This window comes from Streptomyces sp. B8-7 (assembly GCF_058833805.1).
Genome location: NZ_JBYRRL010000008.1, coordinates 1 through 48,082, shown reverse-complemented (window position 1 = coordinate 48,082; position 48,082 = coordinate 1). Strand labels below are relative to the sequence as shown.

Annotated in this window: 32 protein-coding genes, 1 pseudogene and 1 riboswitch; of the genes and pseudogenes, 8 read left to right on the top strand and 25 right to left on the bottom strand. The window is 73.7% G+C overall.

The window, feature by feature from the left end; all coding sequences use genetic code 11:
• Positions 1–178: 178 nt before the first annotated feature.
• Positions 179–3,301 carry a bifunctional acetate--CoA ligase family protein/GNAT family N-acetyltransferase gene (locus AC5K6T_RS31435; protein WP_493214427.1) on the bottom strand — a complete coding sequence of 1,041 codons (3,123 nt, stop codon included), beginning with the start codon at positions 3,299–3,301 and terminating at the stop codon, positions 179–181.
• A 531-nt stretch (positions 3,302–3,832) separates the two neighbouring features.
• On the opposite strand from AC5K6T_RS31435, the gene AC5K6T_RS31430 reads away from it, so the two are divergent.
• Positions 3,833–4,114 (top strand): HPr family phosphocarrier protein, encoded by a 282-nt coding sequence (locus AC5K6T_RS31430; protein WP_493214426.1) that lies wholly within the window; start codon positions 3,833–3,835, stop codon positions 4,112–4,114.
• 368 nt (positions 4,115–4,482) lie between these two features.
• Here AC5K6T_RS31430 and AC5K6T_RS31425 read toward each other — a convergent pair whose 3' ends face one another.
• The 4 genes from AC5K6T_RS31425 to AC5K6T_RS31410 form a co-directional block, all read right to left on the bottom strand.
• Complete coding sequence (locus AC5K6T_RS31425; protein WP_493214425.1) at positions 4,483–5,181, bottom strand: GntR family transcriptional regulator; 699 nt, start codon at positions 5,179–5,181, stop codon at positions 4,483–4,485.
• A 270-nt stretch (positions 5,182–5,451) separates the two neighbouring features.
• The gene (locus AC5K6T_RS31420; protein ID WP_493214424.1) at positions 5,452–6,216 is read right to left on the bottom strand and encodes a M23 family metallopeptidase; all 765 of its coding nucleotides are present in this window, start codon (positions 6,214–6,216) and stop codon (positions 5,452–5,454) included.
• Between the two features lie 12 nt (positions 6,217–6,228).
• A riboswitch (cyclic di-AMP (ydaO/yuaA leader) is annotated at positions 6,229–6,419 on the bottom strand.
• 474 nt (positions 6,420–6,893) lie between these two features.
• Positions 6,894–8,282, bottom strand: coding sequence for a M16 family metallopeptidase (locus tag AC5K6T_RS31415; RefSeq protein WP_493214423.1), 1,389 nt, complete (start codon positions 8,280–8,282; stop codon positions 6,894–6,896).
• A complete protein-coding gene (locus AC5K6T_RS31410) occupies positions 8,279–9,712 on the bottom strand; it encodes a M16 family metallopeptidase (RefSeq protein ID WP_493214422.1) in 1,434 nt (477 codons plus the stop codon). Before AC5K6T_RS31410 ends, AC5K6T_RS31415 begins: the two co-directional genes overlap by 4 nt.
• Before the next feature lie 365 nt (positions 9,713–10,077).
• Between AC5K6T_RS31410 and AC5K6T_RS31405 the strand changes: the two genes are divergently transcribed.
• Positions 10,078–12,534: a DNA gyrase/topoisomerase IV subunit A gene (locus AC5K6T_RS31405; protein WP_493214421.1), complete on the top strand. Its 2,457-nt coding sequence runs from the start codon at positions 10,078–10,080 to the stop codon at positions 12,532–12,534.
• A gap of 201 nt (positions 12,535–12,735) precedes the next feature.
• Here AC5K6T_RS31405 and AC5K6T_RS31400 read toward each other — a convergent pair whose 3' ends face one another.
• Positions 12,736–13,950, bottom strand: a complete 1,215-nt coding sequence (locus AC5K6T_RS31400) for a CobW family GTP-binding protein (protein ID WP_493214420.1) — start codon at positions 13,948–13,950, stop codon at positions 12,736–12,738.
• 600 nt (positions 13,951–14,550) lie between these two features.
• Positions 14,551–15,723, bottom strand: a complete 1,173-nt coding sequence (locus AC5K6T_RS31395) for a citrate synthase/methylcitrate synthase (RefSeq protein ID WP_493214419.1) — start codon at positions 15,721–15,723, stop codon at positions 14,551–14,553.
• Between the two features lie 109 nt (positions 15,724–15,832).
• Here AC5K6T_RS31395 and AC5K6T_RS31390 point away from each other — a divergent pair, with 109 nt between their 5' ends.
• Together AC5K6T_RS31390 and AC5K6T_RS31385 are read left to right on the top strand one after the other, a co-directional pair.
• Entirely contained in the window at positions 15,833–17,086 is a 1,254-nt protein-coding gene (locus AC5K6T_RS31390) for a citrate synthase (protein ID WP_493214418.1), read from the top strand.
• Between the two features lie 265 nt (positions 17,087–17,351).
• Positions 17,352–18,290, top strand: coding sequence for a ferredoxin family protein (locus AC5K6T_RS31385; protein ID WP_493214417.1), 939 nt, complete (start codon positions 17,352–17,354; stop codon positions 18,288–18,290).
• Positions 18,291–18,513: 223 nt separating this feature from the next.
• On the opposite strand, the gene AC5K6T_RS31380 is transcribed toward AC5K6T_RS31385, so the two are convergent.
• From AC5K6T_RS31380 to AC5K6T_RS31370, 3 genes are all read right to left on the bottom strand, one after another.
• Positions 18,514–20,106 carry a monocarboxylic acid transporter gene (locus tag AC5K6T_RS31380; protein ID WP_493214416.1) on the bottom strand — a complete coding sequence of 531 codons (1,593 nt, stop codon included), beginning with the start codon at positions 20,104–20,106 and terminating at the stop codon, positions 18,514–18,516.
• The gene (locus AC5K6T_RS31375) at positions 20,103–20,654 is read right to left on the bottom strand and encodes a DUF485 domain-containing protein (protein WP_493214415.1); all 552 of its coding nucleotides are present in this window, start codon (positions 20,652–20,654) and stop codon (positions 20,103–20,105) included. Before AC5K6T_RS31375 ends, AC5K6T_RS31380 begins: the two co-directional genes overlap by 4 nt.
• A gap of 89 nt (positions 20,655–20,743) precedes the next feature.
• Entirely contained in the window at positions 20,744–22,867 is a 2,124-nt protein-coding gene (locus tag AC5K6T_RS31370; RefSeq protein ID WP_493214414.1) for a DNA gyrase/topoisomerase IV subunit B, read from the bottom strand.
• Between the two features lie 445 nt (positions 22,868–23,312).
• Here AC5K6T_RS31370 and AC5K6T_RS31365 point away from each other — a divergent pair, with 445 nt between their 5' ends.
• Positions 23,313–23,543, top strand: coding sequence for a DUF7455 domain-containing protein (locus tag AC5K6T_RS31365; protein ID WP_189705007.1), 231 nt, complete (start codon positions 23,313–23,315; stop codon positions 23,541–23,543).
• Between the two features lie 269 nt (positions 23,544–23,812).
• On the opposite strand, the gene AC5K6T_RS31360 is transcribed toward AC5K6T_RS31365, so the two are convergent.
• From AC5K6T_RS31360 to AC5K6T_RS31325, 8 genes are all read right to left on the bottom strand, one after another.
• On the bottom strand, positions 23,813–24,697 hold the full coding sequence (locus tag AC5K6T_RS31360) for a S1 family peptidase (protein WP_493214413.1): 885 nt from the start codon (positions 24,695–24,697) through the stop codon (positions 23,813–23,815).
• A 142-nt stretch (positions 24,698–24,839) separates the two neighbouring features.
• Positions 24,840–26,384, bottom strand: a complete 1,545-nt coding sequence (locus AC5K6T_RS31355; protein ID WP_493214412.1) for an RNA polymerase sigma factor — start codon at positions 26,382–26,384, stop codon at positions 24,840–24,842.
• A gap of 471 nt (positions 26,385–26,855) precedes the next feature.
• Positions 26,856–27,743: a FadR/GntR family transcriptional regulator gene (locus tag AC5K6T_RS31350; RefSeq protein WP_493214411.1), complete on the bottom strand. Its 888-nt coding sequence runs from the start codon at positions 27,741–27,743 to the stop codon at positions 26,856–26,858.
• Between the two features lie 190 nt (positions 27,744–27,933).
• Positions 27,934–30,273, bottom strand: coding sequence for an ATP-binding cassette domain-containing protein (locus AC5K6T_RS31345; RefSeq protein ID WP_493214410.1), 2,340 nt, complete (start codon positions 30,271–30,273; stop codon positions 27,934–27,936).
• A gap of 146 nt (positions 30,274–30,419) precedes the next feature.
• On the bottom strand, positions 30,420–31,178 hold the full coding sequence (locus tag AC5K6T_RS31340) for an NUDIX hydrolase (RefSeq protein WP_493214429.1): 759 nt from the start codon (positions 31,176–31,178) through the stop codon (positions 30,420–30,422).
• Between the two features lie 349 nt (positions 31,179–31,527).
• Positions 31,528–33,441, bottom strand: coding sequence for a glycogen debranching N-terminal domain-containing protein (locus AC5K6T_RS31335; RefSeq protein ID WP_493214428.1), 1,914 nt, complete (start codon positions 33,439–33,441; stop codon positions 31,528–31,530).
• Positions 33,442–34,193: 752 nt separating this feature from the next.
• Entirely contained in the window at positions 34,194–35,819 is a 1,626-nt protein-coding gene (locus AC5K6T_RS31330; RefSeq protein ID WP_493214409.1) for a DUF4192 domain-containing protein, read from the bottom strand.
• Positions 35,820–36,133: 314 nt separating this feature from the next.
• Complete coding sequence (locus AC5K6T_RS31325; protein WP_493214408.1) at positions 36,134–38,293, bottom strand: RecQ family ATP-dependent DNA helicase; 2,160 nt, start codon at positions 38,291–38,293, stop codon at positions 36,134–36,136.
• Positions 38,294–38,828: 535 nt separating this feature from the next.
• Between AC5K6T_RS31325 and AC5K6T_RS31320 the strand changes: the two genes are divergently transcribed.
• Positions 38,829–39,455: a hypothetical protein gene (locus tag AC5K6T_RS31320; RefSeq protein ID WP_493214407.1), complete on the top strand. Its 627-nt coding sequence runs from the start codon at positions 38,829–38,831 to the stop codon at positions 39,453–39,455.
• A 341-nt stretch (positions 39,456–39,796) separates the two neighbouring features.
• On the opposite strand, the gene AC5K6T_RS31315 is transcribed toward AC5K6T_RS31320, so the two are convergent.
• The 3 genes from AC5K6T_RS31315 to AC5K6T_RS31305 form a co-directional block, all read right to left on the bottom strand.
• Positions 39,797–40,441: a hypothetical protein gene (locus AC5K6T_RS31315; RefSeq protein WP_493214406.1), complete on the bottom strand. Its 645-nt coding sequence runs from the start codon at positions 40,439–40,441 to the stop codon at positions 39,797–39,799.
• A gap of 68 nt (positions 40,442–40,509) precedes the next feature.
• Entirely contained in the window at positions 40,510–41,211 is a 702-nt protein-coding gene (gene rnhB / locus AC5K6T_RS31310) for a ribonuclease HII (protein ID WP_493214405.1), read from the bottom strand.
• Between the two features lie 81 nt (positions 41,212–41,292).
• A complete protein-coding gene (locus AC5K6T_RS31305) occupies positions 41,293–41,913 on the bottom strand; it encodes a TetR/AcrR family transcriptional regulator (protein WP_493214404.1) in 621 nt (206 codons plus the stop codon).
• A gap of 195 nt (positions 41,914–42,108) precedes the next feature.
• Between AC5K6T_RS31305 and AC5K6T_RS31300 the strand changes: the two genes are divergently transcribed.
• The gene (locus AC5K6T_RS31300) at positions 42,109–43,656 is read left to right on the top strand and encodes an MFS transporter (RefSeq protein WP_493214403.1); all 1,548 of its coding nucleotides are present in this window, start codon (positions 42,109–42,111) and stop codon (positions 43,654–43,656) included.
• A 728-nt stretch (positions 43,657–44,384) separates the two neighbouring features.
• Here AC5K6T_RS31300 and AC5K6T_RS31295 read toward each other — a convergent pair.
• From AC5K6T_RS31295 to AC5K6T_RS31285, 3 genes are all read right to left on the bottom strand, one after another.
• A complete protein-coding gene (locus AC5K6T_RS31295) occupies positions 44,385–45,290 on the bottom strand; it encodes an ADP-ribosylglycohydrolase family protein (protein ID WP_493214402.1) in 906 nt (301 codons plus the stop codon).
• A 12-nt stretch (positions 45,291–45,302) separates the two neighbouring features.
• Complete coding sequence (locus AC5K6T_RS31290) at positions 45,303–45,962, bottom strand: histidine phosphatase family protein (protein WP_493214401.1); 660 nt, start codon at positions 45,960–45,962, stop codon at positions 45,303–45,305.
• Positions 45,963–46,081: 119 nt separating this feature from the next.
• Positions 46,082–46,687: a YdbC family protein gene (locus AC5K6T_RS31285; RefSeq protein ID WP_493214400.1), complete on the bottom strand. Its 606-nt coding sequence runs from the start codon at positions 46,685–46,687 to the stop codon at positions 46,082–46,084.
• 145 nt (positions 46,688–46,832) lie between these two features.
• Between AC5K6T_RS31285 and AC5K6T_RS31280 the strand changes: the two genes are divergently transcribed.
• Positions 46,833–47,366: a TerD family protein gene (locus AC5K6T_RS31280; protein WP_493214399.1), complete on the top strand. Its 534-nt coding sequence runs from the start codon at positions 46,833–46,835 to the stop codon at positions 47,364–47,366.
• A 420-nt stretch (positions 47,367–47,786) separates the two neighbouring features.
• Here the strand turns inward: AC5K6T_RS31280 and AC5K6T_RS31275 are convergent.
• A pseudogene (locus AC5K6T_RS31275) lies at positions 47,787–48,082 on the bottom strand (hypothetical protein); the annotation flags it as partial.

Below are 48,082 nucleotides of genomic sequence, written 5' to 3'. Positions count from 1 at the left end.
TCTAGGGCGTGTTTCGAAAGTAGCGTCGTCTGCCCGAAGGGCAGGTCTGGCGGCGTCTGGTGCGTGCGATCGCAAGGCGGAGGGTCGCCCCGATACTGGATGTATCGGGGCAAGCCCGACAACGCGGCGAGCGTGCGTGCCAGACGCCGCCAGGCAGGCGGGACTTTCGAAACACGCCCTAGTACGCGGGCAGGGTGCGGGGGCCGAGGTCGTCGCGGGCGGGCGGCGGAGCGAGACGGACGGAGGCGCCGAGGACACTCAGCCCCTGTGGGGCGACGACGACGGGTTCCAGGGTGACGGCGACCACCTCGGGATGGTCGTCGACCAGCCGGGACACCCGCAGCAGCAGTTCCTCCAGGGCCGGGGTGTCGACGGGGGTGGAGCCGCGCCAGCCGAACAGCAGGGGCGCCGTCCGGATCGCTCTGACCAGGGAGGCGGCCTCCCGGTCGGTGACGGGGACGAGCCGGTGCGCGGTGTCGCCGAGCAGTTGGGAGGCCGCCCCGGCCAGCCCGAACGACAGCACCGCGCCCGCCGCCGGGTCGATCACGGCCCGTACGACGGTGTCGACGCCGCGCGGCGCCATCCGCTGCACCACCGGGCGCAGCTCCTCCGGTGCCCCGAACAGGCCGGTCAGCTCGGCGTAGGAGCGTCGCAGCTGCTCCTCGTCGGCGAGGTCGAGGCGGACGCCGCCCAGGTCGGCGCGGTGCCGCAGATGGGGCGCGGTGGCCTTGAGGGCGACCGGGTAGCCGAGCGTCCGCGCCGCCTCAGCGGCGGCGTCGGCGCTCGGCGCGGGCAGGGCCCGCAGCACCCGGACGCCGTACATGCCGAGCAGGTCGCAGGTCTCCTCGGTGCCCGGGGTGAATCCCTGCCCGCGTGCCAGGAGACCGTCGATCAGCGCGGCGGCGCCCCTCTCGTCGACGTCCTCGTACTCCGGCACCCGGCCGGGTTCCGCGGCCTCCCTGCGCCACCGTGCGTAGTTCACCGCCTCGGCCAGCGCCCGGACGGCCCGCTCGGCGGCCGGGTAGGCGGGGATGAGGCGGCCTGCGGCGGCTTCCGGCTCGGTGCCCGCCGCAGGGCCGGCCTCCGTGCCGGCCTCCGTGCCGGCCTCCGTGCCGGCCTCGGGGCCATTCCCGGTGCCGGTCTCGGGCCCGGTGCCTGCGCCTGCTCCGGTACCGGTTCGAGTGCCGGCCGCCGCTGGCGCGGCAGGAGCCGCGCCGGCCTGCGCCGCCGCTGCCCCGTCGGGCCGTCGGCCGGCCGGAGGGGCCGGGTGGGCCGCGTCCGCGACGGACTCGGCGCCTGCATCGGCCCCGGCGCCTGCCCCGGGACCGGAGACGCGGCCGGGACCGGGGACGGGGCCGGGACCGGGGACGGGGCCGGGGACGGTGCGAGGGCCGGCGTCCAGCGCCTCGGGCCGGGCACCGGCCTGGGGGGCGGTGCTCGTCGCGGCCGACAGCGCTGCGGCGAGCCCTCCGAGCTCGACGTGCACGACGAGCACGGGCTTGCCCGGCACCTCGCGGGCCGCCGAGCGGAGCGCCCCGGCCAGTTCCGCATCGTCGGGCGAGCCCTCCCCGATCGCCGGGATGGCCGTCACCACCACCGCGTCGCACGACGCGTCGGCCAGGGCCCGGGACAGCGCGTCCCGGAAGTCCCGCGCGGACGCGGCGGTCGTCAGGTCCAGCGGCGGCAGCGGCTGCAGCCCCTGGGACAGGCAGGCGTCGTAGGTGAGCAGCCCCAGCGACTCGGAGTTGCCGAGGATCGCCACCCGGGGGCCGCCCGGCAGGGGCTGGCGTGCGAGCAGCAGCCCCGCGTCGACCAGCTCGGTGATCGTGTCGACGCGGATCACCCCGGCCTGGCGCAGCAGCGCGGAGACCGTCTCGTGCGGCAGCCGGGTCGCGCGTACCGCGTGCCCCTGGGGTGCGGCTCCGCCGTGCCGGGCACCCTGGACGACGACGAGCGGCTTCATCGCCGCCGTGCGCCGGGCGAGCCGGGTGAACTTGCGCGGGTTGCCGATGGACTCCAGATACATCAGGGCCACGTCGGTGTCCGGGTCGTCGTACCAGTACTGCACGACGTCGTTGCCGGAGACGTCGGCGCGGTTGCCGGCCGAGACGAACGTGGACACACCGGTGACCCCGGTCACGCCGCCTCCGCGCCGGTGCAGCCGGGACAGCAGGGCGACGCCTACGGCTCCGGACTGGGTGAACAGGCCGATGCGGCCGGGCCGCGGCAGTTCGGGGGCGAGAGAGGCGTTGAGCCGCACCTCGGGCGAGGTGTTGATGATCCCGAAGGCGTTGGGTCCGATGATCCGCATGCCGTACGCGCGCGCGTGGCGGACGAGTTCGCGCTGGCGCTCGCGGCCGTCCGGCCCGCTCTCGGCGTACCCCGCGGAGATCACGACGAGGCCCTGCACGCCGTGCTCCCCGCACTCGGCGACGACTTCGGGCACCCGGTGCGCGGGGACGGCGACGACGGCGAGGTCGACGGGGCCGGGGATGTCCCGGACGGAGCGGTGCGCCGGCACCCCGTCGAGTTCCTCCAGGTCGTCCGGGAAGGCCCGGTTGACGGCGTACAGCTGCCCGGCGAACCCCGCTTCCCGGATGTTGCCGAGGACACCGCGGCCGACGCCGCCGGGGGTGCGGCCGACACCGACGACGGCGACGGAGCCGGGGGCCAGCAGCCGCCGCACCGAGCGCGCCTCGGCCCGCTGCTCCCGGGCGCGCTGCACGGCGAGCGAGCGGTCGGTGGGTTCGAGGTCGAGCTCCAGGCGTACGACGCCGTCCTCGAAGCTGCGCTTCTGGGTGTAGCCGGCGTCGGTGAACACCTTGATCATCTTGGTGTTGGCGGGCAGCACCTCGGCGGCGAACCGGCGGATGCCGCGCTCGCGGGCGACGGCCGCGATGTGCTCCAGCAGCGCGGAGGCCACCCCGCGCCCCTGGTGGGCGTCCTGCACCAGGAAGGCCACCTCGGCCTCGTCGGCGGGGGCGGGCGCGGGCAGTCCGTCCGCTCCGATGCGGTCGTAGCGCACGGTGGCGATGAACTCGCCGCCGATGGTGGCCGCGAGGCCCACCCGGTCGACGTGGTCGTGGTGGGTGAAGCGGCGGACGTCCTTGGCCGACAGGCGCGGGTAGGGCGCGAAGAAGCGGTAGTACTTCGACTCGTCCGAGACCTGCTCGTAGAAACTGACCAGGCGTTCGGCGTCGTCGACGGCGATGGGCCGGATGCGCGCGGTGCCACCGTCGCGCAGCACCACGTCGGCCTCCCAGTGGGCGGGGTACTCGTGCCGGTCCGGCGCGCTCTGCATGGGGCCCAGCGTACGGCTCGCACACGGCGACGGCGCGGGGCGGTCCGCGGGACATCCGACCGGGCCGGAGGGCGGGGCCAGGGCGGTGGCGGCCGAGGCGAGGACGGGCCGGGGCCGGGCCGGCGGCGGCCCGGGCGGGGCCGGACCGAGGCCGAGGCGAGGGCCGGGGCAAGGGCCGGGGCCGGGGCCAGGGCCGGGGCCGGGGCCAGGGCCGGGGCCAGGGCCGAGGCCGGGGCCAGGGCCGAGGCCGGGGCCAGGGCCGAGGCCGGGGCCGAGGCGAGGGACGGGCGCAGCGGCGGCGAGGGCCACCGCCGGGGGCCACGCGGCGCCCGGGACGGGGGTCCGTGGGGCGGCGGCGCACGGCCCCGGGCCCCCCGGAGCCGTGTCACGGTCCGGACGCCGCAGCCGGGCTCCGGAGGACCGGGCTCGTACGCCACGCCGGGACGGCCCGGGAGGCGGCACGTTCCCGGCACACCGGCCGGTGTGGAACACTGGTCTAGACAACCCTGAGCAAGTGAAGGGCAGCATCACATGGCTGAGCGCCGCGTCAACGTCGGCTGGGCCGAGGGTCTCCACGCCCGCCCCGCCTCCATCTTCGTCCGAGCCGCCACCGCCGCAGGCGTCCCCGTGACGATCGCCAAGGCCGACGGCAGCCCCGTCAACGCGGCCTCCATGCTGGCCGTCCTCGGCCTGGGCGCCCAGGGCGGCGAGGAGATCGTGCTCGCCTCCGACGCCGAGGGGGCGGACGTCGCCCTCGACCGCCTGGCCAAGCTGGTCGCCGAGGGCCTTGAGGAGCTCCCCGAGACCGTGTGAGCCGGCCCGCGCGACGCGCGCCGAAGCCGTGGCCACCCCGGGCGGCGGCGGCCACGGCTTCGGCGCTTCCCCCGCGTGCCCGGCCCTCTCCCCCGCGGCGTACGAACGGCCGAGCGGGAGCGGACGCGGACACCGCACGCAACGCGCGGCCGCCGCCGCCCGACACCGTTTCGGGACGCACGGCCGCGACCATCGGGCACACGCCGCGGAACGTCCGGCCGCGACGACCCGGCACACCCGCCGGAAGGCCCGTCCGCCATTCCGCGGACATGCCGAACAACGCACCCCCGAATTACCGGGAAAAGCGGAAAGCGGCAGCGCAGGAAAACCCCGCCGCCGATATCCTCTCTTTGTATACGGCGTACGCGTTAAGGCCGCGGACCCGACATGTTTACGGGATGTTGCGAAGTCCTCACACGGTCCGCGCGGTCCGGCTGGCCCGGAACGCGCAGCCGGTGCGCGGCCCCCGCCCGCTCGGCGTGCAGCGCGGTGATCGCCCGCGCGCGCTCGCTGTCGCCGCGGGCCACCGCGTCCACGATCGCGCCGCGCTCGGCCCAGGACTCGACCGGTCCGGCGGCGGGGGGCTCCACGGCGTACATCCAGGCGATCTTGTGCCGCAGCTGCGTCAGCACCGCGATCAGGGCGGGACTGCCGGAAGCCTGGGCGAGGGTCTCCTGGAACCAGCCGCCCAGCGAGCGCAGATCCTCGCTGTTGCCGCGTCTGGCCCGCTCCTGCCCCAGCCTGACCAGCCCGCGCAGCACCTTGAGATGCGCCTCGGTGCGCCGCTGGGCGGCCCGGGCGGCCCCCAGCGGCTCCAGCAGCATGCGCATCTCCAGCAGGTCCGCCGCCTCCTGCTCGGTGGGCTCGGCGACACACGCGCCCGCGTGCCGCCGGGTCACCACGAAGCCCTCCGCCTCCAGCGTGCGCAGGGCCTCCCGGACGGGAACGCGTGAGACGCCGTAGCGTCGCGCCAGCACTTCCTCGGTGAGCCGGCTCCCGCGTTCGTGGACACCGGCGACGATGTCGTCCCTGATCGCCGTGCACACCGAATGCGCCGGTACACGCATGAGCGACCTCCGCCTTAATGCCCGTGAAACGCCGACGATTGACGTGTGTTCAGCGACTCTATGGCAATGACGCCGAATTTCCGACGGCGGGCCGGATTCCATGGCTATTTTTTGCTCATGCGACCGTCCTGAACGGCCGATTCGACCGGATCGGCCGTCCCGTTGACCGGAAGGGAACGCCGAAAGCCCCGGCCGGGAGCGGCAGGGGCTTTTACGCGGGCGTACGCCGGGCACTGCGGCCGAGCACGGCTCGCACCGGGTGTGCGCCGGTCAGATCTCCACGCCGTGCGCGCGCAGGTAGGCGAGCGGGTCGACGTCGGAGCCGTACTCCGGCGAGGTGCGGGCCTCGAAGTGCAGGTGCGGGCCCGTGACGTTGCCGGTGGCACCGGACAGGCCGAGCTGCGCACCGGGGGCGACCGGCTGCCCCGCGACGACGGTCAGCGAGGACAGGTGGCCGTACTGGGTGTACGTGCCGTCGTGCATGCGGACGACGACCTGGTTGCCGTAGGCGCCGCCCCAGCCGGCCTCGACGACCGTACCGGCGCCGACGGACCGGACGACCGTACCGGTGGCGGCGTGGAAGTCGATACCGGTGTGGCTGCCGGAGGACCAGACGGAGCCGCCCGCGCGGTAGCCGGTGGAGACCGAGGAGCCGGCGACCGGCGTCACGAAGGTGTTCAGGCGCTTGCGCTCGGCCTCGCGGGCGGCGCGCTCCTCCGCCTCGCGGGCGGCCTCGGCCCGCGCCTCGGCGCGCGCCCTGGCGGCGGCCTCGGCCTTCCGCTCGGCGAGCGCCTCCTCGGCGGCCTGCTTCTGCGCGGCGGCCTGCGCGCCGACCTGGTCGGCCGCCAGGTCGCCGAGGGTGAGCACCGGCAGCAGGCCGGTCTGCTCGGCCTCCGGTTCGGCGGCGAGCGCCGGAGCGGCCAGAGTGCCGATGACACCGGTGGTGGTGAGCGCCGCCATGCCCGCCGCACGGGCGCCGGTGCGCCGGATGCGGGTGGGACGACGGTGCTTCCCGGTGGCGCGGGTGAACGCCATGAGGTGGCTGGTCCTTTCCTTCCCTCTCGCCTACCGGGTTAGCTGACGGGTTCGGAGCAGGAAGGTCTCCTACGGGCTCCCACGCACGCGCGGGCACCCGATTCACCCCAGGGATGTGGACCCCGTCCACCGCGGGGCGGCGACAGGGGTGGGTCCCCGGCTCCCCTGGCTCGCGCCGCACGGGGACTCGGCGATGACTGTCCGGTGCCGCGGATGCGGCGCACTGCCTGACGGACAGCCCGGAAGACGTTAAGGGGATCATCGGGTGATCCCCAAACCGATCGGCCGATGTGTAGCGCATGACACAGGACGGACAGGCAACCCCTGCCCCTCAATTCGAGGTAAGCGGCCACAAATCAGGCACCGCCGAAGGTGCCGGGGCGCCACGGGCCGAAGCGTCACCGGAGCCCCGGCGGGGCGGGCGGCGGGGGACGGACGGCACGGGTACGCACGGCGGCCGGCACACCCGTGCACCCGGTACGCACCGCGGCCGGCGCACTCGTGCACCCGCTACGCACCGCGGCCGGTGCACCCGTGCATCCGGTACGCACGGTGGCCCGTGCACCCGTGCACCCGTGCACCCGGTGCCGTCCCCCCCCGTACCCTCGTGCCCGCGTGCATGCGCGGGCACGGGGGTACGACAGGGGACGGCCCGCGCCACCCGCGCCGTCCCCGTGCTACTCGGCCGCCACCACGCTGACCGCGCCGATCCCGAGCGCCGCCACGGACTCCTTGATCTGCGCCGCGTCGCCGACGAGGACCGTGACCAGGCGGTCCACCGGGAAGGCGTTGACGACGGCCGCGGTGGCCTCCACCGTCCCGGTGGCGGCGAGCCGCTGGTACAGCGTCGCCTGGAAGTCGTCGGGCAGATGCTGCTCCACCTGGTCGGCGAGCGTGCCGGCGACGGCGGCGGCGGTCTCGTACTTCAGCGGCGCCACCCCGACCAGGTTCTGCACGGCCACGTCCCGCTCCGCGTCGGTCAGGCCCTCCCCGGCGAGCGTGCGCAGCACGCTCCACAGGTCGGCCAGCGCGGGCCCGGTGTTCGGGGTGTCGACGGAGCCGCTGATGGCGAGCATCGACGCGCCGGAGCCGTCCGGCGCGGAACGCAGCACCTGGCCGAAGGCCCGCACACCGTAGGTGTAGCCCTTCTCCTCGCGCAGGACGCGGTCCAGGCGCGAGGTGAGGGTGCCGCCCAGGCAGTACGTGCCGAGCACCTGCGCGGGCCACACCCGGTCGTGGCGGTCGGCGCCCACCCGGCCGATGAGCAGCTGGGTCTGCACCGCACCGGGCCGGTCCACGATGACGACCCGGCCGGTGTCGTCGGCGCTCACCGGCGGCACCGGGCGGAGCGCGGCCGCGGAGCCCTTCCAGGCGCCCAGCGTGTCGCCGAGCAGGCCGTCCAGGTCGACGTCCGTCAGGTCGCCGACCACGACGGCGGTGGCGGTGGCGGGGCGTACGTGCCGCTCGTAGAAGGTGCGGACCGCCTCGGAGTCGATGGCGGCGACGGTCTCCTCGGTGCCCTGGCGCGGCCGGGACATGCGCGAGGCGGCCGGGAACAGCTCCTTGGAGAGCTCCTTCGCCGCCCGCCGGGCCGGGTTGGCCAGCTCGTGCGGGATCTCGTCGAGGCGGTTGCGGACCAGCCGCTCGACCTCGCTGTCGGCGAAGGCGGGCGCCCGCAGGGCGTCGGCGAGCAGGCCGAGCGCCTTGGCGAGCCGGGAGACGGGCACCTCCAGGCTGATCCGCACACCCGGGTGGTCGGCGTGCGCGTCCAGGGTCGCTCCACAGCGCTCCAGCTCCGCGGCGAACTCCTCGGCCGAGAGCTGGTCGGTGCCTTCGGAGAACGCCCGGGCCATGATCGTGGCCACGCCCTCCTGGGCGGCCGGCTCGGCGTCGAGCGGCGCGTCCAGCAGCAGCTCGACGGCGACGACCTGCTGGCCGGGCCGGTGGCAGCGCAGGACCGTGAGGCCGTTGCCGAGGGTGGCGCGGGTGGGCGCCGGGAACGCCCAGGGCCGGGCCGCGCCCGCCTGGGGCATGGGGTGGAAGTCCATCGCGGCGAGCTCGGTCACTTGGCCGTCTCCTCGTGCTCGTGGTTCTCGTGGCTCTCGTGGCTCTCGTGGTTCCCGGCCTGGACGGTGGCCTCGGCCTCGGGGTCCTCGGGGAAGTCCTCGTCCTCGGTGTGCTCTGCGGACTCCGGCGACAGCGGCTCGTACACCAGCACCGCACGGTTGTCGGGGCGCAGCCGGGCGGCGGCGACCTCACGGACCTCCTCGGCGGTCACCTCCAGCACCCGCCGCACTGCGGTCAGGGCCAGCTGCGGGTCGCCGAACAGGACGGCGTAGCGGCACAGTTCGTCGGCGCGGCCGGCCACCGTGCCCAGCCGGTCCAGCCACTCGCGCTCCAGCTGGGCCTGCGCGCGCTCCATCTCCTCGGCGGTCGGGCCCTCGGCGGCGAACCGGGCGAGCTCCTCGTCGATGGCGGCCTCGATCACCGGTACCTCGACGTCCCCGGAGGCCTTCACGTCCAGCCAGCCCAGCGAGGGCGCCCCGGCCAGGCGCAGCACGCCGAAGCCGGCCGCGACCGCCGTACGGTCCCGGCGGACGAGCCGGTTGTACAGGCGGGAGGACTCGCCGCCGCCCAGGACGGTCAGCGCCAGGTCGGCGGCGTCGCACGCGCGCGTGCCGTCCTGCGGCAGCCGGTAGGCGGCCATCAGCGCCCGCGCGGGGACCTCCTCCTCGACGACCTCGCGCAGCTCCCGGCCGATCACGTCGGGCAGGGAGCCGTCGCGGGGGGCGGGCTTGCCGTCGTGTCCGGGGATGGATCCGAAGTACTTCTCGATCCAGGCGAGGGTCTGCTCGGGGTCGATGTCGCCGACCACGGACAGCACCGCGTTGTTGGGCGCGTAGTAGGTGCGGAAGAACGCGCGCGCGTCCTCCAGGGTCGCCGCGTCCAGGTCGGCCATCGAGCCGATCGGCGTGTGGTGGTAGGGGTGGCCCTCCGGGTAGGCGAGGGCCGTGAGCCTCTCGAACGCGGTGCCGTAGGGGACGTTGTCGTAGCGCTGACGACGCTCGTTCTTGACGACGTCGCGCTGGTTCTCCATGGACTCCTCGTCCAGGGCCGCGAGCAGCGAGCCCATACGGTCGGCCTCCAGCCAGAGAGCGAGCTCCAGCTGGTGGGCGGGCATGGTCTCGAAGTAGTTGGTGCGCTCGAAGCTGGTGGTGCCGTTGAGGGAGCCGCCGGCGCCCTGCACCAGCTCGAAGTGGCCGTTGCCCCTGACCTGGCCGGAGCCCTGGAACATCAGGTGCTCGAAGAGGTGCGCGAGCCCGGTGCGGTTCTCGGTCTCGTGGCGGGAGCCGACGTCGTACCAGAGGCACACCGCGGCGACCGGGGTCAGGCGGTCCTCGGACAGCACCACGCGCAGGCCGTTGGCCAGGCGGTGCTCGGTCGCTGTCAGGCCCCCGGAGCCTGCCTGGTCTGTGGCCGTGTGACCCATGGGCATGTACGTCCCTTCGATGGCTGTCGCGGTCGCTGAAAACCGCTGCTGTCCTGCCGGTCCTGCCACTGTATGCAAGCGTGCGGGCCGTCGTCGGAGTTCCCGCCCGCCGTACGCCGAGAGCGAGATCCCGTAGCCTTCGGGCACACGCGCACGGGCGGTGCCGGGTCCTGTTCCGGTGTTGTCGGTGCCGAGGTCCACAATGGTCCGCGTCAGAACCCGTTCATGCTTCAGAGCAAGGCGCGAGCCGGCGGGGCGTGCCGGTGCCGGCCGGACGAGTGCGTGCGGTCCGGGCGGTCCGGGCGCGCTCGTCCCGCCGGTACCGGCACGCGCCCCGCAGGCGAGCACCCAGAAAAGAGGAGCCGGCAGCGATGGCCCGCCGCAGCACGAAGACCCCGCCGCCCGACGACGCGTACGAGGAGAGGATCCTCGACATCGACGTCGTCGACGAGATGCAGGGCTCCTTCCTCGAGTACGCGTACTCGGTCATCTACTCCCGAGCGCTGCCGGACGCCCGCGACGGTCTCAAGCCGGTGCACCGCCGCATCGTGTACCAGATGAGCGAGATGGGGCTGCGCCCCGAGCGCGGCTACGTGAAGTGCGCGCGGGTCGTCGGCGAGGTCATGGGCAAGCTCCACCCGCACGGCGACGCGTCGATCTACGACGCCCTGGTGCGCATGGCGCAGCCGTTCTCCATGCGGGTGCCCCTGGTCGACGGCCACGGCAACTTCGGCTCCCTGGGCAACGACGACCCACCGGCCGCCATGCGGTACACCGAGTGCCGGATGGCCGAGGCGACGAGCCTGATGACCGAGTCGATCGACGAGGACACGGTCGACTTCACGCCCAACTACGACGGCCAGGAGCAGGAGCCCGTCGCGCTCCCCGCGGCCTTCCCGAACCTGCTCGTCAACGGCGCGTCGGGGATCGCGGTCGGCATGGCCACCAACATGCCGCCGCACAACCTGCGCGAGGTCGTCGCCGCCGCCCGGCACCTCGTCCGGTACCCCGGCGCCGACCTCGACACCCTGATGCGGCACGTGCCGGGGCCCGACCTGCCCACCGGCGGCCGGATCGTCGGCCTGTCCGGCATCCGCGACGCCTACGAGACGGGCCGCGGCACGTTCAAGATCCGCGCCACGGTGTCCGTGGAGACCGTCACCGCGCGCCGCAAGGGCCTCGTCGTCACCGAACTGCCGTTCACGGTCGGCCCGGAGAAGGTCATCGGCAAGATCAAGGATCTCGTCGGGTCGAAGAAGCTGCAGGGCATCGCCGACGTCAAGGACCTCACCGACCGTGAGCACGGGCTGCGCCTGGTCATCGAGATCAAGAACGGCTTCGTGCCCGAGGCGGTCCTGGAGCAGCTCTACAAACTGACGCCGATGGAGGAGTCCTTCGGCATCAACAACGTGGCGCTCGTCGACGGCCAGCCCCTCACGCTCGGCCTGAAGGAGCTGCTGGAGGTCTACCTCGACCACCGCTTCGAGGTGGTGCGGCGGCGCAGCGAGTACCGCCGCGGCAAGCGCCGGGACCGGCTGCACCTGGTGGAGGGCCTGCTCACCGCGCTGGTGGACATCGACGAGGTGATCCGCCTCATCCGGTCCAGCGACAACTCGGCCGAGGCCAGGCGGCGCCTGATGGAGCGCTTCGCCCTCAGCGACGTCCAGACGCAGTACATTCTCGACACGCCGCTGCGCCGGCTGACCAAGTACGACCGGATCGAGCTGGAGTCGGAGAAGGACCGGCTCACGGCCGAGATCGGGGAACTGACCCGGATCCTGGAGTCGGACGCGGAGCTGCGCAAGCTGGTCTCGGCCGAACTGGCCGCGGTCGCCAAGAAGTTCGGCACCGACCGCCGTACGGTGCTGCTGGAGTCCGCGGGCGCCCCGGCGCCGACCGTGTCCCTCCAGGTCGCCGACGACCCGTGCCGGGTGCTGCTGTCCTCGACCGGGCTGCTCGCCCGCACGGCGACCGGTGAGCCGCTCCCCGCGGGCTCCGGGGGGCGCCGCGCCAAGCACGACCTGATCGTCTCGGCGGTGGCCGCCACCGCGCGCGGCGAGGTCGGCGCGGTGACCTCGGCCGGCCGGCTGCTCCGGCTGAACGTGGTCGACCTGCCCCAGCTGCCGGACACCGCCACCGCACCGAACCTGTCGGGCGGCGCTCCGCTCACCGAGTTCCTCTCGCTGGACGACGGGGAGACGGTCGTCTGCCTGACCACCCTGGACGAGTCCTCCCCCGGACTTGCGCTGGGCACCGAGCAGGGCGTGGTCAAGCGTGTGGTGCCGGACTATCCGGGCAACAAGGAGGAGCTGGAGGTCATCACCCTCAAGGACGGCGACCGCCTCGTCGGCGGGGTCGAGCTGCGCACCGGTGACGAGGACCTGGTCTTCATCACCGACGACGCGCAACTGCTGCGTTTCCAGGCCTCCCATGTGCGTCCGCAGGGGCGTCCGGCGGGCGGTGTGGCGGGCATCAAGCTCACCGAGGGCGCGAAGGTCATCTGCTTCACCGCGGTGGATCCGGCCCTCGACGCGGTGGTGTTCACCGTCGCCGGTTCGCGGGGCACGCTGGACGACTCGGTGCAGACGACGGCCAAGCTGACCCCGTTCGACCAGTTCCCGCGCAAGGGCCGCGCCACGGGCGGGGTGCGCTGCCAGCGGTTCCTCAAGGGCGAGGACTGCCTGTCGCTGGGCTGGGCGGGCGCGGCGCCGGCCCGTGCGGCGCAGAAGAACGGCGCTCCGGCCGAACTGCCCGAGCCCGATCCGCGCCGTGACGGCTCGGGCGTGTCGCTGTCCAGGACGGTGGCGGCGGTGGCGGGACCGGCCTGAGGGACCGCGGCCGGCACGAGGGCGAGGGCGGGCCCGCACGGGGCGGCCGAGGACGGGCCGGCGCCGGGGGCGCTGGAGGAGCCGGGGCTGGGGGAGCCGGCGCCGGCCTGCAGCGGCTGAGGCCGTGAGCCGGCGCGGAGCCGGGCCGGACTGCGCTCCGGGGAGACGGCCGGCCCGGGGCGGGTCCTCCGGCGGAGGGCCTCAGCCGGTGACGGGTGAGCGGTCGGGGCCCTCCGGGGCGTCGAGACCCTCCGGGCCGCCGAGGGCGTACGCGTCACCGGGCCGGCCGACGGTGGGCCGGCCCGGTGCTTCGGGCTCGTCGCCCGGCTCCCGCACGTAGCGCAGGACGCCCCACATGCCGTGCTCGTCGGCGTCACCGGCGTGACCGGCGTCGTCGGCGCACGCCTGGAGTTCCTTGGCGAGGGCCTCGGTGTCGATGCCGGAGCCGATGAGCACGAGACGGGTCAGCCGGGGGCCGGCGGCGGGCCAGGGGTCGGGCTCGAAGCGCAGGAAGCGGCCGACGGCGTGGACGCCGTAGCGGTTCCGGGTGTCGTGGAGCCCGAAGCCGACCTGCCCCTTGATCCGGTAGAGCCCCTCGGGGCGGCTGTCGAGGAAGGCCATCAGCCGCCGCGGGTCCATCGGTGTGGCGGTCTCGAACGACAGGGTGTCGTAGGCCGCGTGCAGATGGCCGTCGTGGGCACAGCCGTCGTCGTCACCGGGGTCACCGGGGTCACCGACATGGCCGCCGTGGCCGCCGTGGCCGCCGATGCGGTCGTGCAGGTCGTCGAAGGAGAGCTGGCCGATGCGTTCCTCGCCGGGCCGGCAGTCGAAGAGGAGCTCCGGGTCGACACGGCCCCAGCGGGCGGGCACGACGGCCGCGCGGTCGGTGAGGGACCGGACCGCGGCGAGGAGCCGCGCGGCGTCCGGAGCCCGGTCCGTCTTGTTGACGACGACGAGGTCGGCGAGGCCGAGATGCCGGTCGATCTCGGGGTGGCGCTCCCGCGTGTCGTCGAACTCGGCGGCGTCGACGACCTCCACGAGCCCCCCGTACACGACTTCGGGCCGTTCGCTGGCCAGCACCATGCGCACGATCTCCTGGGGCTCGGCAAGCCCGCTCGCCTCGATGACGACGACGTCGACACCGGTGCCGGGGCGAGTGAGGCGCTCCAGGTAGACGTCGAGTTCACCGGCGTCGACCGCGCAGCACAGGCAGCCGTTGCCGAGCGAGACGGTGGAGTCGCCGAGCGCGCCGGCCACGGCCAGGGCGTCGATCTCGATGGCGCCGAAGTCGTTGACGATCGCGCCGATCCGGGTGCCGCCGCTGTGGTGCAGGAGATGGTTCAGCAGGGTGGTCTTGCCCGAGCCCAGGAACCCGGCGAGGACGACGACGGGGATCTGCCGCGAACCGGAACCCACTGTGCGACCTCTTTCACCTCTCGCGTCGCGCGTCCTGCGCGCCCGGCGTGTCCTGCATGTCCCGCGCCGCGCGCCCGCGCACGCCGGACCGCTCCGGGCACGCCACCGAAGACCGACTGCCGCCCCAGGATACGAGGCACCGGAAGCGTCGCGGTGTCGACGGCTGACTGCGGCGGCCGTAGGCGGAAGCCGGCTGCCGCCGGGCGTGCGGGAGGCGGACGTACGGCGGCACGGCGGGCCGGCCCGGCCCGCCGCCTGCGCCCGCCGCCTGCGCCCGCCGCCTGCGCCCGCCGCCTGCGCCTGCGCCTGCGCCTGCGCCTGCGCCTGCGCCGGAAGCTGCCCCGCAGGCCACCGACGCCCCTCCCCCGCGACGCAGGACGAGGGCCGCTTGTTCCGCATCTTCGAGCGGGCCGTCCGGGGATCTCAGGGGGATCTCAGGGGGCGGAGCAGCTCCACGGTCATGACTCCTCGGTCATGACTCCTCGGTCATGACTCCTCGGTCGTGGCCGCAGCCACGCCGGGGCCGGCACGACATCGCGTGGCACCGTTCGCGGCGGCGGGTCCGGCATCGCCCCCGCACGACCCCGGGCCCGGCCGCCGTCAGGCAGCGGTCTCCGCGGGGACCGGTACCTGCGGCGCCGGTCCCACGTACCGCGCCGCCGGACGGATGATCTTCGGGTCCTCCGCCTGTTCCAGGACGTTGGCGCTCCAGCCGACCACCCGCGCCGCCGCGAAGGTCGGTGTGAACATCTCCCGCGGCAGCCCGCACCGCTCCATGACCAGGCCGGCGTAGAACTCGACGTTGGCGTGCAGTTCACGTCCGGGCTTCAGCTCGGCGAGCACCGCCTCCACGCCCCGCTCGACCTGGACGGCGAAGTCGACGCGGTCGCCGCCGAAGCCGCGCGCGATCTCCCGGAGCATCCGGGAGCGGGGGTCCTCGGTGCGGTACACCGCATGCCCGAAGCCCATGATCCGTTCACCCGCGAGGACCCGCTCGCGCACCCAGGGGTCGATGCGCTCCGGCGTGCCGATGGCGTCGAGCGTGTCGAGGGCCCGGCTGGGGGCGCCGCCGTGCAGGGGGCCGGAGAGCGCGCCGACGGCTCCGACGAGGCAGGCGGCGACGTCGGCACCGGTCGAGGCGATGACGCGCGCGGTGAAGGTCGACGCGTTGAACCCGTGGTCGATGGTCGAGATCAGGTACTGCTCGACGGCACGCGCGTGTCGGGGATCCGGCTCGGAACCGGTGAGCATGTACAGGTAGTTGGCCGCGTAGGACAGGTCCGTTCTGGGCTGGACCGGGTCAAGTCCCCGGCCGAGCCGGTGCAGACTCGTCAGCAGCGTCGGTACGGCGGCGGCCGCCGTCACCGCGTCCGCCCGGCGCTGCGCTGCGTCGATGTCGTACAGGGGCCGGAACCCCTTGGCGGCACCCAGCAGGGACAGGGCCGTGCGCAGACCGGCGAGCGGCCCGGAGCGGCCGCCCCCCGCCGCGAGGGCGGGAAGCGCGGCCGACACCTCCTCGGGCAGCCGCCGCAGCGCGGCCGTCTCGGCGGCGAACGCGGCGCTCCTTTCGGCCCCGGGCAGTTCGCCGTGGAGCAGCAGGTGCCACACGTCCTCGAAGCCCCGGTGCCGTGCGAGCTCGACGGCCGAGTACTGCCGGTAGTGGTAGAAGCCCTCACGCCCCCGTACGTCACCGATCTCGGTGTCGGTGACCACGACGCCCGCGAGTCCCCGCGGTACGTCGACAAGAGTGGATGCGGACCGGTTGACGGACATGTTTCCTCCCTGGACTTGATTCGACTGTCCATGGTTGACTTGATATCTGTCAATATTGATTGAATCAATATGCACGCGCCTTGTCGTGAGTCTGGATACGGTGGCCTCCATGCGCGATCAGCAAGCCGGTGCCGACCCCTCTGAGCGACGCCTGAGCACCAGGGAGGCCGCGGAGCTGCTCGGCGTGAAGCCCGAGACGGTGTACGCGTACGTGAGCCGCGGCCAGCTCACCAGCCGGCGTTCCCCGGCGGGACGCGGCAGCACCTTCGCCGCCGACGAGGTCGAAGCGCTCGCCCGGCGCAACCGACGGGAGAGCGGGGCGGGCCAGACCGCCGCAGGCGAGACCGCCGTACGGACCCGGATCACGCTCATCGAGGCGGACCGCTACTACTACCGGGGCGTCGACGCGGCCGAACTCGCCGCACGCCACACCTACGAGGAGACCGCCGAATGGCTCTGGACGGGCCGGCTGCACCCGGGAGCGACCTTCACCGCGCCCCCGTCCTCCGTCGCCGTGGCCCGCCGCGCCGTCGACGCACTGCCCGAACACGCCGGACCGACCGACCGGTTGCGCGTGGCCGCCATTGCCGCGGCCACCGCGGACCCGCTGCGCTTCGACCTGTCCGGGGACGCCGTCCTCGGCACCGCGCGGACCCTGATCCCGACACTCGTCGACGCCCTGCCGCCCCTGGGGGCCGACCGCGGCGACGACGGCCCGCTGGCCCACCGGCTGTGGCCCCGGCTGTCCGGCAGGCGCCCCGACGGGATGTCGCTGCGCGTCCTGGACACGGCACTCGCCCTGCTGGCCGACCACGACCTGGCCGCCTCGACGCTCGCGGTGCGGGTCGCCGCCTCGGCCCGCGCGCACGCCTACGCGGCGGTGTCGGCGGGCCTGGGCGTGATCGAGGGCCCGCTGCACGGCGCGGCCGCCGGACTGGCCCACCGCATGCTGCTGGAGGTGCTCGACCGGGGCGACGCGACACCCGTGGTCGCCGACCAGCTGCGTGCCGGGCGCCGCATCCCCGGACTCGGCCACCGGCTCTACTCCGGCGAGGACCCGCGGGCCGCCGTCCTGTTCGGCCTCCTGGAAGAGCTGCCCGGTGCGGCACCCGCGCTCGCGGCCGCGCGCCGCGTGGTGGAGACCGCGGCCCGGCACACCCCCCTGCACGCCAACGTCGACCTGGCGCTCGCGGTGTTCACCGCGTCCTCGGGGATGGGCCCGACGGCCGGCGAGACACTCTTCGCCGTGGCCCGCACGGCGGGCTGGATCGCACACGCGATGGAGGAGTACGGCGAACGCCCCCTGCGGATGCGTCCCAGCGGCGTGTACACCGGCCCGAGGCCACCGCAGCCGCTGCCGTGAACGGACCCCGCCTCGACGCCGGGCCTCCCCGGGGCGCTGCGGCCGGCGTCCGGCACCCTCCGAGCCCGGGCTGCCGGCACGGCAGGGGGCTCACACGCCGCTCCGGTCCCTCCGAAGCAGCAGGCGGGTGTCGCCCCCACGGCCCCCGGCGGCCCCTCCCGCGGCGGCACCTCCTCCGGCCGGCCGGGAGGGACCGGGAGGGACCGGGAGGGACACGGGCGCGACGACACGCCACCTCGGACGAACTCAGGTTAGGCTCACCTCTGTGAGTACGTGTGCAAGCGTCTCGCGGGACCTCGACGAGCCCGTCTCCGGGACCGCGGCCCCCGCGCAGACCTGGCTGCTGGTGGAACAGCCCGGCCCGTGGGGTGCCCGGGCCCTCACCTCCAGCCACCTCGACCCCGTCCTCGGCCGCGCCCTCGAAGCGGCCGCGAAGGGCACCGGTGTGCGCATCGCGCTGATCCGCCGCCCCGGCCGTCACGCAGACCGCCACACCCCCGAGGCCCGCCGCGTGTACGTCTCGCACACGGTGCCGGGCAGGGTCTGGCTGCGCACCGCCACCATGGTCGACCCGCACCGGCTCCTGGAACTGGACTTCGCCGCGCTCGGCCGGGGCGACCACAGCTCCTTCGACCGCGTCCTCGGCGGCCGGCCGCACCCGGGCGGCCCGCTCGCGCTGGTGTGCACCAACGGCAGGCGCGACCGCTGCTGCGCCGTCCTGGGCCGCCCGCTGGCCGCCGAACTGACCGCCTCCGGGGTCGACGACGTCTGGGAGGTCACCCATCTGGGTGGTCATCGCTTCGCCCCCACGGTGCTCGTCCTGCCCTACGGCTACGCATACGGCCGAGCCGAGGCGCACACCGTCAAGGAGGCCCTGCACGAGGTCGGCGAGGGGCGCATCCTCCTGGACGGCTGCCGCGGCTCGTCCGCCTGGGAGCGTCCCGGCCAGGCCGCCGAACTGGCCGTGCGCCGCGTCGCCGCCGAGGACGCCGCCGAAGCGCTCACGGTCGTGCGCACGGACGGCGCGGCCCCCCGCTGGGAGGTCACCGTGGCGCACGTGGACGGACGGTGCTGGCGGGTGACCGTCGCCCAGAGCGCATCCGGCCCGGCCCGGCCCGAGAGCTGCGGCACCTCCGTCCTCGGGGCTCCCGCGCGGATGGACGTGGTGGCCGTACGGGAGCTGGCGGCTGCCCTGGCGAGCTGACGGACGCACCCGTACGGTCCGGGCCTCCCCCGGGCCGGCGACCGGGGGAGGCCCGGACGGGCCCGCTCGGCCGGCCCGCACCGTGCCGCTGCAGCAGGCCCGGCCTGCGCTCACCTCGTGGCGCCCCTCGGTGCCTCGCAGGCCGCCAGGCGTGCCCGGACGCGCCCGCAGGCTCACGGACCCCGTGCCGCCCACGGGCCCCCGCTCCAGGCCCTCCGTACCGCTACACCGCTCCGGCACCGGTGAGTGAGCGCACCTCGGTCTCGGCGTGCTTGGCCTCGTCGGGCTCTTCGGCGGAGATCACGGTGCCCAGCCAGCCCGCCACGAACCCCAGCGGGATGGACACCAGGCCCGGGTTCTCCAGCGGGAAGAACTGGAAGTCCGCCCGCGGGAACAGCGAGTCGGGGCTGCCGGAGACCACGGGCGACAGCAGCACCAGCAGCACGGCGGGAATCAGCCCGCCGTAGACCGCCCACACCGCGCCGCGCGTGGTGAAGCCGCGCCAGAACAGCGAGTAGAGCAGCACCGGCAGGTTCGCGGATGCCGCGACGGCGAAGGCCAGTCCCACGAGAAAGGCGACGTTCAGATCCCGTGCCAGCAGGCCCAGCGCGATGGCGGCCACCCCGATGCCGACCGCGGCGATCCGGGCCACGGCCACCTCGCTGTAGGGCTTCGCGTGCCGGCGTCGCAGCGAGGCGTACAGGTCGTGGGCGACCGATGCCGACGAGGCGAGGGTGATGCCGGCGACGACCGCGAGGATGGTGGCGAAGGCGATGGCCGCGACGACGGCGAAGAGAACCGTTCCCCCCGTGGAGTTGGCGCCACCGCCCAGGTCGAGCGCCAGGAGGGGAACGGCGGTGTTCCCCGCGGCGTTCGACCTGCGGACCTCGTCCGGGCCCACGACGGCGGCCGCGCCGAAGCCGAGCACGATCGTCATCAGGTAGAAGCCCCCGATGAGTCCGATCGACCAGACCACCGACCGCCGGGCGGCCCGCGCGGTGGGCACCGTGTAGAACCGGGACAGGATGTGCGGCAGCCCGGCCGTTCCCAGCACCAGCGCGAGACCGAGGCTGATGAAGTCGAACCGGGCGGTCCAGTCACCGCCGTACTTCAGCCCGGGAGCGAGGAATCGGTCGCCCTGACCGCTGCGCTCGGCGGCGCTGCGCAGCAGGTGGTCGACGTCCCCGTGGTACCGCACGAGTACGAGCGCGGTCAGGGCGATCGCCCCGCCCATCAGCAGGACCGCCTTGACGATCTGGATCCACGTCGTGGCCCGCATCCCTCCCAGCGACACATAGGTGACCATGAGGGCGCCGACGCCGACGACCGTCCAGGCCTGCGCCGCCTCTCCGGATCCGCCCAGGAGCAGCGCGACCAGGCTGCCCGCACCCACCATCTGCGCCACCAGATACAGAACGGACACCACGACCGAGGAAGTTCCCGCCGCGATGCGTACGGGCCGCTCGCGCATCCGCGCGGCGACGACGTCGGCGAGCGTGAACCGGCCGCAGTTGCGCACCAGTTCGGCCACCAGCAGCAGCACGACGAGCCAGGCGACCAGGAATCCGACGGAGTAGAGCAGCCCGTCGTAGCCGAACAGCGCGATCAGGCCGGAGATGCCGAGGAAGGAGGCCGCCGACATGTAGTCCCCCGCGATGGCAAAACCATTCTCCATCGGAGAGAACAGCCGCCCGCCCGCATAGAACTCCTCCGCGGAGCCGTGCCGGTGGCGGCTCACCCAGGTGGTGATCCCCAGGGTGACGGCGACGAACGCGCTGAACAGCAGCAGCGCCAGGGTCTGGTGATCGTCTCTCACCGGGCACCCCCTCGCACACCGCGTGCCAGTTCCTGGGTGTCCCAGCGCAGTTCGAGGGCGGCGCGATCCCGGCGCAGCCGCGCGTGACGGGCGTAGGCCCAGGTCAGCACGAAGGTCGTGAGGAACTGGCCGAGCCCGGCCAGCATCGCCACGTTCACCGCGCCCGCGACCGGCCGGGCCATCAGTCCCGGGGCGGTGGTGGCGGCGACGACATAGCCGAGATACCAGGTGAGGAAGGCGGCGACGGCCGGCACCACGAACCTGCGGTACCGGCGGCGCACCTCCTGGAAGTCCGCGCTGCGCTGGACCTCCAGATACACGTCGGCCGCGGTGAGGGCCCCGCCTCCGTCCTCCGCGCGCGCGGCGGGCACGGCGCTGGCCGGTGCGGCCGACTCGCCCCAGCCCGCGGCGAGGGCGTCGTACCAGGGATCGTCGTAGTCCACCGGACCCGTCGCGACGGGCGCCGGGCGCTGCCCGGATCGGTGGCCCTCCGCCGGTCGTGCGGGCGCTCCCCGGCCGGCGCGCGGGCGCCCCTTGCTTGATTGCATGCCCAAGGATGGACAGAACGGGAAGATCCCCGGCTCTTGTTCCTCCTGCTGTTCACCCCTTCAGGTGACGTGGTCCGTACGGCAGCGGGTCAGGCGTCGATGCGGGACCGGTCCAGGGTGGCCGCGGAGCTGGAGATGAACTCCTTGCGCGGTGCCACGTCGTTGCCCATGAGGAGGTCGAAGACCTGCTCGGCGGCTTCCAGGTCGGACAGGTTGATCCGGCGCAGGGTGCGGTGACGCGGGTCCATGGTGGTCTCGGCCAGCTGGTCGGCGTCCATCTCGCCGAGGCCCTTGTAGCGCTGGATGGAGTCCTTGTAGCGGATGCCCTTGCCCTCCATCTCCAGGAGGGTGTCCCGCAGCTCTCGGTCCGAGTACGTGTAGACGTACTTGTCCTGCCCCTTCTTGGGCTGGACCAGCTCGATGCGGTGCAGCGGCGGGACGGCGGCGAAGACCCGGCCGGCCTCCACCATGGGCCGCATGTACCGCTGGAAGAGGGTCAGCAGCAGGCAGCGGATGTGGGAGCCGTCCACGTCGGCGTCGGTCATCATGATGATCTTGCCGTAGCGGGCCGCGTCGATGTCGAAGGTACGGCCCGAGCCGGCCCCTATGACCTGGATGATCGCACCGCACTCGGCGTTCTTCAGCATGTCCGTGACGGACGACTTCTGCACGTTGAGGATCTTGCCCCGGATGGGCAGGAGCGCCTGGAACTCGGAGTTCCGGGCGAGCTTCGCCGTACCGAGGGCGGAGTCGCCCTCGACGATGAACAGCTCGCTGCGGTCGACGTCGTCGCTGCGGCAGTCGGCGAGCTTCGCGGGCAGCGAGGAGGACTCCAGGGCCGTCTTGCGGCGCTGGGCGTCCTTGTGCTGACGGGCGGCGATCCTGGTGCGGGCGGCGGCGACGACCTTCTCCAGGACCACCCGGGACTGCTGCGCGGCATCGCGCTTGGTGGCGGTGAGGAAGGCCTTGAGCTCCTTGGAGATCACACCGTTCACGATGCGGCGGGCCGCCGAGGTGCCGAGGACCTCCTTGGTCTGCCCCTCGAACTGCGGCTCGGCGAGGCGGACGGTGACCACGGCGGTCAGACCCTCCAGGGCGTCGTCCTTGACGACGTCGTCCTCGGCGACCCGCAGCAGCTTCTTGGCCCGCAGGACCTCGTTGAGCGTGCTGGTCACGGCGGCCTCGAAGCCCGCGACATGGGTGCCGCCCTTGGGGGTGGCGATGATGTTGACGAAGGATCTGACGGTCGTGTCGTACCCGGTGCCCCAGCGCAGCGCTACGTCGACCTCCAGCTCGCGGGTGACCTGCGTGGGGGTCATCTGGCCGTGCTCGTCGAGCACCGGGACGGTCTCGCGGAAGGTGCCCCGGCCGGTGAGGCGCTGGATGTCGCAGATGGCCTTGTCGGTGGCCAGGTACTCGCAGAACTCGCTGATGCCGCCGTCGTAGCGGAAGGACTCCTCGCCCTTGCTGCCGCCCTCCCCCAGGCCGTACTCGTCGCGGACGACGATCGTCAGGCCGGGCACCAGGAACGCGGTCTGCCGTGCGCGCTGGTGCAGGGTGTCCAGGGACAGCCTGGCGTCCTTGAGGAAGATCTGCCGGTCGGCCCAGTAGCGCACCCGCGTGCCGGTGCGCGTCCGGGGCAGCTTCTTGGACTTGCGCAGGCCGGCCCCGGCCTCGAACCCGGCGTCCGGACCGGTGGCGGCGAACGCACCGGGAACACCGCGCCGGAAGCTGATGGCATGGGTGTGGCCGCCGCGGTCGACCTCGACGTCCAGGCGGGCGGACAGCGCGTTGACGACCGAGGCGCCGACGCCGTGCAGGCCGCCGGAGGCGGCGTAGGAGCCGCCGCCGAACTTGCCGCCGGCATGGAGCTTGGTCATCACGACCTCGACGCCGGACAGACCGGTCTTGGGCTCCACGTCGACCGGGATGCCCCGGCCGTTGTCCCGCACCTCGACCGAGCCGTCGTCGTGGAGGACGACCTCGATGTGGTCGCAGTAGCCGCCGAGGGCCTCGTCCACGGAGTTGTCGATGATCTCCCACAGGCAGTGCATCAGGCCGCGGCTGTCCGTGGACCCGATGTACATCCCGGGCCGCTTGCGCACGGCCTCGAGACCCTCCAGGACGAGCAGATGCCGCGCGGTGTAGTTGGACCCGTCCCGGTCTGCTCCTGCCAGCAGCGCTGTGGACGGCACGGACGTCTCGGCGGTCACGCGGTTCGCTCCTCGCTGAATTTCAGTTGGGGCCCTTCTGGGTAAGGGCGCGGCGTCGGTTGCCGCTCAGAGGGTACCGAGGCCTGGTAGAGCCGTTGTAACGCCACCCTCGTCCCGAACACAGACTAGTCCAGCATCGCATACTTGTTCGATCACTCGATGGGGTGAAGCAGATGTCACGTTCCCTTCGGCGCATGAACCATTTAGGCTCCGGGCACGTCCTCATGAACAACCGGCAACCCGGCCGGGAGGACTTACCCGAAACCGTCCGACAGCGCGAACCCGTACGACACAGAGACACGCACTACGGCACATTCGCCGCCAACCGGCAGCAGACAACCACTCGGAAAGATTTTTTCGAGGGAAAGCCCCGAGCGGGAACGAATTCGGGCTGGTTGGATGTTGACCCTGGTACGACAGCTCGTCGAGCTAGAGAAGAGGCGACGTGACTACTGTTCTGACCCCCGCGAGCCCGCTGACGGCCGCTGATCGCTGCGACCGCTGCGGCGCCCAGGCATACCTGCGCGTCGTCCTGCTGAGCGGCGGAGAACTGCTCTTCTGCGCCCACCACGGCCGCAAGTTCGAGCCGGAACTCAAGAAGATCGCCGCTGAGATACAGGACGAGACCGAACGGCTGACCGCCGTTCCCGCATCCGCCTCCGAAGAAGAGCGCTGATTCCTCGCGTCCACGACGAGCAGGCACCGGTGTGACCGGTTCACGGGCGGTGACCCCCGGTTCTCAGGGGTCACCGCCCGCGCTCGTGGGGCGCGGCACGCCATGCGCGCTCCCGCGACACGTCCGTGACACGCACACCGCCGTCCGCCGACGTCGCCACGGTCCGCTCCTGCCACCCGGTCCCGGACAGCACGCCCGCCACAGGGCATACGTGCCGCTCTCCGGTCGGACGGAGAGGCCGGTCACGGGATTGCCCACCCGTGCCCCGCTCAGCCGCCCTGAGGGCCTTCCGCCGCGTTCTCGCCACGCTCCGCCGCGCCGTCGTCGGCGCTCCAGCCGAGCGTCCGCACGATGTCGGACACCCGTGTGTAGACCCCCGGACTGCCGGCCAGGCCGCAGCCGCTGCCCCAAGAGACCAGTCCGATCAGCCGCCCGCGGGCGACCAGCGGCCCCCCGCTGTCTCCCTGGCAGGCGTCGGAGCCGCCCTGCGCCTCACCGGCGCACAGCATGCTGTCGGGGCGGTACGTGCCGTTGACGCTGCCCGGGTAGGCCCGGGCGCACATCTCGTCGGGCAGCACCTGCACCCGCGCCGCGCGCAGGCCGTAGGCGTAGTTCCCGGCTCCCGTGACGTCGCCCCACCCGAAGACCCTGGCCGCCGTACCGGGCTCGTACGCCGGGTGGCCCGCCGCGGCCATGGTGGCGATCGCCCCCTGTGCCACGGGCTCGGTGAGGGAGAGCACGGCGAAGTCACCGGCGTTGCTGATCCGGTCGTAGCGGGGGTTCACCCAGACGTCGCGGACCCGGATCTCCCGTCCCTCGCGGGAGCGCAGGTCGGTACGCCCGGTGATCACCTTGAGATCGCGCACCCGGTCCGGTGCCGTGCCGAGGACCTCCCTGCTCAGGCAGTGCGCCGCGGTGAGCACCGTGGTGCGGCCGACGGCGACGCCTCCGCAGAACTGGCCCGCGCGGGTACCCCCGAACCGGTCACGGCTGGACACCGCGACCGTCCAGGGCCCCTCGGACACATCGACCGGGAAGCCGCCCACCACGACACTGTCGGCGGCCGCCGGGGCGGCGACCAGCAACGGTATGGTCGCCGCCGCGGCCGCCAGGACCAGTGGCCCGGCCAGTGCCCGGACATAGGGACGACGCATGCGTGCTCCTCACTGTGAGGTGACTCCGAGGTGGTCACGAGACACTCAGAGTGTTCCAGCGGCAGAGCCGCCGCACCCGCACACACGACGGGGCCCGGCTCCCTCTCCTCGGAAGCCGGGCCCCTGACCGTCGTGCGACGGGTCAGTCGAGGTAGTCGCGCAGCACCTGGGAGCGGGACGGGTGGCGCAGCTTGGACATGGTCTTGGACTCGATCTGGCGGATGCGCTCACGCGTGACGCCGTAGACCTTGCCGATCTCGTCGAGGGTCTTCGGCTGGCCGTCGGTCAGGCCGAAGCGCATGGACACGACGCCCGCCTCGCGCTCGGACAGGGTGTCCAGGACCGAGTGCAGCTGCTCCTGCAGCAGCGTGAAGCTGACCGCGTCGGCAGGCACGACGGCCTCGGAGTCCTCGATGAGGTCACCGAACTCGCTGTCGCCGTCCTCGCCCAGCGGGGTGTGCAGCGAGATGGGCTCACGGCCGTACTTCTGGACCTCGATGACCTTCTCCGGGGTCATGTCGAGCTCCTTGGCCAGTTCCTCCGGGGTGGGCTCACGGCCCAGGTCCTGGAGCATCTGGCGCTGGACGCGGGCGAGCTTGTTGATGACCTCGACCATGTGCACCGGGATGCGGATGGTGCGGGCCTGGTCGGCCATCGCGCGGGTGATGGCCTGGCGGATCCACCAGGTGGCGTACGTGGAGAACTTGTAGCCCTTGGTGTAGTCGAACTTCTCGACGGCGCGGATCAGGCCGAGGTTGCCCTCCTGGATCAGGTCCAGGAACAGCATGCCGCGGCCGGTGTAGCGCTTGGCCAGGGAGACCACGAGGCGGAGGTTGGCCTCCAGCAGGTGGTTCTTGGCGCGGCGGCCGTCCTCGGCGATGATCTCCAGCTCGCGCTTGAGCTTGGGGGCGAGCTTGTCGGCGTTGGACAGCTTGTCCTCGGCGAAGAGGCCCGCCTCGATGCGCTTGGCGAGCTCGACCTCCTGCTCGGCGTTGAGCAGGGGGACCTTGCCGATCTGCTTGAGATAGTCCTTGACCGGGTCGGCGGTGGCGCCGGCCGCGGCGACCTGCTGCGCCGGGGCGTCGTCCTCGTCCTCGTCGGACAGCACGAACCCGGCGCTCTCGGTGCCCTCCGGCTCGTCGCCCGGCTTGGCCTCCTCGATGGCCTCTTCCTCGACGGGTTCGGCGTCGTCCTTCTTCGCCGCGGTCTTCTTGGCCGCCGTCTTCTTGGCGACGGTCTTCTTCGCGGCCGTCTTCTTCGCCGTGGTCTTCTTCGCCGCGGCCTTCTTGGCGGGCGCGGTCTCCTCGGCGGGGTCGACGGCGGGGTCGGCGACGGTCTCGTCCGGCGCCGCGGCCGTGGCGCCGGTGGCCTTCCGCGTGGTCACCGGCTTCGCCGCGACCGACTTGGTGGCGGTGCGCTTGGCCGGGCTCTTCGCTGCGACGCTCTTGCGGGTGCGCTTGGGCTCTGCGGCACTGACCATCAGCGTCACACCCTCTTCCTCAAGGATCTGGTTGAGGCTGCGCAGTACGTTCTTCCACTGAGTGGCCGGAATCTGGTCAGCTTCGAAGGCTCGACGCACGTCGTCGCCGGCGATCTGCCCCTCAGCCTTTCCCCGCTCAATGAGCGCCATGACAGAGACGGACTCGGCGATCTCCGGCGGGAGCGTACGGGATGTGCTGGCCGACACGAACAACCTCTCGGAACGTTGGAAAACGGCTTCCGGCCTCGTCCACGGCGGACAGGGGCCGACCGTCGGCCTGGGGATGGACCGACGGCACGGGCGGGGGCCGGGAAGATGCACAGCGCCATGAACGGCGTCCGTATTCCCTCCGCGGCTGTCACCTCTTAGGTCATCGCAGTGTTCCCACTGGCGTTACGCCTAATCTGCGTGGCCCGAGTCACACCCCGTAAGCAATCAAAAACGGTCAGGTACTGACAAAGCCGTCCAGGTGGTGCGAGCTGCGGACTTGCCGAACGTACGCGCCGGCACCTCACGCCGTCGAGATCCCGCAGGGCCCGGACGACGCCGGAGGATCCCGCCGGACCCCTCGGACCCCGCAGAACCGACGTCCTGCGGGGTCCGAGGGGGCGCGGTCCGGGCCGGCGATGCCGCAGGAGGGGGAGGCATCCCCGGACGGGACCGCCCTGCGGTGGCCGGTCAGTGCTCGCGGGGGGCGGGCACGACCCGCTCCACCTCGGGATGGACGGTGAGCAGCTGCCGCATGGCGGCCTCCGCCCCTGCTCCGTCACCGGCGGCGAGCGCGTCGACGATCCTGCCGTGGTGCCCGAGGGAGGCCTCGTTCGGACGGTCACAGCCGGTGACCGGGCCGCCGGAGACCTGGAGAGCGGCGGAGACGATCCCCGAGAGGTGCTCCAGCATGCGGTTGCCGCCGACCTGGATGAGCAGCGAGTGGAACTCGGCGTCCGCGCGCGAGAACGTCAGAGCGTCCCCCTGCGCCATGGCGTGCCCCATGACCTCGACCATGTCGGCGAGCCGCTGCTGGACCTCCTCCCGGCCGTGTCCGGCGGCCAGGCGCGCGGCCAGGGGCTCGATGATCCAGCGCAGCTCGCTCAGCTCACGGCGCTGGTCGTCGCGCTGCGGGCCGAAGGCACGCCACTCGATGATGTCCGGGTCGAGCAGATTCCAGTCGCTGACCGGGCGCACCCGGGTGCCCACGTTCGGCCGGGCGCTGACCAGACCTTTGGCCTCCAGGACGCGGAGCGACTCGCGGACGACGGTCCGGGACACCTCGAAGCGCTGGCCGATCTCCTCCGGCACCAGCGGACGGTCGGCCCCGAGATCCCCGGAGACGATCATCTGACCCAGCTGCTGAACGAGTTGGCCGTGCAGTCCGCGTCCGCGGCTGCCCGCGGTGCGCCGGCCCACGCGGCCCAGCTCCGGGTCCGCGCCCTCCCAGGCGGGAGGCCCGACGCGGCGGGCTCCGGGGGCCTCCGCGTAGGGGTAGCGGTCGAGTTCGCCCGGACCGGCGAGGCCGGCGTCGGCGGTGCGGGCGGGGGTCATCATGGTGTGCGCAACGGTACTCACGGAACCTTTGTCGGCGACCTCTCCAACTCCCTTGAGGGCTTTGGTGAAAAGCACACGAAAGGGTGATCGCTCACCCCGTCGCAATTGACGCCTTATCGGAAAGAAATGGGCTTTCTCCGGGGAGTTGTGTGCATTCTGTGTCCGGCGGCACTGCTCAGCGGGTCCGCGGCGTGCCGGAGGTCACGCACCGCTACCGCAGCCTGCCGCGCAGAGTGGTGAGCAGGTACGCGCACAGCAGCGCGGTCAGTGTCAACGCGAGCGCGCCGCCGACAGGTTGGGCGATCACCTGCACGACTCCGGCCAGGTATCTCTCCCCGCCGTAGGGCCACTGCGACAGCAGGAGCTCCCGCATGCGCATCGAGAAGCCCGTGGCGTCACGCACGGCCGGTCCCTCGAAGGCCCGGTGCACGAGGGGGACCACGGCGACCGGAACGGCGACCACCGCCGCGAGCCCCGCGGTCGTCGACCGGAAGATCCCGGCCGCCAGCACGCCCGCCCAGGCGCAGCCCACCACCAGAGCGAGCCAACTCGCACCCAGCACCGCCCAGTCCGCGGGAACTCCGGTGAGCTCCCGTCCGTATACGAGATACAGCACCTCGGCGTCGCATCCCACCGTCAGCACGGCCAGCGCCAGGCCCGTGGCGGCGGCGACGAGGAGTTTGGCGGCGAGCAGGCCCAGCCGACGGGGCACCGTGCCGCGGTCGGCCGCCAGGGCGGGGTGGCGGAACTCGTCCCCGAAGGCGAGTGCGCCCAGCAGCCCCGCACCGAGCGCGGCGGGCGGCAGGGGCAGTTCCTGGGGCCAGGCGGCCAGCAGCCGCGACTGCGGAGTGTGGCCGATCCGGGCGGCGATCACCGTGGTGAGCGCGGAGAGAACCAGCACGGCGGCACTGGTGAGGGACACCGTGCCGACCCCGGCCGCCCTGCGCACCTCGTAGCGGAGCGGGCGCAGGGGGCTGGGAGCGGAGCGGACGGAGAGCGGAGGCGGGAGCGCGGGCCGGGCGTCGGCCCCGTGCCGCCGGGCTGCGCCGCGAGGGCCGGCCGTACCGGTGCCGACGCGCAGGGAGGAGACGGCCGGTGCGAGGGGGGCGGCCGGGGAGTCCTCATGAGTCAGGCCGGCCGCGGCCGGAGTGACGACGGCGCCGCGGACAGGCACCGGTCCGTTCCGGCGTGGCTCCGCGGTCGGGCTCGGGGCAGCGGAGTCCGCCCCCGCGCGGGTGTCCACCGCTGCCGGGTGCGGCGGCTCCCCGGCACCGGCTCCCGCCGGGGAGAGAGGCGCCTCGGCCGCGGCGTCCGCCACCGGGCCGGCCTCCGCGCGGCCGTGCGCCGGAGCGGTGCCTGCGGGTCCGGAGGCCGGAGCGGTGCCTGCAGGGCCGCCGGGCGACGTGGCGCCGGCGGGGTCGGCGGGCGGTGCGGGACCTGCCGGGCCGGGCTCGACCACCGGGCCGGCCTCCGCGCGGCCGTGCGCCGGAGCGGTGCCTGCGGGTCCGGAGGCCGGAGCGGTGCCTGCGGGGCCGCCGGGCAACGTGGCGCCGGCGGGGTCGGCGGGGTCGGCGGGCGGTGCGGGACCTGCCGGGCCGGGCTCGACGGCCGGAGCACCCGCGCCGGGCCGGATCAGCGCCACCGCTTCGGCTGCCATGGCGGCCGGCTCGGAGACCGGCCCCGTGTCCCCCGTCTCGTCGGCGAGTTGATGGACGAGCACGCCGTGCCGGAACGCGGTCTCGCCGACGTCCGCGCACGTGCTTCCGTACACGTACAGGCGGTTGCCGCTCTCGCGCACCACCTCCACGGACCGCCGGCCGGTGCGTGCCTCCCTGGCCAGGAGGGCGGCGAGGCGGGCGGCGTGCGGGGTGCGGACGACGACCCGAGGGCGCAGGCGGGTGCGCGCGAACTCCGCCGCGTCCTGGTCGGCCACGACCCTGCCCCGGTCGAGGGTGACGACCCGGTCGGCCGTACGGGCCGCGTCCTTGGGGTCGGTGACGGTGAGCAGGACGGTCCCGCCTTGAGCCGCGTGCGCCCGCAGCATGCCGTACAGCCAGCGCCTCTCCTTCTGGCACAGGCCGTCGGCGGGGTCGTCGAGCACCAGCGTGTGCGGGTCGGCCAGCAGGGCGCAGCCCAGGCCCAGCCGGCGGTCCATGGCGCGGGAGAGCGTGTCGAGCCGTTCGCCGCGCAGACTGACGAGACCGACGACTTCCAGCACTTCGTCGGCCCGGCGCGCCGGAACACCCGCGGCCGCGCACAGCATGCGCAGGTGCCCTCGCACGCTGCGGGCCGGATGGCCGGGCACGTCGCCCAGGAGCACACCCACCTCGCGCGAGGGGTGGGCGATACGGTGCAGGGGTCTGCCCCGGAAGTGGGTGATTCCCCGGCCCTGCTGGAGTTCGAGCATCAGCCGGAGCACGGTGGTCCGGCCCGAGCCGGGCGCTCCGAGCAGTGCGGTGAGGTGTCCCGCCCGCGCGTCGAAGGAGACGTCGTCCACGGCGGGCGGAAGGTCCTTGCGGGTGGTGCTGGTCAGTCCGAAGGCCTGGATCACCCGTAGCAAGATAGCGCTTTATGTCCGTTTTCCCGGGCAGGGGGCGGGTGCCACCCAGGGCCCGGCGCCCTCGTCGGCGGGCCGGGTGCCGGCTCCTGCGCGCCTCCCGGACGGCGGCTGGGCCTCGGCCGGCGGGGGAGGCCGCCTCACACCTCGGGACGCAGCATCGGCGGGTTGAGGAGGGTGGCGCCACCGGCACGGAAGAGCTGGGCGGGACGTCCGCCCTGGCGGGTGGTGGTACCGCCGGTGGGCACGAGGAAGCCTGGCGTGCCGGTGACCTTGCGGTGGAAGTTGCGCGGGTCGAGGGCCACGCCCCACACCGCCTCGTAGACGCGGCGCAGCTCGCCGACGGTGAATTCCTGTGGGCAGAACGCCGTCGCCAGCGACGAGTACTCGATCTTGGACCGGGCTCGCTCGACCCCGTCGGCGAGGATCCGGGCGTGGTCGAAGGCGAGCGGTGCCACCGGTTCCCCGTCCCGTCCGTAGCCGCCCTGCTCCAGGAGTTCCTCGACGGGAGCCCAGCGGGCGTTGCTCGCGTCCCCTCCGGCGCGCGGTGCGGGCAGGTCCGGGGCGAGGGCGAGGTGCGCGACGCTCACCACCCGCATCCGCGGATCACGCCCGGGGTCACCGTAGGTGGCGAGCTGCTCCAGATGGGCGCCGTTGCCCTGGGCCGGGAGGGGCGGCTCGTGGGCGTGCAGTCCGGTCTCCTCCGCCAGCTCGCGCGCCGCCGCCTGGGCAAGGTCCTCGTCGTCCCGCACGAACCCTCCCGGAAGTGCCCAGCGCCCCTGGAAAGGCGGCTCTCCCCTGCGGACCGCCAGCGCGCACAGGGCATGGCGGCGAACGGTCAGCACGACCAGATCCACGGTGACGGCGAAGGGCGGAAAGGCTGACGGGTCGTAGGGCATGTCCGTGATCATAGTCGTCTTCCTGACGATAAACACTCCCTTCCCCGGCCGCGACGGCCGCCGAACCTCTTCGTGGCCGGTATGCCGCCCTCCCCCGCCGCAGCGGGTCCCCGGACACGCCGCCCCGCCCCGCGGTGCGCGGTGCGCGGGCCGTTCCCCGCACAGGGAGGTGGGCTGTGTGCCGTGCGGCCCACGGAGGTGACGGCTCCGGGTGGAACGGGATGCGGCTTCTGGTTGCGGCGTGGAACCGGGCGGCGCACGCGATCGGCCGTGCGCGGTCACCGTCCCCGGCCACGGCCGCGTTCCCCGTTGCGGCCGAGACCGGCTCCGCGGACGCCCCCGGTTGCGGTCACGTCCCCAATCGCAGTCCCTCGGCCGCCTCCTCCACCAGCGCCGTTCCGAGCCGTGTCACCCGTACCGAGAACGGGGCACCCGCGACCCGCAGGCCGGCCAGTGCGAGCTCGCCGAGCGGCGCACCGCGCAGGGGCCGCAGGGTGACGGTCCCGGCGGGGACGTCGGGACGGATGCCCACGAGTGTGCTCAGCAGCAGGACTCCGGCGGCCGCGGACGTCGCCGCCGGGCGGCAGGCGGCCGGGTGCGGAAGAGGAGCACCTCCGGCGGTGCGCTGCTCCCCCGCGTACATCTCCGGCAGCCGGTGTCCGAAGGCCCCTGCCGCCGCCAGCAGGCCCCGCAGCAGCGAGGTCGCCTCCTTCTCGTGCCCCGCCACGGCGAGTCCGGCGACGGCGATGGCCGTCTCGTGGACGCGGACGGCGCCGGTGCGATGGCCGAAGGGGTTGTAGCCGGCCTCCTCGGCGCCGAGGCTGCGGAGCCCCCAGCCCGAGTCCCATGGCGGGCTCCCCAGCAGCCTCGCCAGCTGTCCGGTGCGGGCCTTGTCCAGCAGGCCGTCGGCGTACTGCCCGAAGCCGAGCAGGCCGGTGTCGAGAAGGGTGGCGGCCGCGGCTCCCAGGTGCCTGACGAGGTGTCCGTCCGCGGTGCGGGCGGCGGCCGGCCGGCCGCCGGCGAGGTCGTCGCACCAGAAGTCGTTCCGGAACGCCGTCCGCAGTGCCCTCGCCCACTCCCGCAGTCCGGCACCGCCGGGTCTGCCGAGGGCGTCGAGCAGGTCCGCTCCCAGCAGCGCGGCTCGGTGGGCGTGGGCCTGTGTGTCGCAGCGTGCGGGGCCGCCGGGCCGGGGGTCGGGCAGGTAGACGCCGTCGCCCACGCTTCTGCGCATCCAGTGCAGGCAGCGTTCGGCGGCGGGCAGCAGTGCCTCGGTCTCCCGCTCCGGCATGCCCCACCGGCGGGCCTCGGCCAGCAGGACGGGGAACAGCAAGGTCGCTTCGGTCCCGGTGCAGCCGGGCGGCAGATGCGCACCCGCGTCCCGGAGCGGTCCGGGGATCATGCCGGACCGCGCGCCGAAGCCGGTGATCTGGGTGCGGGCGAGGCTGCGCAGTGTGCCGGCCGCCAGGCGGGTCCCGAGCGGCAGGGCCATCCGCGCGGCGGCGAGTGCCTCGGCCGGGGCGTGCCCGCAGCGCCACGGCGCACCGGCCGCGGCGTACGTGTCGGCCGGGTGGGCGGGGTCGCGGAGGAGCAGCGCCCGAAGGTCCTCGACACCGGTGCGCAGCAACGCCGCGGCTCCCGGGTCGTCACCCGCGGCCTCCGCGACGGCGAGCGGACCGGCGGCCGCGCGGACGGCCGGTCGGGTCCCACCCCCGGTCGGCCGGACCCGCAGTTCGATGCTGGCACGGCCGCCCGGAGCCAGTTCCAGTTCCCAGCGCAGCAGTCCGGCCGAGGCCACGGCGTCGTCGGGAGGCGGATCCGCGGTGACCGACGAGCCGCCGTCCGGGCCGGTCCAGCGCAGGCCGAAGCCGTGCACGCCGGCGGGCAGTTCCCGTCCGGTCCGGCCTGCGCCGATCGCCCCGAGTGCGGCGAGGTCGGTGCCGAGGACGACTTCGACCGGCAGCCGGAGGGACCGGGGAGCCGCACTGTGCAGGGTGATCCGCTCCGTGCCGTCGGCGGAGCGGATCCGCTCGACCATCACGTCCGGGTCCGGACCGGCGTGCGGTGAGATCCGCACCGTGCCCGCGAAGCGCGCCCGGCCGGCGCCGGCCATCCGGGCCTGCACCGTGACCGGTTCGCGCCCCGCGACCCGGACCTGGCACCGGGACAGGAGACGCCGGCCCCCGTGGTAGAAACCCTCCAGCCCCGAGCCGGTCAGCTGCCCATGGTCTCCGGAGACGGCGAGGCCCGGGAGGGCGACACAGATCAGGAGCCCGTGCGCGCACGGTGGTTCGGCCGGCGCGGGCGGCCGCTGGACGCTGCCGGCACCGAGCGGTCGCCGACCGGCGGGTACCGGAGAGCCGCCGCGGGCCTCCCCCGTCTGCGGCCGACGGGCGTAAGGGGCCGACGACCGGTGCGGGGGCGGCTGCCCGTGCCGGTCCGCAGCTTCGGACACGGGAGGCCGGGGGCGGGCGTCCGAGGCTCTCGGCCCCGCGGGCTGCAGGTGTTCTTCCGGGAGACCTGGCGCAGGAGGCTGTCCGGGACCGGCCGGCTGCCGGAGCGCGCGGCGCTCCCGGCCGGAGGTCGCGGGGGCGGCCGGGGTGCCGGCCCCGGCACGAGGCCCGGAGGGTCGTCCGGCTTCCGCTCCGGCCGACGGCACCGCGTGTGCCGGACTCTCCGCCGGGGGCGGACCGGGTCCGCCCGCGGCGCGGCGGGCATCGTCGTCGGAGGAGGGTACGGGCGGCTGGTGCATACGGCGGCTCTTCCGCGGTGAGTTCGCCTCGCACGGGTGAGGAGGTGTTCGCCGGCGAGGACAGGGCGTGCTCGGAGCGGCGGTACGGTCCGACCGGGAGGCCGCTCCGCCACCGAGGTGAACGGGACGGGACTTGTTCGGGTCACGCCCCGGCGACCGGGAACGATCCGGACGGCGGCCTCGGGGAGCGCCACCGCCCGCGAGCGTCCGAGCGGCCTGCCGGACAACGGCCCGGCAGTGGTCGACGAGCCTGTCGGCGGACCGGTTCACGGGTCACTCCGCGTCGCGTCGCGCCCGGGGAGCGGAGTGGCAGGGGAGTCGGAGCCCCGGGGCCGGTGCCGCCGTGCTCCGCCCCCGTCAGGGTCTCGGGGCGGACGGGAGTTCTGCGGGCGTGCCCCGCCTGCCGGCCGCGGGCCGGAGCGCGTCGTCCGGCCGCCGCCCGGTCGCACCCCTGCGGCGGCCGGGGAGGGGACCGCGGGGCGGGGACGGCGTGCGGTGCGGCCCGCGGCCGGAGAAGGCGACAGGCAACTGCCGCGCCCCGCTTCGTCGTCGGCCGCGATGCTGCCACGGGCCTCGACGGCCTCGCCGCTGTCGTCGGACCCGGGATCCGTGCTCTCGCGCCGGCCGCGCTCCGTGCGCAGGCAGCGGCGGAGCGACTCCGGGTCGAGGCCCTCGTTGCAGGCCTGGTGCAGCAGACGTGCGAACAGGTAGCCGGGGTCGGCGCCCAGAGCCATGGCGAGGGCTTCCCGGGCCTCGATCTCGTCGCCTGCCGACCAGGCGACCCAGCCGGCCAGGGTGAGCGGGGCGGCAGCGTGTTCCCCGTACGGGCCGACACAGCGCCGGGCCAGCGCCCGCCACAGCCGGAGTGCCGGTGCGGCCTCGTCCCCCTCCATCCATTCGGCGGCGCGGTCGCGGGTCACGCGGTCCTGGAGGCCCAGGATGAGGGCGGCTGCCTCGTCGTGGGCGAGCAGTTCGTCGTCCCGCAGGTCCTCGGCGAAGGCGCTCGGCACCGGCTGCGCCTCGGCCAGGCGGCTCATGACCCTTTGGGCGAGCCCCAGTGTCTCCGCGGCGACGTCCTCGCGGCTGCCCTCGTCGAGGATCCTCGGGACGAGGGACCGTCCGGCGGCGTCCAGGGCCATTTCCTGGTTCAGCGCGGATGCGGTGTCCCAGGGCTGGAGCCTGCCCCGCAGCTCCCGCAGTGTGCCGCGCACCTGGAGGCCCGCGTAGGTGGCGGCGGCCGCCAGCACCGATGAGCCGGGCAGGCCCATCGGCCGGCCTTCGGGCGGACAGCAGGCCGTCTCCTCGCAGCAGTACGACCAGCAGCGGCCGTCCGAGACGCACAGTGCCTCGATCACCGGCACGTCCAGCTGACCGCATTCGACCCTCAGTCGGTGGGCCAGTGGCGCCAGCCGGTCCCGGACGTCCTGGCCGCTCTCGCCCGGTTCCGGTTCCTGACAGAGGTAGACGACGATCTGCTCCGGCCGGGCCCCGCGGCGCTCGCCGCCGGTCACGAGTCCGTGTGCGAGCTGCCTGGCCGCGGCGGGCCAGTCCTCCCGGTGCGCGGGGATGCCGAGCCGCGCCCTGCCGCCGAAGCGGCCGCGACCGTCCCTGTCGTGCAGGGCGGCCATCACGATGCTGTCCTCGGGCCGGTACCCGAGCAGGTAGGGCAGGGCGTCGGCCAGCTCGGTGGGGGTGCGCAGGGTGACCTGGTCCGGGCCGGCGTCCCCCGCGGCGGCGTCCCCCGCGGCGGGGGCCCGCTCCGCGTGGGGAGCGACCTCGTGCCGCGGCGGGCGTAGGCCCGGCCGGGAGTGTCCGCTCTGACCGATGATGTCGCCGTCTCCGAAGGATCCGGCACTTTCGAAGGGTTCGCTGCTTTCGCCGTGATGTGTCATGCGGTGACGATCTCGCGGATCTCCGGGTTCCGCTTGCCCCTGTGGATAAGTCCGGTCAGGAACACGACACGGTCACGACGCTCCGCCTCTCTCGCGCCGCGCCTCGCCCGGAGTCCAGCCGTCACCGCGGGCCGGGGCGAGGCAGCGCACGGCGTCGGACGGGGCGGCGACAGGTCAGGGACGACGGGCGCGCGTCAGGGCGGAGGGCCGTCGGCGTCAGGCGGACCCGCGGCAGGCGGGGGAAGCAGGCACAGCAGGACGGCCGCCGTCGGGGCTCACCCGCCGGGCGAGGCAGCCCCGACCGCGGCCGGAGCTCACCCGGCGGACGCCAGCACCAGGGGCAGCACCTGCCCGGCACCCGCCTGCCGGAGCAGCCGGGCGGCGACCGCGAGGGTCCAGCCCGAGTCGGTGAGGTCGTCCACCAGCAGCACCGGCCCCTGGGCGCCGGCCAGGGCGGCCGCCAGCTCCGGGGGGACGGTGAAGGCGCCGAACAGCGCTCTGAGCCGCTGCGCGGAGTTGCTGCGGCGGGCCGCGTGCGCGCCGCCTTCCCCGGTGTACGCCAGCGCCCCCAGGTAGGGCAGCCGCCCGATGCCGGCGAGGCCCTCCGCGAGGGAGCCGACCAGCTGAGGACGGGTCAGGGACGGCACCGAGACGACCCCGACGGGCCGGGCGGAGGCGTCCGGGCCGCCGGACGCCCAGCCGGACGGGGAGCGCGCCCAGTCGGCGAGGACGGCCACCGAAGCCTGCAGCACGTCGGAGGGCACCGGACCGTCGGACGCGCCCTCCGCCAGCAGCGGACGCAGCCGGTTGCCCCAGCCGATGTCCGAGAGCCTGCCCAGTGCGCGCCCCGTCGAGCCCTGCTCGGCGGCGGGGATACGCCCCTTGAGGTCGACGCCGAGGGCCGGCATGCCGGTCGGCCACATGCGGCGCGGCTCGACCTCCACACCGGGGCGGTCCAGTTCCTTCGCGGCCCCCGTCAGCGCCTCGGCGGAGACGCCGGAGTCGATCCAGGCACCCGCGCAGTTGTCGCAGCGTCCGCACGGGGCCGCGCCCTCGTCGTCCAGTTGGAGCCGCAGGAACTCCATACGGCAGTCGCCCGTGGCGATGTAGTCGCGCATCGCCTGCCGTTCGGCGGCGCGCTGCCGGGCCACCCAGGCGTACCGGTCGGTGTCGTACACCCAGGGCCGCCCCGTGCTCTCCCAGCCGCCTTTCACCCGGCGCACGGCCCCGTCGACGTCGAGGACCTTCAGCATCGTCTCCAGCCGGGTGCGCCGCAGATCCACCACCGCCTCCAGAGCAGGCACGGACAGCGGACGTCCCGCGTCGGCGAGGGCCGCGAGGGTCTGCCGCACCTGCGCCTCGGGCGGGAACGCGGTGTCGGCGAAGTAGCGCCAGATCGCCTCGTCCTCCTTGCCGGGCAGCATCAGCACCTCGGCGTGCTCCACCCCGCGTCCGGCGCGCCCGACCTGCTGGTAGTAGGCGATCGGCGAGGACGGGGAGCCGAGGTGGATCACGAATCCGAGGTCGGGCTTGTCGAAGCCCATGCCGAGCGCGGACGTCGCCACGAGCGCCTTGACGCGGTTCTGCTGGAGGTCGGCCTCGGCCTGGAGCCGGTCGGCGTTCTCCGTGCGGCCCGTGTAGGAGTCCACTGCGAAGCCGCGCTGCCGCAGGAAGGCGGTGGCCTCCTCGGCGGCGGCGACAGTCAGGGCGTAGATGATCCCGGAACCGGGCAGCTCGTCGAGGTGCTCGGCCAGCCAGGCCAGCCGGTGCGCGGCGTCCGGCAGCCGGATCACGCCCAGCCGCAGGCTCTCGCGCTCCAGAGAGCCGCGCAGCACGAGGGCGTCCGCGCCGCCGGTCCCCAGCTGCTCGGCCACGTCCGCCGTGACCCGGGCGTTGGCGGTCGCGGTGGTCGCCAGGACCGGCACCCCGGGAGCGAGGTCGGTGAGCATCGCCCGCAGCCTCCGGTAGTCGGGCCGGAAGTCGTGGCCCCAGTCGGAGATGCAGTGTGCCTCGTCGACCACCAGGAGGCCGGTCGACTCCGCGAGGCCGGGCAGGATCTGCTCGCGGAAGTCCACGGCGTTGAGTCGCTCGGGACTGACGAGCAGCACGTCGGTCTCCCCGCGCTCCACCTCGCCGTGGACCGTCTGCCACTCCTCGGGGTTGGCGGAATTGATGGTGCGGGCGTTGATACCGGCGCGTTCGGCGGCCTCCACCTGGTTGCGCATGAGGGCCAGCAGCGGGGACACGATCACGGTGGGGCCCGAGCCGCGTCTGCGGAGCAGGGCCGTGGCGACGAAGTACACCGCCGACTTGCCCCAGCCGGTGCGCTGTACGACGAGAGCACGCCGGCGGTCCTCGACGAGCGCGGCCACGGCCTGCCACTGGTCCTCCCGCAGCCGGGCCGAGCCGTCCGGGGCGCCCACCAGCTCGGCGAGAACGGCATCGGCTTCGGCGCGGAGCTCCTGGTTGTCCATGCCTCCATGCAAGCGGATGACACCGACAATCGGCCAGTTCACCCCGCGAGGCCGGGTCTGCCGGAGGGATCGGAGCAGCACATTCCGGTCGTCTCGCGCACGGCGAGGCAGCAGAGGAACGGCGGGCCGCCTGTGTCGCGTGGGTGCGTTCTCCGGGCGGCCCGGGACGGCTCCGGTGTCCGGGCGGACGGGCCCGGGGGTGCGCGGGCGCGCGGCGGGCGCCTCAGCGACACGGGCCGTCCGGCGGCGTCGTGGCGCGTCCGGGCGGGCGGCCGGGCCGGGCCCTGGCTCTCCCGGCCCGTTCATGTCACGGTTGTCCGCATCATCCGGCGCCGCGCGGGGTAGTGATATAAGCCACCGAACGCCAGATAAAGGGCGGTGGCCCCAATTGCTCGTTGCCGCATCCAAGTTCGACAGCAAGAATTGAGGTCCGCTCCCCGCACGGCCCGGCCGTGGTCCGGAAGGGCTTCACTGCGGTGCGCGCCCCCGAATCCGATCCCGCCCGCAGTGTGGGCGCGTAGCCGAAGGGAGAAACGTGACCTTCGGATTCGCTCCGTCTCCCACGGCTTCGACGTCGGCGTCCGCGGAACTGTCCGCCGCTTCAGCCGCGCGCATGCTCGAGCCGGCCGAGTGGGCCGCGGCCGGCATTCCTCTGCTGCGCAACCCCCGCGAGGTGGTCAGCGGGCTGCATGCACGGCACCGGCCGGAACCGGGGACGGCGGTCGTCGCCGTCCTGGACCCCGATGAACGGCTGCGGGCGAGCGCCTCGTTCACGCGCCGCCCGGCACCTGCCGACGGATGGATGTTCCGCAACTCCCTGCTCGCCCAGCTGCGCCGGGTGATCCCGCACGACCTGCGGCGCCGTACGCCGGTGCGTACGGCCGTACTCCTGTGCTGCCGGGACGGCGACGCGCGCTGGACGGAGGAGGACGGCGCCTGGATGTGGGGGTTGCGTGACGCGTGCACCCTGCACGGGCTGCGCTGCGGGGCCTACATCCTGCTCACCCACGAGGGCTGGCAGGTGCTCGGTGAGGGGCGCGGCGGCCGTCGGCCCAGTGCGGGCTCGGCTCCGGAACCCTTCGGTTCCGGGGAGGTGACCCCGTTGCTGCCGCGTACCGGCGGCGTCTCGTCCGACGGTCTGCGCCGCGTGGCGGCCCGCTGAGGTCGCGATTCCTCGCACGGCGCGGTCGGTCGTGCCGGGAGTGCCGTCGACGGCGGCTGGAGACCGGGGCGGACGGCGGCCCTACGCGGTACGGGCTCCGCCCGGCAGGCCGGGCGAGGCGTCCCCGGGGGAGGCACCCGGGCAGCGGGGACGGCCGCGGCGTGCACGGCGCACCTCACGTTCCCCCGTGAACGGGGTCGGCGGGTTGCGGCGCGCTCCGGCACACCGGGCGGAGGCACGCGCCAGCGCGCCTCCGGTCGTCCGCGCCTCGACCGGGCACGGGGCCCGGCCGGAGGGCGGCTGTCGTCGCCCGCAGCGTCCTCGGACGCCTCGGGGCGTGCTCAGACGCCCGCGCCCAGCACCGAGTTGATCTGCTGCGGGTCGCCGCAGACGATCAGCAGGGCACCGGCCCGGGTGAGGGCCAGCGGGAGCGCCTGGGCGGCCGTGGCGTCGGTGCCGCCGTTGACCGCGACGACCACGACGGACCGGCTCCCGGCACGGCTCGCGACGTCGGCACCGGTGTAGAAGACGTCGTCGCCCGCGTCGTGCTGGGCCCAGTAGGAGGTCTCCCCGAAGGACAGCTCGTGAGCGGCCCAGGGGTGGTGTTCCCCGGTGGTGATCACCAGGATGTCACCGGGGGCACGGCCGGAGTCCAGGAGCAGGTCGACGGCTTCCTCGGCCGCGTCGAGCGCGCCCTCGGCGGAGGCCGGGATCAGCTGGATCTGCGGCGTGTGCGAGGCCTTGCCGGCGGTCGCGGGGGTGACGGGAGGGCCCGACGGAACGGGCTTGGCCGCGGCGGCGTCGCGCGGGGTGCGCTGAGCCGGCGGCGTCGGGCGCGTCGGCCCCGGGCGGCCCGGGCGCGGCGGCGCCACGGGGCGGGGGCCGGGTACAGGGCGGGGGGTCGGCGCGTTGCGGCCGCTGGCCGGCGTGGCGCGGGGACCCTGGGCACTCTCGTGAATCTGAGGCTCCTCGGGGATGAGAGGCATGAGCTGATGTCTATCAAACGTTGGTACGGCTCGCCTCGGCGGGTGGCACGTGCATGCGAGCAGAACCGTCAGAAATCGAAGCCGAGCTGACCCTCGATTTCCGGAACGCTTCCGTCCGCCCAGTTGCGGGCCTTCTTGAGGTGCCGCCACTGGGGCAGCGCATCAAGATACGCCCACGACAACCGGTGGTGGGGAGTGGGTCCCCATTCCTCCAGTGCGGCCTTGTGCACGGGCGACGGATACCCGGCGTTGTCCGCAAAACCGAAGTGTGCATGGTCGATACCCAGTTCGGCCATCATTTTGTCGCGCTGAACCTTGGCGATCACCGAGGCCGCGGCCACGGCCACGCAGGACCGGTCGCCCTTGATCACCGTACGGACCTTCCACGGGGTGCCGAGGTAGTCGTGCTTGCCGTCGAGGATGACCGCGTCAGGGCGCACCGGAAGGGCGTCCAGCGCGCGCACCGCGGCGAGCCGCAGGGCGGCGGTCATTCCCCGTTGGTCGATCTCCTCGGGAGAGGCATGCCCCAGTGCGAAGCATGTCACCCATGTCCGGAGCTCCTCGGCGAGCACGGTGCGCCGTTTGACGGTGATCAGTTTGGAGTCGGTGAGGCCCTCGGGGGGCCGCCGCAGGCCGGTGACCGCCGCACAGACGGTGACGGGGCCGGCCCACGCGCCGCGTCCCACCTCGTCGACACCGGCAACGATCTTCGCCCCGGTCGTGGCGCGGAGTGAGCGCTCGACGGTGTGGGTGGGTGGTTCGTACGCCATGACATGCCTAGCCTACGACGCCCCGAAGCCCCCGCGACACCCCGGCACCCCGGCTGACGTCGCAGCACCCGGTGACGGCCGTCAGGAGTCCGGTGTCCGCAGCAGCGGCATCATCAGCTGGTCGATGAGCCCGGCGAGATCCTGGTCGCTCCATTCGCTGGCGCACATCTTGGAGCGGTACATCATCATCGCCGGAATCGCGTCGAAGACATAGCCGTTGGCTGCGTCCTTCCGCACCTCGCCCCGGGCTATGCCACGCGTGATGACCTTCCGCAGCATGCCGAGCGTCGGCTCCACGACCGCGTCGAAGATCACACTGTGAAAGCGCTCGGCCTGCGCATGGTCGCATTCGTGAATCACCGCGCGCAGCGCGCAGCCGGGGCGGGAGAACATCGCGTCCCGCGCCTGCCGACACAGGGCCAGCAGGTCCTCGCGGACCCCTCCCAGGTCGGGGGCGCCGTCCAGCCGGGGCAGGCCTGCCCGCAGGGCGTCGACGACCAGGTCCTCCTTGGTGGGCCAGCGCCGGTAGACGGCGGCTTTCCCGGTCTGGGCGCGGGAGGCGACGCCTTCCATCGTCAGGCCGCTCCAGCCGACGGTACTGAGCTGGTCCAGGGCGGCGTCGAGGATCGCCCGTTCGAGCACCGCTCCGCGTCGGCGGGGCGGGGCCGACCGGGCGGGGTCCGTCCAGCGCGGCGAAGCCATCGAGTCTCTCCAGTGAGCAGAAGCGGAGTGCCCCGGAGCCGGTCCGGGACGACGGGGACCCTCCACCGTGCAGTGGCGGAGGTCATGTTCCGTCCGGCAGCGGAAGTGAACGCTTGCGTTCACTACGGGGATCTCACTACCGTGGGCGTGACAGTGAACACCATCGTTCACTAATGAGGGTGTGGGGGAAGTACGGTGACGACCTCTCAATTGACTCAGCACCAGAAATCCGGGGCGCCACGCCGGGCGGGGCATCCCGGCATCGCGCTCGCCGTCATCGCGGCCTGCCAGCTCATGGTGGTCCTCGACGCGACGATTGTGAACATCGCACTCCCGCACATTCAAGCCGCTCTCAGCTTCAGCACCACCGATCTGACATGGGTGGTGAGTTCCTACACGCTCACCTTCGGCGGACTGCTTCTGCTGGGAGCGCGGGCCGGTGACATCCTCGGGCGGCGGCGGGTCTTCCTGACCGGCATCCTGCTGTTCACGTTCGCCTCGCTGCTGGGCGGTCTCGCACAGGAGCCCTGGCAGCTGCTGGCGGCGCGGGCGCTGCAGGGGGTCGGCGGCGCCATCGCCTCGCCGACCGCACTGGCGCTGGTCACCACGACGTTTCCCGAAGGCCCCGAGCGCAACCGCGCTTTCGGGGTGTTCGCGGCGGTCTCCGCGGGCGGCGGTGCCGTCGGGCTGCTCGCGGGGGGCATGCTCACCGAGTGGCTCGACTGGCGCTGGGTCCTCTTCGTCAACGTGCCGATCGGACTGCTGATCGCGGCGATGACACCGCTGTACCTCGCCGAGTCCGAGCGGCATCCCGGCCGCTTCGACATCGCCGGCGCTCTCGCCTCGACCCTCGGCATGGCCTCGCTGGTCTACGGCTTCATCCGCGCGGCCGAGGACGGCTGGCGCGACTCTCTCGCCCTGGGCTCCTTCGCTGCCGCGGTGGTCCTGCTGGTGGGCTTCGTCTCCATCGAGATGCGGGCGAGGGAACCGATCACCCCGCTGCGGTTGTTCGCGGACCGCAACCGCTCCGGAACGTACGTGATCATGCTGTGCCTGGCCGCGGCGATGTTCGGCATGTTCTTCTACATCGTGCTGTTCGTGCAGAACGTGCTCGGCTACAGCCCGATCAAGGCGGGTCTGGCCTTCCTCCCCGTGACGGCGGCGATCGCGGTCGGCGCGGGGCTGTCGCAGCGGTTCCTGCCGGCGCTGGGCCCCAAGCCGTTCATGCTGGTGGGCTCCACCCTCGTGCTGACCGGCCTGTCCTGGCAGACCTTCATCACCCCGGACAGCTCGTACGCCGGCGGGGTGATCGGCCCGATGCTGGTGTTCGGGTTCGGTATGGGGCTGATCTTCGTGACGGTGACGGTGACCGCGGTCTCGGGCGTCGCACCGCACGAGGCGGGTGCGGCGTCCGGACTGCTCAACGCCACCCAGCAGGTGGGCGGTTCGCTCGGCCTGTCGATCCTCACCACCGTCTTCGGCACGGCCAGCGCGGACGAGGCGAAGCGTCAGATGCCGGACTTCCTGACGCACGGCACCGCGCAGCAGCAGGCGGAGTTCCAGCAGACGCACCTGTTGCCGGCGCCCTGGGGGCACGCGGTGCTCTCCGAGGGCATTTCGAGCGCATTCCTCCCGGCAGCGGGGATGGCCGTGCTCGCCCTGGTCACCTCCGCCGTGGTGATCCGCGTGCGCAGAAGCGACCTGGCGGCGCTCGCCGGATCGGCGGGCCCGGTGGACAGCTGAGAGCACCCGGCGCCGCGCCGGTCCCGGAGACGCGCCGAAAGGCATGCCGACGGTGCGCCCGGGGCCGCCGGGCCGCACTCCCGTGGTCCGCGGCGTCGCGGACCGCACTCCCGCGGACCGCGGCGTCACGGACGGCAGCGGCTCGGGCCGGGCGGCCCGGACCGCGCGGTCTGCCGTCCTCACCGGCCGACCGAACCGGACCGGGCGGGCGGACCGCAAGGAGCGCACCACCGGCGCGGACGAGCACGGCGTCACCCACGGCGGCTCCCGCGGCGGCTCCCGCGGCGGCGCGGGAGCCGCCGCCCCGTGCCGGCCCCGGGCCGCACGCCACCGCGACGCGCACCCCGCGGCCACGGCCAGAAACCGGAGAACCTGCACACCCGCCACCCCCTTCACCCTCGCCGTCGTCGCCCGGCACCGCTCACCTCCGACGGCGCCGCCGATACCGCCCGGCTCCGCCGAAGCCGCCGAAGCCGTCCGGTCCGTCCGGTCCATCCGGTCCGTCCACACCTGTCGGCGCGGCACTCACGACGACAACGCGGCGCGCTCACGCAGAGTTCCCGAAGAATGCAGAGTGTCACCATGGTGTGGAACAGCGGTCACGGAGGCCGGGAAGCGCACGAGGGCGGCCCGGAGCGAGGCCGGGCACGGGCGGCCGGAGCCCGTCGAGCCGGCGGGCGACGGCGAGACTTGCGGGCTCCGGCCAGGCTGGCGGGCAGGGTGCCCCCTCAGACGGCGGCAGGCACCCAGTCCGGGACCGACTCGGTCCGGGTGACCCAGTCGGCGGGCGGCGTGCCCGGCTCGCCGGAGGCGAGTACACCGCCCACGATCGCGCAGGTGGTGTCCACATCACCGCCGACCCGGGCCGTGGTCCAGAACGCCTCCTCGTAGTCACCGAGGCGGCGAGCCGCGGACCACAGGGCGAACGGCACCGTGTCGTGGGCCGACTTGCGCCGACCGCAGCCGAGCACGGCGGCCACGGTGGCCGCGTCACCGTAGTCGAGCATGTCGCGGGCGCGGCGCAGGCCTGCGCCCACGGCGCTCCTGGGCAGCAGGGCGATCACGTCGTCGAGGAGTGCCTCGGCTCTGGGCGGGCCGCCGGGGGCGGCGACCAGTGCCGCCGCCGCGGCCACCGCCATCGCGCCGACCACGGCCTCGCGATGCTGGTGGGTGGGGTAGGCGGAGATCTCCGCCTGGTGGGTGGCCTGCTCGGGGTCGTCCGCGTACCAGGCGCCCAGGGGCGCGATGCGCACCGCCGCTCCGTTGCCCCAGGACCCGGCGCCCTGGAACAGCGCGGCGGACAGTTCACGCCAGTCGCCACCCTCGCGGATCAGCCTCAGCAGCCGCGCCACGGCGGGCCCGTACTCCCGGTCGAAGTCGTGGTGCTCGGCGAACGACAGGGCGAGGGCGTCCTGGTCGATGCGGTGGTGAGCGGCGAGCACGGCCACCACGGAGCAGGCCATCTCGGTGTCGTCCGTCCACTGCCACGACCCGTCCGGCAGCTCGCGCCGCTTGAGCAGCGGATAGCGCGCCGGCGCGAAGAACTGCGAGCCCAGCGCGTCACCCACCGCCAGTCCGCGCAGGCTGCCCAGGGCCCGCTCCAGGCGCACGTGGGAAGAGGAATCTGCGGTCATCGCCCTGCCACTCTATCCGGTGATCCCGTACGGCTCCGGCTCCCGCCAGCGCTCGAACGGCCGGTCGAGCGTGTACTTGCCGTCGTCTCCGAGAACGAGCATCCGCATCTCGCCGTTCCCGGGATTGGCCAGCGACTCGAATTCCGCGACCGTCCAGTGGAACCAGCGCATGCAGAACAGCCGCATCGCCAGGCCGTGCGTGACGAGGAGCACGTTGGGCGGGTGATCGGGTGCCTCGAAACTGCGGTAGAGGCTCTCCAGGAACCCGCCCACCCGGTCGTAGACGTCGGCGCCGCTCTCCCCCTGCGCGAAGCGGTAGAAGAAGTGTCCGTAGGCGTCGCGGTAGGCCTTCTGGAGCCGCACGTCGTCGCGGTCCTGCCAGTTGCCCCAGTCCTGCTCGCGCAGCCGGGGCTCCTCACGCACCCGTATCCGTCCGGGGTCGAGGTGGAAGGCGCGGAGGGTGTCGTGGGTACGCCGGTAGGGGGAGACGTACACGCTCACGCGCTCGCGCCCGAAGAGTGCCCGCAGCTCCTCGCCGGCCTTCCCGGCCTGCTGCCGGCCGCGCTCGGTCAGCGCCAGGGCATGGTCGGGCTCACGCTCGTACACGGTGTCATCAACGTTGCCGGTTGACTCGCCGTGCCGGACAAGGACGATGCGCCGTGGTCGTGCCATGCCGAAACCCTAGATCGATCCGCGCCCGGCCGAGCACCCGTGCGGGCTCCATACGGCGTAGGTCACACCGTGTGCGCCCGCCCCGGCGCATGGTGCGACTGCTGCGCACCGGGTGCCCGTCACACCGTCCAGGAGGGTTCAAGGTCCACGACGTCTCCGGTGAGGGCCGCGACGTCGGCCTCGGTCTGGGCCCGCAGGGCGAGCCGCTCCACCCGCTCGGTGCGGTACTTGCCGTGCTCGGCGGCCGACCGCCACATGGACAGGACCAGGAACTCGTGCCCCGGCGCCTCGCCGAACAGCCCGCGGACCATGCCCGGCGATCCGGCCATGGCAGGGTTCCAGACCTTCTCCTGCATCAGCGTGAAGTTCTCGACGCGGTCCTGGTGGACGCGGCACAGGGCGACCCGGATCAGGTCCGCGTCGGTGAAGCGCGGTTCGAACCCCGTCTTCACGTCGAAACGGTACTCGAAGAGCCTGACCTGGGCGTTCTTGAAGGTGCCGGCCTGGGACGCGGCGAGCCGGTCGTGGGAGCGCGCCATGAAGGAGTCGTAGAACGCCCTGCTCTCCCAGAAGGCGAAGACATGGGCGACCGACGGCCGCGCCCTGCTCCAGCCTCCGCCCTGCCCCCGGAAACCCGGTTCGCCGGGCAGCCCCGCCCACTTCCGCTGCCCCCGCTCGAAACCTCGGCGGTCCACCACGGTGCAGCGAATCCACTTGACCAGCACCGCGCCATGGTAAAGCCACGGAGCGCGGCGGGGGCCCGCCCGGTGACGGAGCCGCCCGCAGCAGGGCACGCGCGCGTGGCAGGATGGCAACCGGGCCCGTCAGCACAGCAGTTGGGCCCTCGGACCGACGGGGAAAGGGAGTCAGGTGAACGACCTCATCAAGGGTATCCGCAAGGTCGAGGTGGCCCTGAAGTGGGATCCGAGCCCGGCGGGCCAACCGCCCACGGACCTGGACCTGGTGGCGGCGACCTATGTACGCGAGGAGCCGTACGGGGACCCCTCCTACGTGGTGCACTTCGACAGCCGCTCCCCCGACGGCACCATCCACCTCAGCCGGGACAGCCAGGACGGCAAGGGCTTCGGCTGGGACGAGGTCATGGTGCTGGAACTGGAGCGGCTGGACGCCCGGTACGCGCGCGTGGTGGTCGGTGTGATCCTGCAGCAGCGTCCCGTCGGCCGGACGTTCGTCAGCGTCGCCAATCCGGGCCTGCGGATCCGTGAGGGGTACACCGACCTGGCTCTGGACGACTTCGGTTCGGTCCTGGGCGCGACGGCGGCGACCGTCGCGGAGTTCGTCCGCGACGAGGCGGGCAACTGGGATCTGCGCCCGGGGGTGCGGGGCTTCGAGGACGACCCCGCGACGTTCGTCCGCGCCATGGGCGCCATCGGCCGCCCCTGACGGCCGGCCGGAGTACGGCGCCACGACGGCGAGCGTCGCCGAGAGACCGTCCCGGGAGGCCGTCCGGGAGGCCGCCCCGGGAGGCCGTCCCGGGAGGCCGTCCCGCACGGGCCTCTCGGTGCCGGGCCCGGTGCGTGCGGCACACCGGTGTCGCCGGTGCGCAGGCACTGGTCCGCGAGGAGGAGAGGACCGGAGCCTGCGCGGGTGCGCGTGGTGCCGGAGGCCCAGGCACGACGGCCCCGGGCGGGCACCCGCCCGGGGCCGCCCGCAGGGCGCGCGCGGGACGCGGATCCCGGCTCAGGGCACCCGTCGTCGGGCCGGCTCCCCGGCGGCCTCCCCGCGCGGGAGGACGCGGCGGCACAGGGCCCCCGCGTCCTCCCGCCCGGAATACTGGTGGAGAGCACTTATTCCTGACGTGCGCTATTCCTCGGTATCCGGCTCTCGATCGGGGAACGCACGCAGCTTCAGCCGGGGCGCCCGGTGATCGGCGAGCCATCGCATCAGGTTGTCATCCGCAGTGAACCCGGCGCGTGCCGTCTCGGTCCACTCCTCTCGGTCGAGGACTTCGAGGTATGTCTCTCGGAGCGATTCCTGCTGAGTCGCAGTGCACCCCGCAGCCTCGGGAGGCTCCGTGGTCAGGTGCTGAGTGAGCACCGCGATCGTGAAGTAGCGCTCGATCGTCGGGCTGAGCGAACCCACACGGCGAGCATGAGCTT

Bases quoted from the DNA above. Each gene is read 5' to 3' on its own strand.
- AC5K6T_RS31435 (WP_493214427.1), bottom strand. From the start codon at position 3,301: ATGCAGAGCGCGCCGGACCGGCACGAGTACCCCGCCCACTGGGAGGCC.
- AC5K6T_RS31430 (WP_493214426.1), top strand. From the start codon at position 3,833: ATGGCTGAGCGCCGCGTCAACGTCGGCTGGGCCGAGGGTCTCCACGCC.
- AC5K6T_RS31425 (WP_493214425.1), bottom strand. From the start codon at position 5,181: ATGCGTGTACCGGCGCATTCGGTGTGCACGGCGATCAGGGACGACATC.
- AC5K6T_RS31420 (WP_493214424.1), bottom strand. From the start codon at position 6,216: ATGGCGTTCACCCGCGCCACCGGGAAGCACCGTCGTCCCACCCGCATC.
- AC5K6T_RS31410 (WP_493214422.1), bottom strand. From the start codon at position 9,712: ATGCCCATGGGTCACACGGCCACAGACCAGGCAGGCTCCGGGGGCCTG.
- AC5K6T_RS31405 (WP_493214421.1), top strand. From the start codon at position 10,078: ATGGCCCGCCGCAGCACGAAGACCCCGCCGCCCGACGACGCGTACGAG.
- AC5K6T_RS31395 (WP_493214419.1), bottom strand. From the start codon at position 15,723: ATGTCCGTCAACCGGTCCGCATCCACTCTTGTCGACGTACCGCGGGGA.
- AC5K6T_RS31390 (WP_493214418.1), top strand. From the start codon at position 15,833: ATGCGCGATCAGCAAGCCGGTGCCGACCCCTCTGAGCGACGCCTGAGC.
- AC5K6T_RS31375 (WP_493214415.1), bottom strand. From the start codon at position 20,654: ATGCAATCAAGCAAGGGGCGCCCGCGCGCCGGCCGGGGAGCGCCCGCA.
- AC5K6T_RS31360 (WP_493214413.1), bottom strand. From the start codon at position 24,697: ATGCGTCGTCCCTATGTCCGGGCACTGGCCGGGCCACTGGTCCTGGCG.
- AC5K6T_RS31340 (WP_493214429.1), bottom strand. From the start codon at position 31,178: ATGCCCTACGACCCGTCAGCCTTTCCGCCCTTCGCCGTCACCGTGGAT.
- AC5K6T_RS31330 (WP_493214409.1), bottom strand. From the start codon at position 35,819: ATGACACATCACGGCGAAAGCAGCGAACCCTTCGAAAGTGCCGGATCC.
- AC5K6T_RS31325 (WP_493214408.1), bottom strand. From the start codon at position 38,293: ATGGACAACCAGGAGCTCCGCGCCGAAGCCGATGCCGTTCTCGCCGAG.
- AC5K6T_RS31315 (WP_493214406.1), bottom strand. From the start codon at position 40,441: ATGCCTCTCATCCCCGAGGAGCCTCAGATTCACGAGAGTGCCCAGGGT.
- rnhB (WP_493214405.1), bottom strand. From the start codon at position 41,211: ATGGCGTACGAACCACCCACCCACACCGTCGAGCGCTCACTCCGCGCC.
- AC5K6T_RS31305 (WP_493214404.1), bottom strand. From the start codon at position 41,913: ATGGCTTCGCCGCGCTGGACGGACCCCGCCCGGTCGGCCCCGCCCCGC.
- AC5K6T_RS31295 (WP_493214402.1), bottom strand. From the start codon at position 45,290: ATGACCGCAGATTCCTCTTCCCACGTGCGCCTGGAGCGGGCCCTGGGC.
- AC5K6T_RS31290 (WP_493214401.1), bottom strand. From the start codon at position 45,962: ATGGCACGACCACGGCGCATCGTCCTTGTCCGGCACGGCGAGTCAACC.